Source organism: Trabulsiella guamensis ATCC 49490 (assembly GCF_000734965.1).
Taxonomy (GTDB): domain Bacteria; phylum Pseudomonadota; class Gammaproteobacteria; order Enterobacterales; family Enterobacteriaceae; genus Trabulsiella; species Trabulsiella guamensis.
Genome location: NZ_JMTB01000080.1, coordinates 1 through 41,498 on the forward strand (window position 1 = coordinate 1; position 41,498 = coordinate 41,498).

44 protein-coding genes and 1 pseudogene are annotated in these 41,498 nt (G+C 53.7%); 23 read left to right on the forward strand and 22 right to left on the reverse strand.

Annotation, left to right across the window (positions count from 1 at the left end; genetic code table 11):
- The 3 genes from GTGU_RS26640 to idnD form a co-directional block, all read right to left on the reverse strand.
- On the reverse strand, positions 1–105 hold a 105-nt coding region (locus GTGU_RS26640; protein WP_245609611.1), incomplete at its 3' end, for a GntT/GntP/DsdX family permease.
- Between the two features lie 48 nt (positions 106–153).
- On the reverse strand, positions 154–918 hold the full coding sequence (gene idnO / locus GTGU_RS12190; RefSeq protein WP_038157360.1) for a gluconate 5-dehydrogenase: 765 nt from the start codon (positions 916–918) through the stop codon (positions 154–156).
- A gap of 23 nt (positions 919–941) precedes the next feature.
- A complete protein-coding gene (gene idnD, locus GTGU_RS12195; RefSeq protein ID WP_038157364.1) occupies positions 942–1,973 on the reverse strand; it encodes an L-idonate 5-dehydrogenase in 1,032 nt (343 codons plus the stop codon).
- Between the two features lie 354 nt (positions 1,974–2,327).
- Here idnD and yjdI point away from each other — a divergent pair, with 354 nt between their 5' ends.
- Together yjdI and GTGU_RS12205 are read left to right on the forward strand one after the other, a co-directional pair.
- Entirely contained in the window at positions 2,328–2,558 is a 231-nt protein-coding gene (yjdI, locus tag GTGU_RS12200; RefSeq protein WP_038157366.1) for a 4Fe-4S mono-cluster protein YjdI, read from the forward strand.
- 11 nt (positions 2,559–2,569) lie between these two features.
- Positions 2,570–2,842, forward strand: coding sequence for a GNAT family N-acetyltransferase (locus GTGU_RS12205; protein WP_038157456.1), 273 nt, complete (start codon positions 2,570–2,572; stop codon positions 2,840–2,842).
- A gap of 82 nt (positions 2,843–2,924) precedes the next feature.
- On the opposite strand, the gene GTGU_RS12210 is transcribed toward GTGU_RS12205, so the two are convergent.
- The 4 genes from GTGU_RS12210 to GTGU_RS12225 are packed head-to-tail and all read right to left on the reverse strand — an operon-like array spanning position 2,925 to position 7,305.
- Positions 2,925–4,427, reverse strand: a complete 1,503-nt coding sequence (locus tag GTGU_RS12210; protein ID WP_051857332.1) for an MFS transporter — start codon at positions 4,425–4,427, stop codon at positions 2,925–2,927.
- Positions 4,427–5,659 (reverse strand): cytochrome P450, encoded by a 1,233-nt coding sequence (locus tag GTGU_RS12215; RefSeq protein WP_051857333.1) that lies wholly within the window; start codon positions 5,657–5,659, stop codon positions 4,427–4,429. The genes GTGU_RS12210 and GTGU_RS12215 overlap by 1 nt, the downstream gene beginning before the upstream one ends.
- On the reverse strand, positions 5,656–6,309 hold the full coding sequence (locus GTGU_RS12220) for an HAD family hydrolase (protein ID WP_038157369.1): 654 nt from the start codon (positions 6,307–6,309) through the stop codon (positions 5,656–5,658). The genes GTGU_RS12215 and GTGU_RS12220 overlap by 4 nt, the downstream gene beginning before the upstream one ends.
- A 6-nt stretch (positions 6,310–6,315) precedes the next feature.
- A complete protein-coding gene (locus GTGU_RS12225) occupies positions 6,316–7,305 on the reverse strand; it encodes an AfsA-related hotdog domain-containing protein (RefSeq protein ID WP_038157371.1) in 990 nt (329 codons plus the stop codon).
- A gap of 202 nt (positions 7,306–7,507) precedes the next feature.
- On the opposite strand from GTGU_RS12225, the gene GTGU_RS12230 reads away from it, so the two are divergent.
- From GTGU_RS12230 to tcp, 3 genes and pseudogenes are all read left to right on the forward strand, one after another.
- Entirely contained in the window at positions 7,508–7,822 is a 315-nt protein-coding gene (locus GTGU_RS12230) for an ArsR/SmtB family transcription factor (RefSeq protein WP_038157374.1), read from the forward strand.
- A 250-nt stretch (positions 7,823–8,072) separates the two neighbouring features.
- Positions 8,073–8,705: a homoserine/threonine efflux transporter gene (locus tag GTGU_RS12235; protein WP_038157376.1), complete on the forward strand. Its 633-nt coding sequence runs from the start codon at positions 8,073–8,075 to the stop codon at positions 8,703–8,705.
- A gap of 102 nt (positions 8,706–8,807) precedes the next feature.
- Positions 8,808–10,469, forward strand: a pseudogene (gene tcp, locus GTGU_RS12240) (methyl-accepting chemotaxis citrate transducer).
- A gap of 40 nt (positions 10,470–10,509) precedes the next feature.
- On the opposite strand, the gene GTGU_RS12245 reads toward tcp, so the two are convergent.
- The 7 genes from GTGU_RS12245 to GTGU_RS12275 are packed head-to-tail and all read right to left on the reverse strand — an operon-like array spanning position 10,510 to position 18,880.
- Positions 10,510–11,892, reverse strand: coding sequence for an amidohydrolase family protein (locus GTGU_RS12245; protein WP_038157379.1), 1,383 nt, complete (start codon positions 11,890–11,892; stop codon positions 10,510–10,512).
- Positions 11,893–11,904: 12 nt separating this feature from the next.
- Positions 11,905–12,855, reverse strand: coding sequence for a carbamate kinase family protein (locus tag GTGU_RS12250; RefSeq protein ID WP_038157381.1), 951 nt, complete (start codon positions 12,853–12,855; stop codon positions 11,905–11,907).
- Positions 12,852–14,405, reverse strand: a complete 1,554-nt coding sequence (locus tag GTGU_RS12255) for a xanthine permease (RefSeq protein WP_038157383.1) — start codon at positions 14,403–14,405, stop codon at positions 12,852–12,854. Before GTGU_RS12255 ends, GTGU_RS12250 begins: the two co-directional genes overlap by 4 nt.
- 11 nt (positions 14,406–14,416) lie before the next feature.
- The gene (locus GTGU_RS12260) at positions 14,417–15,835 is read right to left on the reverse strand and encodes a YlbE family protein (RefSeq protein ID WP_038157386.1); all 1,419 of its coding nucleotides are present in this window, start codon (positions 15,833–15,835) and stop codon (positions 14,417–14,419) included.
- Entirely contained in the window at positions 15,835–17,382 is a 1,548-nt protein-coding gene (gene fdrA, locus GTGU_RS12265) for an acyl-CoA synthetase FdrA (protein WP_038157389.1), read from the reverse strand. The genes GTGU_RS12260 and fdrA overlap by 1 nt, the downstream gene beginning before the upstream one ends.
- The gene (locus GTGU_RS12270) at positions 17,342–18,235 is read right to left on the reverse strand and encodes an oxamate carbamoyltransferase subunit AllH family protein (protein ID WP_038157391.1); all 894 of its coding nucleotides are present in this window, start codon (positions 18,233–18,235) and stop codon (positions 17,342–17,344) included. Before GTGU_RS12270 ends, fdrA begins: the two co-directional genes overlap by 41 nt.
- A gap of 39 nt (positions 18,236–18,274) precedes the next feature.
- Positions 18,275–18,880, reverse strand: coding sequence for an ankyrin repeat domain-containing protein (locus GTGU_RS12275; protein ID WP_038157393.1), 606 nt, complete (start codon positions 18,878–18,880; stop codon positions 18,275–18,277).
- A gap of 395 nt (positions 18,881–19,275) precedes the next feature.
- Here GTGU_RS12275 and GTGU_RS12280 point away from each other — a divergent pair, with 395 nt between their 5' ends.
- The 3 genes from GTGU_RS12280 (at position 19,276) to GTGU_RS12290 (ending at position 21,110) form a co-directional block, all read left to right on the forward strand.
- Positions 19,276–20,208, forward strand: a complete 933-nt coding sequence (locus tag GTGU_RS12280) for a LysR substrate-binding domain-containing protein (protein ID WP_038157395.1) — start codon at positions 19,276–19,278, stop codon at positions 20,206–20,208.
- A gap of 65 nt (positions 20,209–20,273) precedes the next feature.
- Complete coding sequence (locus GTGU_RS12285) at positions 20,274–20,573, forward strand: ArsR/SmtB family transcription factor (protein ID WP_038157397.1); 300 nt, start codon at positions 20,274–20,276, stop codon at positions 20,571–20,573.
- Positions 20,574–20,582: 9 nt separating this feature from the next.
- On the forward strand, positions 20,583–21,110 hold the full coding sequence (locus GTGU_RS12290) for a rhodanese family protein (RefSeq protein WP_038157399.1): 528 nt from the start codon (positions 20,583–20,585) through the stop codon (positions 21,108–21,110).
- 72 nt (positions 21,111–21,182) lie between these two features.
- Here GTGU_RS12290 and stpA read toward each other — a convergent pair whose 3' ends face one another.
- The gene (gene stpA / locus GTGU_RS12295) at positions 21,183–21,584 is read right to left on the reverse strand and encodes a DNA-binding protein StpA (RefSeq protein ID WP_038157402.1); all 402 of its coding nucleotides are present in this window, start codon (positions 21,582–21,584) and stop codon (positions 21,183–21,185) included.
- A gap of 476 nt (positions 21,585–22,060) precedes the next feature.
- Between stpA and alaE the strand changes: the two genes are divergently transcribed.
- Entirely contained in the window at positions 22,061–22,510 is a 450-nt protein-coding gene (gene alaE, locus GTGU_RS12300) for an L-alanine exporter AlaE (protein WP_038157404.1), read from the forward strand.
- A 33-nt stretch (positions 22,511–22,543) separates the two neighbouring features.
- Here the strand turns inward: alaE and GTGU_RS12305 are convergent, their stop codons facing one another.
- Entirely contained in the window at positions 22,544–22,891 is a 348-nt protein-coding gene (locus GTGU_RS12305) for a DUF2002 family protein (protein WP_038157406.1), read from the reverse strand.
- 162 nt (positions 22,892–23,053) lie between these two features.
- On the opposite strand from GTGU_RS12305, the gene GTGU_RS12310 reads away from it, so the two are divergent.
- The 8 genes from GTGU_RS12310 (at position 23,054) to proX (ending at position 31,037) form a co-directional block, all read left to right on the forward strand.
- Positions 23,054–23,380: an ElaB/YgaM/YqjD family protein gene (locus GTGU_RS12310; protein WP_038157409.1), complete on the forward strand. Its 327-nt coding sequence runs from the start codon at positions 23,054–23,056 to the stop codon at positions 23,378–23,380.
- A 284-nt stretch (positions 23,381–23,664) separates the two neighbouring features.
- Positions 23,665–23,910 (forward strand): glutaredoxin-like protein NrdH, encoded by a 246-nt coding sequence (gene nrdH, locus GTGU_RS12315; protein WP_038157412.1) that lies wholly within the window; start codon positions 23,665–23,667, stop codon positions 23,908–23,910.
- On the forward strand, positions 23,907–24,317 hold the full coding sequence (gene nrdI / locus GTGU_RS12320) for a class Ib ribonucleoside-diphosphate reductase assembly flavoprotein NrdI (RefSeq protein WP_038157414.1): 411 nt from the start codon (positions 23,907–23,909) through the stop codon (positions 24,315–24,317). Before nrdH ends, nrdI begins: the two co-directional genes overlap by 4 nt.
- Positions 24,290–26,434, forward strand: a complete 2,145-nt coding sequence (gene nrdE / locus GTGU_RS12325; RefSeq protein ID WP_038157417.1) for a class 1b ribonucleoside-diphosphate reductase subunit alpha — start codon at positions 24,290–24,292, stop codon at positions 26,432–26,434. Before nrdI ends, nrdE begins: the two co-directional genes overlap by 28 nt.
- Before the next feature lie 10 nt (positions 26,435–26,444).
- Positions 26,445–27,407: a class 1b ribonucleoside-diphosphate reductase subunit beta gene (gene nrdF / locus GTGU_RS12330; RefSeq protein ID WP_038157420.1), complete on the forward strand. Its 963-nt coding sequence runs from the start codon at positions 26,445–26,447 to the stop codon at positions 27,405–27,407.
- 352 nt (positions 27,408–27,759) lie between these two features.
- The gene (proV, locus tag GTGU_RS12335; RefSeq protein ID WP_038157423.1) at positions 27,760–28,962 is read left to right on the forward strand and encodes a glycine betaine/L-proline ABC transporter ATP-binding protein ProV; all 1,203 of its coding nucleotides are present in this window, start codon (positions 27,760–27,762) and stop codon (positions 28,960–28,962) included.
- Positions 28,955–30,025 (forward strand): glycine betaine/L-proline ABC transporter permease ProW, encoded by a 1,071-nt coding sequence (gene proW, locus GTGU_RS12340; RefSeq protein WP_038157426.1) that lies wholly within the window; start codon positions 28,955–28,957, stop codon positions 30,023–30,025. The genes proV and proW overlap by 8 nt, the downstream gene beginning before the upstream one ends.
- 16 nt (positions 30,026–30,041) lie before the next feature.
- Positions 30,042–31,037 (forward strand): glycine betaine/L-proline ABC transporter substrate-binding protein ProX, encoded by a 996-nt coding sequence (gene proX / locus GTGU_RS12345; RefSeq protein WP_038157429.1) that lies wholly within the window; start codon positions 30,042–30,044, stop codon positions 31,035–31,037.
- 45 nt (positions 31,038–31,082) lie between these two features.
- On the opposite strand, the gene GTGU_RS12350 is transcribed toward proX, so the two are convergent.
- Positions 31,083–31,514, reverse strand: a complete 432-nt coding sequence (locus GTGU_RS12350; protein WP_156964140.1) for a hypothetical protein — start codon at positions 31,512–31,514, stop codon at positions 31,083–31,085.
- Positions 31,515–31,734: 220 nt separating this feature from the next.
- Between GTGU_RS12350 and GTGU_RS12355 the strand changes: the two genes are divergently transcribed.
- From GTGU_RS12355 to emrB, 6 genes are all read left to right on the forward strand, one after another.
- Complete coding sequence (locus tag GTGU_RS12355) at positions 31,735–32,919, forward strand: MFS transporter (RefSeq protein ID WP_038157433.1); 1,185 nt, start codon at positions 31,735–31,737, stop codon at positions 32,917–32,919.
- Positions 32,920–33,052: 133 nt separating this feature from the next.
- On the forward strand, positions 33,053–33,799 hold the full coding sequence (locus tag GTGU_RS12360) for an AzlC family ABC transporter permease (RefSeq protein ID WP_038157435.1): 747 nt from the start codon (positions 33,053–33,055) through the stop codon (positions 33,797–33,799).
- The gene (ygaH, locus tag GTGU_RS12365; RefSeq protein WP_038157436.1) at positions 33,789–34,124 is read left to right on the forward strand and encodes an L-valine transporter subunit YgaH; all 336 of its coding nucleotides are present in this window, start codon (positions 33,789–33,791) and stop codon (positions 34,122–34,124) included. Before GTGU_RS12360 ends, ygaH begins: the two co-directional genes overlap by 11 nt.
- 91 nt (positions 34,125–34,215) lie before the next feature.
- The gene (gene mprA / locus GTGU_RS12370; protein ID WP_038157438.1) at positions 34,216–34,746 is read left to right on the forward strand and encodes a transcriptional repressor MprA; all 531 of its coding nucleotides are present in this window, start codon (positions 34,216–34,218) and stop codon (positions 34,744–34,746) included.
- A 129-nt stretch (positions 34,747–34,875) separates the two neighbouring features.
- Positions 34,876–36,048: a multidrug efflux MFS transporter periplasmic adaptor subunit EmrA gene (emrA, locus tag GTGU_RS12375; RefSeq protein WP_038157440.1), complete on the forward strand. Its 1,173-nt coding sequence runs from the start codon at positions 34,876–34,878 to the stop codon at positions 36,046–36,048.
- A gap of 15 nt (positions 36,049–36,063) precedes the next feature.
- The gene (gene emrB, locus GTGU_RS12380) at positions 36,064–37,602 is read left to right on the forward strand and encodes a multidrug efflux MFS transporter permease subunit EmrB (RefSeq protein ID WP_038157443.1); all 1,539 of its coding nucleotides are present in this window, start codon (positions 36,064–36,066) and stop codon (positions 37,600–37,602) included.
- Between the two features lie 51 nt (positions 37,603–37,653).
- Here emrB and luxS read toward each other — a convergent pair whose 3' ends face one another.
- From luxS to GTGU_RS12405, 5 genes are all read right to left on the reverse strand, one after another.
- The gene (luxS, locus tag GTGU_RS12385) at positions 37,654–38,169 is read right to left on the reverse strand and encodes an S-ribosylhomocysteine lyase (protein WP_038157445.1); all 516 of its coding nucleotides are present in this window, start codon (positions 38,167–38,169) and stop codon (positions 37,654–37,656) included.
- Positions 38,170–38,320: 151 nt separating this feature from the next.
- Complete coding sequence (gene gshA, locus GTGU_RS12390; protein ID WP_038157447.1) at positions 38,321–39,877, reverse strand: glutamate--cysteine ligase; 1,557 nt, start codon at positions 39,875–39,877, stop codon at positions 38,321–38,323.
- Positions 39,878–39,955: 78 nt separating this feature from the next.
- The gene (locus tag GTGU_RS12395; RefSeq protein WP_038157449.1) at positions 39,956–40,384 is read right to left on the reverse strand and encodes a YqaA family protein; all 429 of its coding nucleotides are present in this window, start codon (positions 40,382–40,384) and stop codon (positions 39,956–39,958) included.
- Positions 40,381–40,947 (reverse strand): fructose-1-phosphate/6-phosphogluconate phosphatase, encoded by a 567-nt coding sequence (yqaB, locus tag GTGU_RS12400; RefSeq protein WP_038157451.1) that lies wholly within the window; start codon positions 40,945–40,947, stop codon positions 40,381–40,383. The genes GTGU_RS12395 and yqaB overlap by 4 nt, the downstream gene beginning before the upstream one ends.
- Positions 40,948–41,066: 119 nt before the next feature.
- The gene (locus GTGU_RS12405; protein ID WP_038157454.1) at positions 41,067–41,381 is read right to left on the reverse strand and encodes a BON domain-containing protein; all 315 of its coding nucleotides are present in this window, start codon (positions 41,379–41,381) and stop codon (positions 41,067–41,069) included.
- Positions 41,382–41,498: the final 117 nt, after the last annotated feature.

Here is a 41,498-nt window from a genome sequence, read left to right on the forward strand (position 1 = left end):
CAGGACAAGGGCGATAAAGCCGTTGACCTTAAAGCCAATCATCAGCACCAGCAGCAGTGCAACGCCCGCTGCAATTATTATTAAAGGCATAGTCGTCTCTCTTATCAGTGCCAGAAAAGCAGCGCTTGCGCGCTGCACAGGATGGCGATGGCGTCAGACGGCAACCAGCATGCCGCCATCGACAAACAACAAATGCCCATTAACGAAATCAGACGCTTTCGAGGAGAGGAACACCGCGGCGCCAATCAGCTCCTGCGGGTCGCCCCAGCGCGCGGCAGGCGTACGTTTGCACAGCCATGCGGTGAAGGCTTCGTCTTCCACCAGCGCTTTGGTCATTTCAGTCCGGAAATAACCCGGCGCAATGCCGTTGACCTGAATGTTATGGCGCGCCAGCTCAACGCACATACCACGGGTCAGCATTTTCACCGCCCCTTTTGACGCCGCATATGGCGTGATGGTGTCGCGGCCCAGCTCGCTTTGCATCGAGCAAATGTTGATCACTTTGCCCGCTTTGCGTTCTACCATCCGCCGTGTCACCGCTTGTGACACGAGGAATACCGCGGTCTGGTTAACCGCAATCACATCATTCCACTCCTGTTCCGGGAATTCAGTGAACGGATGGCGACGCTGGATCCCGGCGTTATTCACCAGCACATCAATGGAACCAACCTGCGCTTCAATCCGCGCGATGGCCTCGTCGATCTCCTGTTTGTGGGTGACGTTGAATGGCGCCGCGACCGCGCGGATGCCTGCGCTCTGTAGCTTATCCACCGCCGCTGCTGCACGTTCCTGGGTAATATCGTTGACGATAATCTGCGCGCCATATTTACCCAGCCCAGTCGCCAGTAAATAGCCGATGCCCTGCGCTGCACCGGTAATCAGGACATTTTTGCCCTCAAGAGAAAAAAGATCGTTCATGCTCACATTCCTTATTTCATGTCTCAGAAAACCAACTGGACCTTCGCCGCCTGCGTTTTATCGCCCGCGAATTTCAGCGCCTGCTCAAGTTCAGTAAAGGGATATTCACCACTCAGCAGCGGCAACGGATCGATGACGTTATTCGCCAGCCACGACACGGCGGTATTGAATTCGGTGGTAAAGCGGAACGATCCTTTAAGGGAAATCTCTTTAGCGATGAGCATCATCATCGGGAATTCCGGGACTGCGCCGCCCATGCCTACCTGCACCATCACGCCTTTGGCGCGGGTCACTTCGAGACACGTGGTGATGGAAGACGGATGGCCGGAAACCTCAAAGCTGACATCGAAATAACCTTTCTCCGCTTTCCACAGAGCGAGATCGTCATGCTGCGGGTTAATCAGTGTGTCAGCGCCCATTTTTGCCGCCAGCGACAGCGAGCGCGAGCTGACATCGGCGCAGACAATTTCCGCCGCACCGAGCGTTTTTACTGCGCTGATAATCAGGCAGCCAATCGGGCCGACGCCGGAAATAAAGACCCGTTTGCCCTGTAAATCACCGGCTTCGTGCGCCGCATGGATCGCCACCGCCAGCGGTTCAGCGAAAGCCATTACTTTTTCATCGGCATTTGACGAGAACGGAATACACTGGGCGGTATCCACCACTTTGTAACGGGTAAACCCGCCATCGACGTGCGGAAAGTACATCGCGCTGCCAAAGAAACGCATTTCCGTACACTGGTTTTCTTCATGCTGCAGACAATATTTACAGTGGCCACACGGTTTCGATGGATTCACTGCGACAGCCTGCCCTTCTTTTAATTCTGTGGAATCGGTATGAACAATTTTACCAATAACTTCATGGCCAAGAATCATCGGCGCTTTTACGGTGAAATTACCGACTTTACCTTCCTGATAATAATGTAAATCGGAACCACAAATACCGCCTCGCGTTATTTGCACAAGCGTTCCTTTATTATTCCATTCTATTTCCTGGTCGCTAACGGCAACAGTTTTCTTGCCCGCGACAACGCAGGATTGTGTTTTAACCTTCATATGTTCCTCACTGGTCAGGCATTAACCTCAGCGGCATTTAAACGGTTTTATATGCGCCGATTCGTGAGCAAAGTCACATTAAAAAATTGTTACACCACAATGTTACGCATAACGTGATAAGCCTTTAACTTCTTCTTGCTGATCGTAAAAGTGGTTGAAAGTGATATTTTGACGAGCGTCATGTAGCAAAAAACGAAACCGGTTTTATTATTGAAAATAACAATATCTCGATATTTTTGTACAATCGCTGTTGCTGTTTTAAGACGGAACAGAACAATTCCGGTTCACTACTCTGGCAAGAAAAAGGCTATGCTTATTGTTGCAAAGAACAGAAGTGCATTCAGAGGTCATGTCATGGATAAGGAACTTGAGGACGCAGGCTACCGGGTTTATCACGGTGAGAAGATTGACGTCTATTTCAACACCGCCATCTGCCAGCATTCAGGCAACTGCGTGCGCGGCAGTCATCAGTTGTTTAATCTTAAGCGTAAACCGTGGATCATGCCGGATGAAGTCGGGGTGGATACTGTGGTGAGCGTGATTGATACCTGCCCCAGCGGCGCACTGCAATATCGGCATAAATAAGCGAGAAGATGATGGAAATACTGGAAGGTCACAACAAATTCTATGTCAACGATGCGCAAGGCCAACAGGTGGCTGAGATCGTTTTCGTCCCGACGGGCGAGAATCTGAGCATTATTGAACATACCGACGTCGATCCGAGCCTCAAAGGGCAAGGCGTGGGCAAACAACTGGTTGCCCGTGTGGTCGAAAAAATGCGTCAGGAGAACCGTAAAATCATTCCGCTTTGCCCGTTCGCGAAGCATGAATTTGATAAAACCCGCGAATACGACGACATCCGCGCCTAAAAAAACGCACCGGTTCTCACACCGGTGCGCAATTCATCCCTGAAACGATACTTCCCTCTACCGTCCCCACAACAGCAAAATGTTATGCTTTCGCCGCCTTATTGCGCATCATCAGCACGATAAACAGCGAGGCGACCAGGGAGATTGCCAGCAACACTAACAACGTGTGGCTGAATGCCTGGGTATAGATGTTTTCCAGAATCGAGGATTCCTGGCCGGAGACGCGGGCGAAGGCGTTGCCCGACACCACGTCAGCAATAAATTGTTTGCCCGATTCCCCTGCAGGCATCGGTTGCGATCCCAGCGCGTGGAAAATCCCGGTGGCCATTAGCGAACCGTAAATCGCGACGGCAATCGCTTCACTGCCCAGGCGGAAGGTGTTCAGAATGCCCGCCGCGCGACCCACTTCGTGTTGATCAACGACGCTCAATGCGATGCCGTCCACCAGCCCGGCGGAAAGCCCCATCCCGGAACCAACCAGCAACAGACAGAGGATGATTTCGCCAAGCGAGATATCACCTGCGTTAAACGCCCAAAGCAACAGCAGGCCGACGATGAACAGCACCAGACTGGTAATCAGCAGTACGTCGGCAGAGACGCCACGCGTAACCAGCTTCCCGGCCACCAGCGGCAGTACCAGAACCGGCGTGGTGAGCGCCAGCATCACCAGCCCGGAATCAAACGGAGACAGGCTTTTCACAGCGATAAGCCAGGTCGGGAACCAGGTTAGCAGGGTGACGAAACAGAAGCTCGCCACCACCGGAATCATGATCATCGACAGAAAATAGTGGTTGCCCAGCAGGGAGAAATTCACCATCGGGTGAGCGGCTTTTTTCTCCACCAGCACAAACAGCGCCAGGATCACCACGCCAACGGCAAACAGACCGAGGGTCAGGTTATCCGTCCAGCCGCGCTCCGCGCCCTGGGTGATACCGGTCATCAACAGGAACAGCGCCACGATAAACAGCACAATGCCTGCCGCATCAAGCGATGGTTTTTCCGTACGCTTTGCCGCCGCCGGTACGGCGCTGGTCAACAGCAGCACCACAAACAGTGCAATCGCATGGACGATGAAAATATCGCGCCACCCGGCGACACTCAGCAACCAGCCAGAGATGGTTGGCCCGAAGGTGATGCCTAACCCGGCGGTGGTGCCAAACAGCGCAAACGCGCGGGTGCGCTGTGCACCGCTGAAGGTCTGAATCAGAATGGCGCTGCCGCAGGAGAAAATGGCAGCGCCACCAATGCCGGCCAGCGCGCGTGCGGCATCCAGCACGTAAATGTTATCGGCATGCCAGGAGAGCAAAGAAGCAAGGAAATAGAGACTCGCCCCGGCGATAAACGAGCGCTTGCTACCGAACACATCGGCCAGCCCACCCCACGCCAGTGTGAAACTGGCAAAGGTTAAGTTAAACGCATTGACCACCCACTGCAGCGACGCCGTCTGCGAATGGAGATCCGCGCTGATCGCCGGCAGCGCAATAGCCGTCCCGGAAATAGAGGTTGGCACAACGAACACTGCAATAAGAATGCAGAGTAAGATCATGCTATGCGATGATTTTGCTTCGACAACGTGTGTTTCCATTATTTTATTGAGCCTTGTTTACGGGTAATACAAACCGGGAGCTGTGCAGGTCTCCTGAGAATAATGCCTTCATTCCAGATAAAGTTTTCCGGTAATACGTCGTGGGCTAACTGCAGATCCGGCGCAAGCTGGCTTATGGTTTTTATTGCCGTGCAGATTTCCAGTTTCGCCAGTTCCTGTCCCATACAGTGGTGCATGCCATAGCCAAACTGCAGATGGCGCGGCCCGTTGCGGAACGGGTTAATGGTCAGCGGTTGCGGATAGACATCCGGGTCGCGGTTAGCGAGAAACACGTCCGGGAAAATGGTGTCTCCTGCTGGAATACGCTGGCCAGACAGTTCGATGTCCTCGCTACAGATGCGCGGAAACGCCGAGGCGGTGCCGAGGTTAGTGAGGCGAATCAGCTCATCCACGACCTGTGGAATGGTCGCCGGTTGCGCGACAACCTGTTGCCACAGCGAACCCGTACACAGCAGGGCGTAAAAAATTTTGGTCATCACCGTGAGGGTGTTTTGATCGCCACCGAGCAGCGAACCGAGCAGGATCGCGGTGATCTCATCGTCGTTGAGCGGCGGCGTGGCGCTGTCGCGCATCGCCACAAAACGGGCGATCAGCCCCTCGTCATGATGTGAACGCACGCCGGTGACATGCTCGCGAACATAGGTGTAGAGCGCGGTGAATTTCTCAATCAGATCATCCACCTGCTGCGGATTGGCTTTTTGCACCGTCACGCTCAGCACGCGGAAATAGTCTTTCTCCTCCAGTGGAATACCGAGCAGCAGACAGTTGATCCGCACCGCCAGCGGGTCGAGCACATCCTGATAAAGGTCGAAACGTGACGTGGCAAGCGGGCGCTGCATCAAGGTTTCAATGACATCGATAATATGCGGCGCAAGCCAAGCCAGCCCGCTGGCGCTGTAATCTTTCGCCACAAAACGCTTCATGCGGGCATGATGCGGAAAATCCAGGTTCAGCAGCAGATCTTTCGGCGTCAGCGTCGGGAGAATACTGGGGGCATCGGGGAGATTGGACGGGCCGCGCAGGCAACTGTTACTGGTGAGGACTTTTTTGACATCGTGATAGTTAATCACATGCCAGGCTTCATGCCCGCTCAGCAATTTGATTTTCCCTGCCTGCTGATACGTCGCAGGTTGCAGCGTCTGATAACCGGGAGTGCAATCGTAATGCGGAATGTCGGCAACGGACGGGAAACGTTCAGATATCACGCTCACAGGGCAATCTCCTGTTTCTGTAGCAGTTGGGCGATCTCCGCCACCACGCTTGAACTCTCTTTAAAATGCACGCTTCGCCAGCCACTGCGTTCAGCGGCCATGCAGTTTTCCAGCATGTCATCAATGAGCAGGCACTCGTCCGGGCGGACACCCGCCTGTTTTGCGGCGATGTCAAAGATTTCCGCTTCGGGTTTGCGGTAGCCCACTTTGCAGGAGTCGACTATCGCATCCGCGAGGTCACTGATGCCGATCACCCGCTTCCAGTGATCTTCCCACTCCACCACGTTGTTGGTGAGGATCCCGGCCATCAACCCGGCAGCTTTTACTTTGAGAAACAAGTCGATCATCAATTGATTCGGTAGTATCCCGTCGAACCACTGCGCACCGAACATTTCCAGTTGTGCCCGCGAGAGATCGAGCTCCGGCGACGACAGCGCAATTTTCTGCCGGATACGCGCGCCCCATTCGGCCTCGGTAATCAGCGCTTTTTCGATGGGGGTGAGCACCCCCATATTCATATCGTCGGCGACCTCTTTCATCCCCCGCTGCAATATCGCTGGCGGAATACCGGTTTTCAGGTAATACGAGGTAAAGAGATCCGGAATCGATGGTGACAGCACGCCCCCAAAATCAAACCAAATAATTTTCATACTGTTTTACTTAAAGGTAATAGTGAGTTCAGCCATTGAGACTGTCTTCTCGTCCTGAGAAATCGTCATCGGAATGACGGTGCTTTTTTTATCTTCCGTCAGATAAATTTCACCCAGCAATGCATGGCAATACGCCGGCGAATTAAATTCGCAGAAGCGGGTAAAATTCACTTTATAGCGGCTGATGACCAGATCGTAACAGCGGGTTCCCAGCCGACTGCGCATCGCCAGCAGTGCAGTCTGACGGTAGGCTTCCATTAACAGCATGCCCGGCACATGGTCGAGCGGATGGTCAAAAATGGACGGGTGCGTCTGATCGACGATCACCGTCGTGGTAATGCCAGAATCATGGATATCCGCATTGCCGATAACCACATTCAGCGGCAGTTGACGCCCGACTTCCAGCATTTCTGCGGGTACAACCGTGGAATAATCGTGATTGTCCAGCGGACGCTGACTACGCAGACGGTGCCATTTTTTGTCATCCATCCACGAAATATTCATGATTTTCTGCGCACAGCACAGACCATCGACATAAATATCCATACGGAAAATAAGACCGGTCAGCTCTGATTTTCTGAACTTGCGCTCAATAATATCGACTTCAACAATGACGTTTGAGCACTCTGTTTTGTAAGGTATTTCACTTTCAAAAAGGGTGAAATCGGCGTCATCAAAGACAAATTTGGCGCTGTACGGAACGGCGAAAAAATTATGTGTGACATAAATCGAGGTCTGACGGCAAATTTCCAGTAACAGGATCGCGTCATACACTCGTTCACTCGATTTTCGAAAAGGGAGATCGTTAAAGTAAATATGTGATTTGGGTAAATACCCGGCGGTTATGTATTTATTATCGTGGATTTTTCTGATGTCTGTTAAAAAGACTTCGCCCACTGCCGCACGATGCACACAAGATTTCGGTATGGTGTTCTGATAATTATATGAACCGGTCCTGATTATGAATTCTGATTCAACATCTTCGATGAAAGACATGTTAACCCCATTAAATCAATCATTAATCTCAGGATTAGGGTTATCTCACTGAGTCGTAGTAAGATAACCATTAATCGTTCGCCACACATCGTACGTATCACCCCACGCGTACGTTCGATACTCATCGAACACATATAAAATTCAGGATTCCTGGAAATTTGTCAAGAATCTGTTAAGAGAAATCTGTAAATCAGGAGAAAGAATGGAAGAAAAGGTAAGTGAAGAGTCGTTACCCTTTGATATGGTTAAAGTATTTAAAGCGCTGGCTGATCCTGTCCGTTTGACGATTGTGCGGGGTTTGCTGGCTGACAGCCCAGGAGCGGAGCGTCACTGCTCCACATTTGGGCTCACCGTCACGCGCGCCACTCGCTCACATCACTTCAAAGTGCTGCGTGAAGCGGGGCTGATCCGCGTCGTTGACAAGGGTAATATGGCCGTCGCCGTACTGCGGTGGGATGAAATTGAACACGAGCTTCCAGGCCTGGTTCAGCTTATTCGTCATACTGACAAAGAATAATCAATGTGCTATGGAGTAACCTCAGAAAATAACACACTGAGTGTGTGAATATCGTTATTAAATACATATCAGTGGAACAAACTTCTGGCTGTTCTGAATAGTCCAGCCAGAAGCGCCTGATTTATTTCCCTGCACATCGATTTTCTGTTAATGCTTGTTTCAACTTCACGCTAACCCGTGACCCTCTTCGCAGACAGCGATTATCATAGCGCTATGATTTCTTTGACTATGCAACACAGGTGAATTCGCCATGGATCCTTTGCACGCCATTCTGCTTACCGTCGGCCTGTTTGTGCTGACGTTCTTCAACCCTGGCGCCAACCTGTTCGTGGTGGTGCAAACCAGCCTCGCCGCCGGGCGGCGCGCAGGCGTGCTGACCGGGCTTGGTGTGGCGCTGGGTGATGCGCTCTATTCCGGTCTTGGTCTGTTCGGCATGGCGACGCTCATTACCCAGTGCGAGGGACTCTTTTCAGCGATCAAAATTGGCGGTGGCCTTTATCTGCTGTGGTTCGCGTTTAAAAGCATGCGCCGACAGCCATCGCCGATGACACCCGCGCTGGCTCATCCCATCGTTGCGCCATGGTACGTCTTTTTCCGCACCGGAATGATTACCTGTCTCTCCAACCCGCAGACGGTACTGTTTTTTATCAGTATCTTCTCCGTCACCCTCAGCGCCACAACGCCCGCCTGGGCCAAACTGCTGGCGTGGCTGGGGATTGTGCTCAGCTCTGTAACCTGGCGGCTGTTCTTAAGCCAGGCCTTTTCCCTGCCCGCCGTCCGGCGTTCATACGCCAGCATGCAGCGCATCGCCAGCCGGGTGATCGGCGCGGTGATCGGCCTGTTTGCCGTGAAGTTAATCTGGGAAGGGGTGATGCGAAAATAACACCAGTAAAAGGGTCGTTTATTACGCGATTGTTAAATTTAAGTTTGATAGTTTCGCGCCGATATTACTTAGGCAACCCTGCCTAAATGATGGACGATCGCTATGCTGAAAAATACTCGCGTTATAACCGGAATTATTATCGCGTTGGGGGTATTTTGCTTACTCTAGGCGGCAACAGGAGGTCTGTTTTATTCTGCGGTCAGTAATGACCGGCATAATTTCCAGCGTTCCGGGATCCTCAACGCTCAACAGGAAAATCTAAGCGACAGTGTTAACACTCTGATCAAAACCCGCGTCACCGTCACCCGTGTGGCGATCCGTTTTCTGAAAAATCAGCGCGATCCGGCCTCTCTGGAGGCGATCAATAAACTGCTCAATACCGCGGGCGACTCCCTTAACAAGGCTGAAAATTATTATAAATCCTGGCAGGGGCTGCCGCCTGTTGTCGGGCAGAGTGCAACTTTGACGGTGGAGATGGATAAAACCTTCCGTCAGATGCATGACGTGCTGCGCCAGTCGATAGACTACCTGCGCGCCGACAATTACCAGGCCTACGGCGACCTTGATGCCCAGCAGGCGCAGGATGATATGGAAGCCAGCTACAACCGCTGGCGGGCGGAAAACAACATGCTGTTGAAAGGTGCCGCCGAGGATAACCAGCGCAGCTTCGTCAACATGCACTGGACGCTGGGGGTGATCCTGGTTTCGGTCATTACCGTGCTGATTGTGATCTGGCTTGGCCTGCAGCATCTGCTGCTGAAACCGCTTCGCAGCATTATGAATCACATTCGTACCATCGCCCGTGGTGATCTGACGCAGACCATTGCCATCAACAGCCGCAACGAAATGGGGCAACTGGCTGCAAGCCTCAATGAGATGCAGCAGTCGCTGGTGACTACCGTCAGCGCCGTGCGTGGCAGCACCGACTCCATCTACACCGGCGCGGGGGAAATTGCCGCAGGCAGTCATGATCTCTCTTCCCGCACCGAACAACAGGCGTCATCGCTGGAAGAGACCGCAGCCAGTATGGAACAGCTGACCGCGACGGTGAAACAGAACACCGATAACGCCCGGCAAGCAACACTGCTGGCAAAAACCGCCTCGGAAACCGCTGCGCGCGGAGGCCGCGTCGTGGATACCGTCGTCCATACGATGAGCGAAATTGCCGACAGTTCACAGCAAATCGCTCATATTACCAGCGTCATTGATAGTATCGCTTTTCAGACCAATATCCTGGCGCTGAACGCCGCCGTTGAAGCGGCGCGTGCAGGGGAACAGGGACGCGGATTTGCCGTGGTGGCCGGTGAGGTGCGTACGCTGGCCAGCCGCAGCGCACAGGCGGCGAAGGAAATTAAAGGGCTTATCGATAACTCTGTCAGCCGGGTGAATACCGGTTCCAGTCAGGTAACCGAGGCCGGTAACACCATGAAAGAACTGGTGGAAGCAGTGACCCGCGTGACAGATATCATGAGTGAAATCGCCTCAGCGTCTGATGAGCAGAGCCGGGGTATTGAACAGGTGAGCCTGGCCGTGGCGCAGATGGACAGCGTGACGCAGCAGAACGCCGCGCTGGTACAGGAATCCGCAGCGGCTGCGGCGGCACTGGAAGATCAGGCCGAACAGCTGCGCCAGGCAGTAGCGGCGTTTCGTCTCAACGGGTCGTCAACGTTCGACGCGAAGCCAGCCGCGGCGGTGAAAACTCCTGTACTGCTGCGCCCGGCGACCGTAGCGCCAGGCAGCGACAGCAACTGGGAAACGTTCTGATAGCCCTTCCGCCCTCTCCGTGCGGAGAGGGCTTCACGTTTTACGCCCCAACGCTTCCCCACACCATTTTCCCTTTGTGGAACGTGGCGGTTCGTGGCGAAATGCGTGCCACGGCTTCCGCCGAGCAGGAGGCGTCCACCAGCACAAAACTGGCGTCGTCCTGCGCTTTCGGCCAGACACGTTCCCCTTTGTCGTTCAGCGGCAGCACATCACCCGTCGCGAAAGAGAGTGCACGGGACAGCGTGCCTTCATTCGGTCGGATATAGAGCTGTGCGTAGAGGTTCGCTTTTTCCAGCATGTCGCCGAGACCGTATGGAGACCAGTGGTCAATCACGCTGTCGGTGCCGGTCATTACAAACACGCCTTTATCCCGTAACTGTTTCAGTGGCATGTGCAGCGTGCCGATCGGCACCGTCGAGGCGATGGTTACCTGCTGCGCCGCCATACGGGTCGCCAGCGCATCGACCTGTTTCTCGTCGAGCGTTGCCAGCGCAAAAGCGTGGCTGATGGTGAGTTTGCCCTTCAGTTGCGGCGTTTTCTCAACCGTTTCCACCATATAATTCACCGCCGCCACGCCCGCCGGGCTGGTTTCATGCAGATGAATATCGATGCCTTTGTCGTAGTCGAGCGCAATCTGAAACATGGTGTCGAGGGATTTTTCCATCGCGCCGTCAACGTTCGTGGGATCAAGTCCACCCACGTAGTGCGCCCCCGCCTGCATCGCTTCACGCATCAGCGGTTCGCATTTTGACAACAGTAAACCGTGCTGTGGAAACGCTACGATTTCACAGTCGAAACCCGGCTTGCGCTGCGCCAGCACGGTCTGCAGGTTTTCGAGGTTTTTCAATCCTGAAACCGGATCGATATTGCAATGGCTACGCGCCACCGTGGTGCCCTTCGACTGCAGCAGATCGATAAGCTTTCCGGCGCGCTCCTGCGTATAGGGTTGCAGTTCCGGCAGCAATTTTTGCTCAAGGCGGATCATGTCCTGAATGGTGGTTCCCGCCGGGCGATTCAGCGAACGCCACGGGCCGCCATAAAACGTCTTATCGAGATGAATATGCATATCGCGCATGGTCGGCAGCATCAGCTTGCCGCCCGCGTCGTAGTGTGGCAGCGTGGCATCCGGGTGGTTTTTGTTCTCGCGCAACGCGACGATTTTACCGTTGTTGATCTCGACAGTCTGCAGCGCGGTCATCGTATGGACGGGCACGCTGCCGTCAAACTCAAAACCGGTTTCCAGAAGCACGTTGTCCAGATAGTAATGGGTGTCGTTGATGTTCACAGTCCCTTTCGCTATGCAGTTTTCTCCGGTGGTACCGGCAGCATACGCGACCGGCGCGACTGAGCCAAACAGCGCTGCGGCGGTGACCATTTTGCCGCTCTGGCTCAGAAACTCGCGGCGACTATTCTTTTCCTTCATTTCGTGATCCTTTCAGCTATGGACAATATGAGTACCCGTCTCGCCCCGCAGGGCGGCAGGCAATTTTTCCGGCGTGGTGATAATCACCTGTTTGCCGCCGTGCTGTAAGAACGCCAGGCTGGCGACGATTTTTGGCAACATACTGCCGGGAGGGAAATGCCCCTCCTGCATATAACGCGTCATGTCGGCGACAGTGACCGTATCCAGTGCCTGCTGGCTGGGCTTGCCAAAGTGGATACAGACTTTTTCAACACCGGTGGTGATCACCAGAATGTCGGCGCGAATTTCGCGCGCCAGCAACGCGGTGGAGAGATCTTTATCAATCACCGCGTCCACACTCTGGTAGTCGCCCTGCTCGCCGCGAATTACCGGGATCCCGCCGCCGCCCGCGCCAATAACCACGAATCCCTGCTGCGTCAGCGCCTTAATGGCTTCTGCTTCAACAATCCGCTTCGGTTCCGGCGAGGCGACGACCCGGCGATAACCGCGGCCGGAATCCTCCACAAATCGCCACGTCGGGTGCGCCAGTTGCAGCTCATTACGTTGCAGTTCGCTGAAAAACGCGCCGATCGGCTTGGTGGGTTGGGCAAAACCAGGATCGTTTTTATCCACTTCCACCTGCGTCACCACGGTGACCGCCTTCTGCTCGCCGTGGCGCGCCAGCCGGTTATTCAGCGCCTGCTGAATGAGGTAACCAATCCCACCCTGGGTATCGGCGACACAGTTAGCCAGCGGCGTCAACGGCAACCCTTCCCGCTCATGGGCTATCTCCGCACGACGCAAATCCAGCCCCACCTGCGGGCCATTGCCGTGGGTCAGCACGATGTTGTAATCCGATGCCAGCATCTCCAGCACCGTATCCGCCACCGCTTTTACCGCTTCCGCCTGATGTTCAATTGACTGGCTGGCGTTGTCTTTGATAATGCTGTTGCCGCCAATGGCAACGACCACAAGTTCTTTCATGAGTTTTCCTTCGCAATGGTGCCTGGCTCAACGTGCGCCACTTCGCGACTGTCGAGGAAATGTTTCAGCACAAACATGCCGCTCATCATCAGGTAGGCGATGACGAACATTAGCGAGTTGCCTTCTGCGAAGCCGACCATCGGCGAGTGAATTACGCCGAACAGCGACAGCAACGCGCCACAGGCCGCGGAGACCGCGCCGCGTAGGGGTTTATTGAGAATGGCGAAGATGGCGATACAGCCCCACAACATACTGGCGAGCGGCGCGCCGTTGCCCAGGTGCATCAGCCCTTCGTAGTAAATGCCTTTGCTGTGCAGCACGTCGGTGCCAATCTTCGCCGCCGAGGTGCCCGCCGCGCCCATCACGCTGTTCATCATGGTCAGCGCCCAGTTGGCGATCCACGGGAACAGGCAAATGAATATCACCGGCACTTCCGCTTTCGGTGTCTCTCTCACCACCTGATTAGCGGTGACGACGCCAATAAACACCAGAATCGGCACGATGGCGGTCATCGGGATAATGGCGAGCATGAACGCGCCAAGCCCGAACAGCGGCACGAGGAACATGGTGACGCCGGAAGCCAGCGTGTAACCGATGCTTGCGCCCATCGCTTTCCAGCCCGCGTGGCCGACGTACACTGTCACCGGGAACGGGTTCCCGAGCAGGCAGCCAAGCATTGAGGAGAGGCCGTTCGCCAGCATCACTTTGCGGGTGTTGTACTCATCACCCGCTGCATGGGCACTTTCAATGTTCTCAAGGTCAAAGATGTAGTTCGCCAGCCCCAGCGGTACCGCTGATGCCAGGTACGGCAGCGCATGCGGCAGCCCTTGCATAAAACTGTCGACATGCAGTTCCGGCGGGTTAAAGCCGAACGAGGACATAGAAGCTTTAATCGCCTCCGGGCTCTGCAGACCGGAAATCCACGCCAGCGCCGTTCCCGCTACCAGCAATAACAATCCGGTCGGTATACGGGCGAAAATGGCTTTCTTACCGAACCAGTTGATGAAGATCAGCAGCAGCACAATGAACGATACCGTCGGCGCTTCAAACGCCTGCAACATCGGGTTCATCGCCAGCAGTAACAGGCCAAGGCCGGACAGACAGGAGAGCAGCACCGTACGCGGGATCATCTTGCGGATAGTCTCGCCAAGGAACGACCCGCCCGCGAGGATCAGCGCTTCCACAAAGCACCAGACGAGGCCAATCTGAATCGCAAAATCGGCGTCTTTGGTCTGCTGATAAACCGGCATCAGCACCAGAAACGTCACGGTAAAGATCGACGGCGCGCTCGGCCCTGACGGCAGCGCTGTGACGTCTGTGCGCCCGGTCTGGCGTGCCATCTGCATCGCGAACCAGGCGTAACAGGCGCTGGCAACCAACACCGCCAGCCCGAAGGCTGGCGCAATACGTCCATAAACAATCTCTTTCGGGATGCCGACGACAAAAATGAGCAACCCCATCATGGTCAGCAAATTGGTCAGGTTGTTGGTCATCAACCCGAAATACGCTGCCCAGTCACCTCTTTTCCACTCCAGTTTCATGTTTTTCATGGATGCTGACCTTATAAAGAGTAGCGATCGCGGTACGTCAGAATGGCCTTTTCAAAACAGGCGAACGGCGGGTGAACAATTCCCGCGCCGATCATTCCGACACCCGCATCTTTGTGCGCTATCGCGGTGTTGATCACCGGCAGAATGCCGCTGCTGCCCACCCGCGTAATATCAATGGCCGTCGGTACCCCCATAAAACCGAGTAAAGGAATGGTGACGTTAGGGTTTTCGCCGAGGGTGATCTCGCGCATCTGGCGCGAGAAATCGACCGCTTCTTCCACGGTGCCGCCCACCAGCGCCACGATGGCCGGAGCGGTCGCCATCGCAAAACCGCCGATGCCGTAGGTTTCCGTGATCGCGCTGTCGCCGATATCCAGACCGGAATCTTCCGGCTTATAACCCGCGAACATCGGGCCGATCACCTGCTGGGCCGGGCCGGTGAACCACTGCCCCGGCAGACCGCTGACACGCAGACCGAACTCCACGCCGTTACGCGCCATAGTCGTCACCACGGTGCTGTATTCAATGCCGTGCGCCGCATCCATTGCCGCTTTACACATCGCCATCCATGTCGGACCGGAGAAGTAGTCGCTGCTCAGCACAAACTCGAACACGTCGCGCTGCTGTTCCACCGGATATCCGGTCTGGATGATCCATGGCGTCAGCGCCTGGATCAGCAGCGCGGTACCGGCGTTGTTGCGGTTGTGGCACTCGTCACCCATGTGCAGCGCCTGCGCCAGCATCAGACGCAAATCGATTTCGCCCGCCAGCTTCATGGCATCGCGCAGCATCGGTCCCATCACATCGCGCATCCAGATCAGGCGGTCGATAACACTCTGATCATTAGCGCCCATGCGCAGGATCTTCGCCATCTGTTCGCTCATGTTGGTATACGCGCGGTTGCCGTAGGTTTTGTTTTCAACGATGTGCATGAACATGGATGCCGACGTGACGCCCGCCATCGAACCCACGCAGTCGTGTTCGTGGCAGGGTGAAAAGGTGATTTCGCCGGAGGCCGCCAGCTCAGCAGCTTCATCGAGATCCTTCGCCAGCCCTTCAAACACCAGCGCCCCGGTGACCGCGCCTTTCATCGCGCCGCACATTTTTTCCCAGCGCACCGGCGGCCCGGCGTGAAGGATGGTCTTCGGCGTCATGCCTGGCACAACATTAATCGCCTGGTCGTAGCCGATCAGTACCGGGTGAGATTGTATAATGCGCTCCAGCGCCTGCTGGTTGGCGGCGGCGATTTTGTCTGCCAGCGGTGAACCGGCAATCTGATCCAGCGCCTCAACGACTTTCATGTTGCCCTGCCCCGGTGGCGTCCAGTCGAGCTGGGTCACTGGTATGTGTTGCTTTTTCAGATCGTCGCTGAACATGGCGATACCTACGTTGATGACGTTCAGCGGTTGGGTAAACAGTGACTGGCTCATCAGGCTTCCTCCCCTTTCATCACAAATTCACGTGCCAGTAATCCGGTATTGGTGCTGCTGCTCGCCCAGATAACTCCCGCGTCGGTCAGCATCCGGCACTGTTGCTCCAGCGATGGCGTGTCGATGTCGGTGCCAAGTACGTAACCGAGGATCTCCAGCGGGCGTCCATCGGCTTTCGCAATGGCTTTGGCTTCTTTGATGGCATCGATCATCACGCCGACCGGATCCTCATGCGAACCGAAGCCGAGGACGAAATCCATCACGATCACCGCTACTTCCGGATCGCGCGCTTCCTGCAACAGGCGGCTGATGCGGTTGGTCGGGTCGATCATCGGGTGTGGTTTACCGTTGGTGAAATCGTCATCACCAAAATCCAGGAAGGTATGACCGATACTACGATTGAGATCTTTCAGTCGATAAGCCGGATCGGGGTGAATGTTGCTGTAGACCTCGGTATGTTTTTCCATCGCCGCAAACATTGCTTCATCACACAGCGTACCGCCGCAAAAGAGACCACGAATGTACTTCTGTTGCGGGGTCAGGCGGGCGCGAACCTCGTCGATTAATGGCAGGTTGAGCGGATGGAGATCCAGGCTTTCCTGCTTAATGCCAGTCAGCAGTACCGCTTTCAGCGCCGCTTCTTTGGTGCCGCGGGCGAACTGTAGCCCGGCTTCGTCCGCAGGCGGCGCTTCGCGACCGAGGAAACACACCACTACCGGTTTTTTGCAGGCGCGTGCGCGTTCCAGTACTTTGCGGGCTACCGCAGGCGCAGGCGGTTTAGAGATAAGCGCAATGATGTCTGTTTGCGGGTCGGCTTCCAGCATACCTATCGCGTCGAGCATCATCAGGCCGCCGATGCGCTCGCTCAGGTCGCGACCGCCGGTGCCAATCAGTTGCGAAATGCCGCCGCCGAATTCGTGGATCCGGACGCTCAGCTCCTGGCTGCCCGTGCCGGAAGCGCCAACAATGCCGATGTTGCCGCGACGCACCGCATTACCAAAACACAGCGCCGCGCCGTTAATGATGGCGGTACCGCAGTCCGGCCCCATCATCAGTAGTCCCTTTTCATGCGCCAGCTGTTTCAGCGCCAGCTCGTCTTCCAGGGAAACGTTGTCAGAGAACAGCATCACATTGAGATCGTTTTGCAGCGCCTGGCGTGCCTCGCGGGCAGCAAACAGGCCGTTGACAGAGATCACCGCCAGGTTACTGTCAGGCAGGTTTTTTTTCGCGCTGGCGAGGGTGGCGTAGCGTGCCTCATGCTGTCCTCCCTGCTCTTTATGGGTAAACAGCTCTCCAATGGCCGCCAGTGACGCGTCGTTAGCGGCATCACTGGCGCCTTTAATGACAATCATCAGATCACCATTTTTCGCCTCTTCCAGCTCAGGCGTCAGTAAACCGAGATTTTTCAGCACGCCTTTATTCATCTCGGTCGCCATCGCGACAAATGCCTGTTCGACACCGTCGATTTTATTGGCTCGCGTCGAAATGGACATCAGCGAGACGGAATCAAAATATGTGTTCTTTTTTATAACTACCCTGATTGACATAATTCCCTCCGGACTGGTGGCTCAGCGCGCAGGCATCCGCCATGCCATAAAGCATGTCGCAGCCTGAACTTGAACCGATATTTTTAATGTCGGTAATATGTTGACTCGTTAATTTTTCGGGTTCGGTAATCAGACTGGCAATAAGTCGCCCGAGACTTTCCCGATACCGCTGATGAAATGCGGCTTCCAGGGTTACCGCACTTAACAGCGTAGTATTATTCCTGGCGTACTGAAGCGCCGATAAAAATGCCTTGCGATATTTTTCCGCCGGGTGGCCACGAATAAATAAAATAATACCGAGGCCCACCAGATAATCATCTGCCGACGGTGTCAGGCCAATTCCAAGGCCAATAAATTCCGCGACGGCATTTTCTACATTGTTTTGCTGCACCAGCGCCTGATATAAAACCTGACGACGTTGCTGTAATACTCTGGCGATTTCCTGATAAAAAATGTTGTCGCCGCGATAGAGAAATAAGGTCTCGTTTTCCCGTAATTGCTGATGAAGCATTTCACTCCATCGCTGCCAGGGGATCTGTTGAAATTGTTCCGCGGTAAGCGCCCACTTCGTTGCCAGCCAGCGCTGGCAGGAGGAAGTGTCTATCCATTTATCCTCGCCTACCGCAATACCTGAATCACAAAACTGAACCTGTTCGCCGGGTCGGAACAGGGTGTCGCACTGCGTGAGCGCCAGCCGACAGCTGTTCGGCGCGTTGTCGCAACCGTTACTGAGTAGCGTCAGCAATTGCTGCGTTTCGGGAATAAACAGGTTCACCGCCCGGGAAAAAACCTGTTCAACCCTGCCGCTCAATCTCTGTGTGAGAAAGGCTTCATCCGCCGTTAACGCCTGCACGCACTGCCGTAATGGCGTGGCGATAATGGCTCTCCTCTGTCAGGCACCCGCGGCAATCAGCAGTTCGGCAATGGCGTGATAACCTTTCTCCCGCGCCAGCGTCAGCGGCGTCTTGCCGTATTTATCGGTCATGTGTGGGTTTGCGCCATGATCAAGCAGCAGCCTGACGATCTCCTGCTGTTTTTCACCGCCATCGTTCAACACAATGGCTTCCAGTAGCGGCGTCCAGCCCACAAAATTGGTGTGGTTGTAATTAATTTCCGTACGGGTCAATAATTCACGGACAATCTCAACGTGCCCTTTTTCGCTGGCCGGCGTAATTCCCACCCCGCCAAAACGTGTCAGACGATTAAGATCGGGATTCGCTGGCAGAACAATGCGCAGCAGCGTTAAATCGTTATTCAGGCAGCTGATCAGGAAGGGGTTAAAACAGGTCTGGTCCTGTTTGTTAATATCCGCACCAGCCTCAATTAACAAAGAAACACAATCGTAATGTTTATTCAGGCTGGCAATAATAATGGCAGTACGCCCCTGACGGTTTGTCGCATTTATATCAACATTTTTCGCGAGACAGGATTTTAATGCTTCGGCATTTCCCTGTTCCGCTGCATGCAGAAATTCTGCAATAAGTTCTTTCTCAGACATATTCCTTACTCCGGCAATTTCTGTTGTGTCCTGATTTTCCATTTACCTGAGAATAGCAACAGCGCATCAATAAAAACATCCGCTTAAATTTCATTCATCGTAAGCGCAACGATTATTGAAAAGTATTTAACAATGAAAGCAAAACGTGCGGTAGTGCAATCTTTTTCTTAGGGTAAACACGGTTTTTGGCACTAACCGCGGCTGCTGAAAAACCTTTACTATGCCGCGCAGCTTGCGGCCCGCCATGAAAGTTCAGAAGTGTGATTGTCTTCAAATCAAATGTAATCGCAGTGTTAAATTCTGTTCAAAACTGATTGCCCGCCATCAGGATTACAAATACATTCAACAATCGGGCCGTGGCAGACTGTGTGCCTTATGATCAGGGAGCGTGTTGCATGAATTCAATATTTACCGAGGAAAATCTGCTGGCGTTCACCACCGCCGCACGTTATAGCAGTTTCAGCAAAGCCGCTGAAGAGCTTGGTTTGACTACCTCCGCCATCAGCTACACCATCAAGCGGATGGAGACCGGTCTCGACGTGGTGCTGTTCACGCGCAACACCCGCAGTATTGAGTTGACCGAATCCGGCTTCTACTTCTTTCGCAAAGCCACCGACCTGCTGAATGATTTTCACGCCATCAAACGCAGCATTGATACCATCGCGCAGGGCATCGAAGCGCGGGTGCGCATCTGCATCAATCAACTGTTGTATACGCCACGTCACACCGCACGCTTGTTACAGGTGCTGAAAAAACAGTTCCCGACCTGCCAGATCACAGTGACCACCGAGGTGTATAACGGCGTCTGGGATTCAATCATCAACAACCAGGCCAATATCGCCATCGGTGCGCCGGATACACTGCTCGACGGCGGCGGCATTGATTACACCGAGATAGGCGCGATCCGCTGGGTGTTCGCTTTCCCGCCGGATCACCCGCTGGCATTTTTGCCGGAGCCGATTTCGGAAAGCCAGTTGCGCCTTTACCCCAACATCATGGTGGAAGACACCGCGCATACCATTAACAAAAAAGTGGGCTGGCTTCTGCACGGGCAGGAAGCGATTCTTGTGCCTGACTTCAACACCAAATGCCAGTGCCAGATCCTCGGCGAAGGCATCGGTTTTCTGCCTGATTACCTGGTGCGGGAAGCGATGGAAGACGGTCTGCTGGTTGTCCGCCAGATCCACAATCCGCGCCAGGACTCACGCATGTTGCTGGCAACGCAGCATTCCGCCACCGGACAGGTCACCCAATGGATCAAAAAAGAGTTTAGTCCTGGCGGGGTACTCACCGGCATTTATCAGGATTTACTGCATCGGGAAGCCTAAATTCCGTTGGTCATTTTTGATTTTTTAATTTAGTATTTACTAAATTTAGAAAACACTAAACAAAAATGACTGATCTCGAACAACTTCAACAGAGCGCCGATCAGGCCGCAGCAATGCTGAAAGCGATGAGCCATCCCGGTCGCCTTCTCATTCTGTGCATGCTGAGCGGCTCGCCAGGTACGACTGCTGGCGAACTGGCGCATGTTACCGGGCTGAGCCCTTCTGCCACTTCCCAACACCTCGCCAGAATGCGTGACGAAGGGCTGATTGACTGCGAACGCAACGCGCAGCGTCAGCATTACTTCATCAGGCATCCGGCGGTGATTCAAATTATCAGCACATTGAAAGCCATCTGGTGCCCGTAAGGAGACGATATGACCTGTATCACACTGAGCCCGCGCGATGCCGAAACCCGCATCCGCCAGGGCGCACAACTGATTGATATTCGCGAAGCCGATGAATATGCCCGCGAGCATATTGCGCAGGCGCGACTGTTCCCCCTCAGCGCCATTGAGAAAGGCGAACGTCTGCCGTTACAGGCCACTGATGAGGTAATTTTTCATTGCCAGGCCGGAAAACGGTCGTCGGATAACGCGGCAAAACTCGTCGCTGCCGCTGCTCCGGGTCAGGTCTGGCTGATGGAAGGCGGTATTGATGCATGGAAGCAGGCCGGACTGCCGACGGTGGAAGATAAATCGCAGCCGCTGCCACTGATGCGTCAGGTGCAGATCGCGGCAGGAATTTTAATCCTCTGTGGCGTGATCCTCGGCTACACCGTTGCGCAAGGCTTTTTCCTGTTAAGCGGATTTGTGGGAGCCGGATTATTACTGGCAGGGATGAGTGGATTTTGCGGAATGGCGCGACTGCTGGCGGTCATGCCATGGAATCGCCGATCCTCGTAATCAGAATTTATTAACAACTCACGTTAATCAATAGTCCAAAATAAGGCGGTGAGGCGCCCTCACCGCCACAGATTAAATCAGAAAGTCATCCAGTGATTTACCCTCTGCCAGCGCCTGGGCAATCGGTTTCGGTGTTCTTCCCTGACCCGTCCAGGTTTTCTCTTCACCGTTAATATCGGTAAAGCGATATTTCGCCGGACGCGCTTTACGTTTCGCCGGGCCTTGTAAAGACGCGCTCTTACTCTGCAATAATTCTTCCGGCGAAAGGCCATCGGCTTTGATAAGTTCAAGCCAGGCATTGATTTTTTCCTGCTGCTGCACGCGCTCCTGACGCATTTCCTGCTCATCCGCACGTTTTTCTTCAGTCACGATCCTGAGCTTTTCCAGCATATCTTCAAGAACGTCAATGGAGAACTCCCGCGCCATCGCACGCAAGCTACGAATATTATTCAATTTTTGTAACGTTAAAGACATATATATTCCAGACCTTTATTTAAAACACGATATAACACACTGCGCAGTGTAGCTTAATATAATCACCAGTGTTTTGAAACTAATATTTATGTTGCCCTGGTTTAATTATTAGCACCCATATTAATGTTTTAATGATTCATTATTGTGCCGATATTGTTGGCAGTCCTTAATAAGACGGCGGAAAGCGGTCATGAATGTACTTGTATTTTGAGACGATATATCAGTCACAAATCAAAAACCTAACCCATTGAAATAAAAAGAGATACGTAACAATAAGCAATTAAAATAGTAAAAAATGAAAAAAAATGCCGATCGCAGAGCATTTTATTGACAAAACGCCTCTAAATAAAAATTTAACACTAGTTGTTACTTTTTATCCAGTTTCATATTCTATAAACACCTGAATCAGCCAACCAATCACGCTGCAAGACAGGACATTTTCTGGTATTTACGACTTACTTTTGAGGAGCAAATCAATGTTCTCTGCGCAGTCCCGTCTGCGTCATGCAGCAGCAGATACCTTCGCTATGGTGGTCTACTGTTCCGTCGTGAACATGCTGATTGAAGTTTTTCTCTCCGGAATGACGTTCGAGCAATCGCTGTCATCGCGACTGGTGGCGATTCCGGTCAATATTCTTATTGCATGGCCATACGGAATGTATCGCGATGTGATTATGCGTCAGGCAAAACGCCTGAGCCCGGCAGGCTGGATGAAAAATCTGGCGGATGTCCTCGCGTATGTGACATTCCAGTCGCCAGTATATGTCGCAATTCTGCTGACAGTAGGCGCTGACTGGCACCAGATTGTCGCTGCGGTGAGTTCGAATATTGTCATTTCGATGTTGATGGGCGCCGCTTACGGCTACTTCCTTGATTATTGCCGCCGCTTGTTCCGGGTCGGCAATTATTATCAGGCCAAAGCCTGATATTCAGCGACTGGCATAACGCCAGTCGTTTTTTTAATTGACGGCGTCACCAAATAATCCGTTTAAAAAGCGCTCCAGCGCGATCCGCGAACTGAAACCATGAGGGATACCGTAATGCTCTCGCGCATCACCCGCCAGATAGAGGGGGAATTGCTGGTAATGATCGCAGGTTTTAATTTCCGACGCAGGTTCCGCCAGCAGGTTACTGCGCTCTTTAAGCGCCGGGTGGATGATTAATGCCGTACGCCCCATACGAGCTTCACGATTGACGTAGACATAATTCTCACCACGGCGATATCCGTACGTTTTTTGGGTTACGCTATCCATCGTAAATCCCACTTTTTCCAGAACGCGCGCCACCTCATCGGGTCGTAAATACATAAAAATTCCTCGTTATCTTTTACTGCATCGCTACCTTATCGTATTCATCAATAGCATCGCTTTCAGAAAATTCCACAAAGGGACGAATAAGGCGTGATTTATCTCAGAGGATGAAAAATCTGTTCTACACTTTACTTCACCGCGAAAACGAAGGAGGGTCACATGTTTAACCGACCAAACAGAAACGACGTGAATGACGGTGTGCAGGATATTCAGAATGATGTCAGTCAACTGGCCGACTCGCTGGAGGCCGTGCTGAAATCCTGGGGCAGCGATGCCAAAGACGAAGCCGACGCCGCGCGTCGCAAGGCGCAGTCGCTATTACGTGAAACCCGCGCAAGAATGCATGGCCGGACCGTAGCACACCAGGCGGCCCGCGATGCTGCGGATTGCGCTTATACCTTCGTACGCGAACGTCCCTGGCAGAGTGCCGGCGCGGCCGCCGCTGTCGGTATTTTTATTGGCGCTTTACTGAGTTTGCGTCGATAATCATACTGTCAGTGATGAAAATAAATACGCGTCCACCCCTGTTGGCTCCGGCCCGCAGGGGTTTTTATTTTTAACCCCCCCGCCAACGCTATGCCACTGTAATATTGGGATAAAACCCCCTTCCCCCGCTACGTTCATCAACAGAGGTTTTTTAACCTAAAAATACTATATATTGTATGGTTGAAGTTTAATTCAACTACATCTAGTATTTCATTTGTAGTTACCACACCAGAACCGACGCTCAGCTTTGCGCCGCTTTGTCATTTTAAACGGAAATACGAATCATGCGCATTACTATTTACACTCGAAATGATTGTGTACAGTGCCACGCCACGAAACGGGCGATGGAAAGCCGTGGGTTTGAATTTGAGATGGTTAACGTCGACCTGCATCCCGAAGCGGCGGATACGCTGCGCTCGCAGGGTTTCCGCCAGTTACCGGTTGTAGTGGCGGGTGAGACAAGCTGGTCCGGTTTTCGCCCGGACATGATTAATCGTCTGCGTCCGGATGCCATTGCGGCCAGCGCATGAGCAATCTCGTCTTCTTCTCCAGCAGCTCCGAAAACACGCTGCGCTTTATTGAGCGGCTGGGGTTGCCTGCGGTGCGGATCCCGCTCAATGAGCGCGACCGCATTCAGGTGAACGAGCCGTACATTCTGGTCGTCCCCAGTTATGGCGGCGGCGGAACCGCTGGCGCCGTACCCCGTCAGGTGATCCGCTTTTTAAACGATCCCCATAATCGGGCGTTGATCCGTGGGGTTATAGCATCGGGAAACCGTAATTTTGGCGAGGCGTTTGCCCGCGCCGGTGATGTTATCGCGCAAAAATGCGGCGTGCCATACCTGTGGCGCTTTGAGCTGATGGGCACCCAATATGATATTGACAGCGTTCGAAAAGGAGTGAGCGAATTTTGGCAACGACAACCGCAGAGCGCGTGATGCAAAGCACGCCGGACTACCATGCCCTGAACGCCATGCTGAATCTGTATGATGCAGAAGGCCGCATTCAGTTCGACAAAGATCATGAGGCTGTGTCGGCGTTTATGACCCGCCACGTACAGCCGAAGAGTGTTGTGTTTGACTCGCAGGAGAGTCGCCTCGACTGGCTGGTGGCAGAAGGGTATTACGACGCCAACGTGCTGACGCGCTACGCTCGCTCTTTTGTGGTCGAACTGTTTGCCCATGCGCACGCCAGTGGTTTTCAGTTTCAGACCTTCCTCGGCGCGTGGAAGTATTACACCAGCTATACGCTGAAAACTTTCGACGGCAAACGCTATCTGGAACATTTCCCTGACCGGGTGGTGATGGTGGCGCTCACCCTGGCGCAGGGTGATGAAGCTCTTGCCCGCCAGTTGACGGAGGAAATCCTCTCCGGGCGTTTTCAGCCTGCCACCCCGACGTTCCTCAACGCCGGCAAACAACAGCGCGGCGAGCTGGTTTCCTGCTTCCTGTTGCGTATTGAAGACAATATGGAATCTATCGGCCGGGCAGTGAACTCGGCGCTCCAGTTGTCAAAACGCGGCGGCGGCGTGGCGTTTCTGCTCTCAAACCTGCGGGAAACGGGTGCGCCAATTAAGCGGATTGAAAACCAGTCCTCCGGGGTGATCCCGGTGATGAAGATGCTGGAAGACGCTTTCTCATACGCGAATCAGCTTGGTGCGCGTCAGGGTGCCGGGGCCATTTACCTGCATGCGCATCATCCGGATATTCTGCGATTCCTCGATACCAAACGCGAAAATGCCGACGAAAAAATCCGCATTAAAACGCTATCGTTGGGCGTGGTGATCCCGGACATCACCTTCCGTCTGGCGAAGGAAAATGCGCAAATGGCGCTGTTCTCGCCTTACGATGTCGAGCGCCTGTATGGCAAAGCGTTTGGCGATATCGCTGTCAGCGAGATGTACGATACGCTGGTCGCCGATGCGCGGGTACGCAAAAGCTGGATTTCCGCCCGCGACTTCTTCCAGACACTGGCCGAAATACAGTTCGAATCCGGCTATCCGTACATAATGTATGAGGACACAGTCAACCGCGCTAACCCCATCGCCGGACGCATTAACATGAGCAACCTGTGCTCTGAGATTTTGCAGGTCAACAGCGCATCCACCTACGATGAAAATCTTGATTATGCTGACACCGGGCGAGATATCTCCTGCAATCTGGGTTCGCTGAATATTGCCCATACCATGGATTCCCCCGACTTCGGTCGCACTGTTGAAACAGCGGTGCGCGGCCTGACGGCGGTCTCAGACATGAGCCACATCCGTTCGGTGCCATCAATTGAAGCGGGCAACGCCGCCTCCCACGCCATTGGCCTCGGGCAGATGAACCTGCACGGTTATCTGGCCCGCGAAGGAATTGCTTATGGCAGTGAAGAGGGGCTGGACTTCACGAATTTCTATTTCTACACCATTACCTGGCATGCGCTGAATACCTCGATGATGCTGGCGCGCGAACGCAGTCAGCGTTTTGCGGGCTTCGAGCAGTCTCGCTATGCCAGCGGTGACTTTTTCAACCAGTACCTGGAAGGCGACTGGCAACCCAAAACCGAGAAAGTCCGTGCGCTTTTTGCCCGTGCCGGCATCCCCCTGCCCGACCGCGCGATGTGGCGGCAGTTGCGTGATGACGTAATGCGCTATGGCATTTATAACCAGAACCTGCAGGCGGTACCGCCGACCGGGTCGATCTCTTACATCAACCACGCCACCTCAAGCATTCACCCGATTGTCTCAAAGGTGGAAATTCGTAAAGAAGGGAAAACCGGACGGGTGTATTACCCGGCCCCGTTTATGACTAACGACAACCTGGCACTGTATCAGGATGCGTATGAAATCGGGCCGGAGAAGATCATTGATACCTACGCCGAAGCGACACGCCATGTCGATCAGGGGCTGTCGCTGACCCTGTTCTTCCCTGATACCGCCACGACGCGCGATATCAATAAAGCGCAGATCTACGCGTGGAAGAAAGGGATCAAGACGTTGTATTACATTCGCTTGCGCCAGCTAGCGCTGGAAGGTACTGAAATTGAAGGCTGCGTGTCCTGCGCGCTGTAAGGAGAGAAGGATGAACCGTTTATCACGCATCAGTGCCGTCAACTGGAATAAAATTCAGGACGATAAGGATCTTGAAGTCTGGAATCGACTGACCAGCAATTTCTGGCTGCCAGAAAAAGTGCCGCTGTCGAACGATATTCCGGCCTGGCAAACGCTCACGCCTGCAGAACAGCAGCTTACCATCCGCGTATTTACTGGTCTGACGCTGCTCGACACCATCCAGAACACGGTGGGCGCGCCATCACTGATGCCCGATTCACTGACACCACATGAAGAGGCGGTACTGTCAAACATCAGCTTTATGGAGGCAGTCCACGCCCGCTCTTACAGTTCCATTTTTTCGACACTGTGCCAGACCCGTGACGTTGACGCCGCCTATGCCTGGAGTGAGAAAAATGCGCCGCTGCAACGTAAAGCGCAGCTCATCCTCGATTATTATACCGCCGACGAACCACTGAAAAAGAAAATCGCCAGCGTCTTTCTCGAATCGTTCCTTTTCTATTCCGGCTTCTGGCTGCCAATGTATTTCTCCAGTCGCGGCAAGCTGACCAACACGGCGGATCTTATTCGTCTTATCATTCGTGATGAAGCTGTGCACGGCTACTATATCGGCTATAAGTATCAGAAAGGGCTGGAGAAAGTGAGCCCTGAAAAACGCGAAGAACTCAAGCATTTTGCATTGGATCTGCTGATGGATCTGTATGACAACGAGATGGTCTACACCGACGAGCTTTACGCCGGAAGCGGCTGGGAAACAGAAGTAAAAGCATTCCTTTGTTATAACGCCAACAAGGCACTGATGAATCTTGGTTACGAGGCGCTTTTCCCGTCAGAGATGGCGGCAGTGAATCCGGCTATTCTCGCCGCGCTGTCACCCAATGCGGATGAAAATCACGATTTCTTTTCCGGTTCAGGTTCATCGTATGTGATGGGTAAAGCCGTCGAAACTGAAGATGATGACTGGGATTTCTGATAATAATAGCCGGGGAATGGGATTACGGTGCTTTATTAAAATATTTCCCCATTTGTTCTAATTTTTCACACAAATATTCAATACCGTCTACACTGTCATCGTAGCGTCATATTCGGCTGAATCATCATGATCCAGCCGAATTTGCGCTGTGCGAAAGCAATTTTTTGACAAAAATTCAATTCCCGCTCAGCCCTTATCTCATGGGAAATCCCGGCTATTCTTGCATGATCAATTCCGCATCATTCATCCATCAAGGGTTGTCTCAGATTCTGAGTATGTTAGGGTATTGCCAGACAATTATTTTAATCGGGTAATTTATAGCGCAAATAAATAACAGGAAACCTCTTATTGCATGGCAATTAAATTAGAAATCAAAAATCTCTATAAAATATTTGGCGAGCATCCACAACGAGCTTTCAAATATATTGAAAAAGGACTTTCGAAAGAAGAATTACTGGAGAAAACGGGGCTATCGCTTGGCGTTAAAGACGCCAGTCTGGCCATTGAAGAAGGCGAGATATTTGTCATCATGGGATTATCCGGTTCCGGCAAATCCACAATGGTACGCCTTCTCAATCGCCTGATTGAACCCACCCGCGGACAGGTGCTGATTGACGGCGTGGATATCGCCAGAATATCAGAAAGTGAACTCCGTGAGGTTCGCAGAAAGAAAATTGCGATGGTCTTCCAGTCATTTGCCCTGATGCCACATATGACGGTGGCAGATAATACTGCGTTCGGTATGGAACTCGCCGGAATACCATCGCAGGAACGTCAGGAAAAAGCCCTTGATGCATTACGTCAGGTGGGGCTTGAGAATTATGCCCACGCTTATCCGGATGAATTATCCGGTGGCATGCGTCAGCGTGTTGGTTTGGCCCGCGCATTAGCCATTAATCCTGACATCTTATTAATGGACGAAGCCTTCTCAGCGCTCGATCCCTTAATTCGCACCGAGATGCAGGATGAACTGGTGAAATTGCAGGCGAAACATCAGCGTACCATTGTCTTTATTTCACATGATCTCGATGAAGCCATGCGAATTGGAGACCGGATTGCCATTATGCAAAATGGCGAAGTGGTTCAGGTCGGTACACCAGATGAAATTCTGAATAATCCGGCGAATGATTATGTCCGCACCTTCTTCCGTGGCGTGGATATTAGTCAGGTGTTCAGCGCCAAAGATATTGCTCGTCGTTCACCGAACGGATTGCTTCGCCGTACACCAGGTTTCGGTCCACGCTCGGCGCTGAAATTGCTGCAGGATGAAGACCGTGAATTCGGTTACGTCATCGAGCGCGGTAATAAATTCCTCGGCGTCGTTTCCATTGATTCCCTGAAAGCCGCACTGAAAGAAGGACAGAGCATTGACGCCGCGTTGATTGACGCACAACTGGCCGTTGATGCCCAGACACCGCTCAGCGAGTTGCTCTCCCATGTCGGTCAGGCGCCCTGCGCGGTTCCGGTGGTAGACGAAGAACAACAGTACGTTGGCATCATTTCAAAACGCATGCTGTTACAGGCTTTAGATCGCGAGGGGGCAAACAATGGCTGATCAAAACAATCCGTGGGATGCTGCACCAGCAAATGACAACGCCGCCGCATCGGCAGATGCCTGGGGCGGCGGCGGTTCGACACCGGCACCCACTGACGGCGGTGGCGCAGACTGGCTGAACAGCGCGCCTGCACCGCAACCCGAACATTTTAATATCATGGATCCGTTCCATAACACGCAGATCCCGCTCGATAACTGGGTGACGCACGGCATTGACTGGGTAGTAATGCATTTCCGCCCGCTATTCCAGGGCATTCGCGTGCCGGTGGATTACATTCTGAGCACCTTCCAGCAATTGCTGATGGGGATGCCGGCTCCGGTCGCTATCATGCTCTTCGCGCTGATAGCCTGGCAGATCTCAAGCCCCGCCATGGGGATCGCGACGCTGGTTTCTCTGGTTGCCATCGGCGCCATCGGTGCCTGGTCTCAGGCAATGGTGACGCTGGCGCTGGTTCTTACTGCGTTGTTTTTCTGCATGATCATCGGCCTGCCACTCGGGATCTGGCTGGCGCGCAGCCCGCGCGCGGCGAAAATCATTCGTCCGTTACTGGATGCCATGCAGACCACGCCAGCGTTCGTCTACCTGGTGCCGATCGTGATGTTATTCGGTATCGGTAATGTGCCAGGCGTCGTGGTGACGATTATCTTCGCCCTGCCGCCAATTGTCCGCCTGACCATTCTGGGGATTAACCAGGTGCCTGCGGACTTGATTGAAGCATCACGCTCTTTTGGCGCCAGTCCACGCCAGATGCTGTTCAAAGTGCAGTTGCCGCTGGCGATGCCGACCATCATGGCCGGGGTAAACCAGACCCTGATGCTGGCGCTGTCGATGGTGGTGATCGCCTCGATGATCGCCGTCGGCGGTCTCGGTCAGATGGTTCTGCGCGGCATTGGCCGTCTTGATATGGGTCTGGCGACTGTCGGTGGCGTGGGGATTGTCATTCTCGCCATTATTCTCGACCGCCTGACTCAGGCAATGGGTCGCGACGCCCGCAGTCGCGGCAACCGTCGCTGGTACTCCACCGGCCCCATTGGGTTGATCACTCGCCCTTTCACTAAATAACGAATAAGGAACAACGATGCGACATAGCGTACTTTTTGCCACAGCGTTTGCCACCCTTGTATCCACCAGCACATTTGCTGCTGATCTGCCTGGCAAAGGCATTACTGTTCTGCCGGTACAAAGCACCATCACGGAAGAAACCTTCCAGACACTACTGGTCAGCCGCGCGCTGGAAAAACTGGGCTATACCGTCAGCAAGCCGAGCGAAGTGGATTACAACGTCGGCTATACCTCTATCGCGTCCGGCGATGCCACTTTTACCGCCGTTAACTGGCAACCGCTGCATGATGACATGTACGCCGCCGCAGGGGGCGACAAGAAATTTTACCGTGAAGGCGTGTTTGTGACCGGCGCAGCTCAGGGTTACCTGATCGACAAGAAAACCGCTGAGCAATATCACATCAAAAGCATTGATCAATTGAAAGATCCGAAGATCGCCAGCCTGTTTGATACCAACGGCGACGGCAAAGCGGACCTGACCGGTTGTACGCCGGGCTGGGGTTGCGAAGCGGTGATTAATCACCAGATTGGCACGTACGACCTGAGCAAAACCGTCGAGCACAATCAGGGGAATTATGCGGCGATGATGGCCGACACTATCACCCGTTTTAAAGAAGGCAAACCGGTGCTGTACTACACCTGGACGCCATACTGGGTGAGCGATGTGCTGAAACCGGGTAAAGATGTGGTCTGGCTGCAGGTTCCGTTCTCTTCAATGCCAGGGGAGCAGAAAGACATCGACACCAAACTGCCGAACGGTGCGAACTATGGTTTCCCGGTGAATACCATGCACATTGTCGCTAACAAAGCCTGGGCAGAGAAAAACCCGGCTGCGGCAAAACTGTTCTCGGTGATGAAACTGCCTATTGCGGATATCAACGCTCAGAACGCCATGATGCATCAGGGCAAAGCCTCCGAAGCAGACATTCAGGGTCACGTGGATGGCTGGATCAACGCCCACCAGCAACTGTTTGATGGCTGGGTAAAAGAAGCGCTGGCGGCGCAGAAGTAACAAGAAAAGCCCCTGGCAATAATGTGTGCCAGAGGCTTTTTATTTTTAACGGCGTCCCGCCCGTCGTGCTCTCGCCATATAATCAACCGCTTCAGATTCACTGATTACGCTGCCTGACGCCGATGAGATGCCTGGCGAACGGTTGCCGAGGCCCTTCACTGATGAGACCGGCAGCGCCATCGACGTTAGTACCGTGATACCCGATAAAGGTGGATTGCGTGGTGCGGGAAGGTCCGGCGTCAGAGGTGAGCGCTTCATTCGTGCCGCTTCAGGATTTTTATTTTTCACCGCCTTCGCAGACACACCTGTGGCCACCGATGCTGCTACCGTCACGCCGGTTTCTACATACCCTGCCGTCGTCACAGCGGCGGCGGCACCTTCTGACATCGCTATCTGTTGATGCCGCCTTCGCCAAACGGGCCAGAGAAGCTGACACTCCGCTACGCTTTGCTGCCTCGCCAAACGGCGACCAGCCATGAAGGTCATCCCCGGTCAATTGTAATGTCATAAAAAATACTCCAGTCTGGTGAGATGAGACAGGAGTGTGGTATTTCAGCAATACCAGAATTGCACCTTAAAAAAACAGAGCCAGGCAAAATAAAAACAAATGGCACTTTCCGACACCAGACATACTCCTCATTTTTCTCACTTTGGTTATCATGACGTTATCGCTTAATCCTTTATCTGATGAATATTCATGACCAAACCCAATTCTGGACTTAGCCCGGCGCTGATTGCTCTGATGTCAGTGGCGACAGGGCTGGCTGTTGCCAGCAACTATTACGCGCAACCTTTACTCGATACTATCGCTCGCGCCTTCTCGCTTTCCGCCGGGCAGGCAGGTTTTATCGTTACTGCCGCACAACTCGGCTATGCCGCAGGGTTGCTGTTTCTGGTGCCGTTGGGCGATATGTTCGAGCGCCGGGGGCTTATCGTTACCATGACGCTGCTGGCGGCGGGTGGAATGTTGCTCACCGCCAGCAGCCAGTCGCTGACGCTAATGATCGTCGGTACCGCGCTGACGGGGTTGTTTTCCGTGGTGGCGCAGATTCTGGTACCGCTGGCTGCCACGCTTGCCGCCCCGGACAAGCGCGGCAAGGTCGTGGGCACGATCATGAGCGGCCTTTTGCTGGGGATCCTGCTGGCACGTACCGTCGCAGGCCTCCTCGCCAGTCTCGGCGGCTGGCGCACCGTCTATTGGGTTGCCAGTGTATTGATGGTGCTGATGGCGCTGGCGCTATGGCGTGGATTACCGAAAATAAAGCAGGAGAATCATCTCAACTATCCGCAATTACTGGGATCGATTTTCCGCCTGTTTGCCGGAGAAAAGCTGCTACGTACCCGCGCTCTGCTCGGCTGTCTGACCTTCGCTAACTTCAGTATCCTCTGGACCTCGATGGCCTTTTTACTGGCGGGCTCCCCCTTTCACTTTTCCGAAGGCGTGATCGGCCTGTTTGGTCTCGCGGGGGCCGCTGGCGCACTGGGCGCTCGGCCGGCTGGCGGGCTGGCAGACAAAGGCAAGTCTCACCTCACCACCACCATTGGACTGGTACTGCTGTTGCTGTCGTGGGTCGCCATCTGGTTCGGTCATGTTTCCGTGCTGGCGCTGGTTATCGGCATCCTGGTGCTTGACCTCACCGTTCAGGGCGTGCATATCACCAACCAGACAGTGATTTATCGTATTAAACCCGAGGCGCGTAATCGCCTGACGGCGGGCTATATGACCAGCTACTTTATTGGCGGTGCAGCGGGTTCGCTGCTCTCTGCTTCGGCCTGGCAACATGCGGGCTGGGCCGGAGTGTGTCTCGCCGGAGCCGTCGTCGCCACACTAAATTTGCTGGTGTGGTGGAGCGGGTTTCATCGCATGAGTGCCGAAACCTGAACGTAATTTCATGGGTCACGTCTTTACCAGACGGCGGGGTGTTAAGCCGCCCTGCAGTCTGGTAAGGTGTAACGACTTATTAACCCGGGTTACTTTTTCGCCCGTTATTTATTCGTAGTTAATATAAACCGATATGGAAACCCCTGCCGAATTGACGGGCGTGCCGTCGCCTGGTCCGTCAACACTGTTCGAAGGCGTGAAAGACAGTTTACCGATTGTCATTAGCTATATTCCCGTCGCGTTTGCCTTTGGACTGAATGCCACGAAGCTCGGTTTTACGCCGCTCGAAAGCGTTTTCTTCTCCTGCATTATTTACGCTGGCGCCAGCCAGTTCGTGATCACCGCGATGCTGGCTGCTGGCAGTTCACTGTGGGTGGCGGCGCTAACCGTGATGGCGATGGATGTGCGTCATGTACTCTACGGACCGTCGTTGCGCAGCCGCATTACAGCGCAGTTGCGTAAACCCAAAACCGCACTTTGGGCGTTCGGGCTCACGGATGAAGTGTTTGCCGCCGCCACGGCGAAGCTTGTGCGCGACAACCGCGGGTGGAGTGAAAACTGGATGATCGGCATCGCCTTCTGCTCATGGGCATCCTGGGTACTCGGCACGGTGATGGGGGCGTATTCAGGCAGTGGTTTGCTGGAGGGGTTCCCGGCGGTGGAAGCGGCGCTCGGCTTTATGCTGCCCGCGCTGTTTCTGAGTTTTCTGCTGGCCTCTTTTCAGCGTAAGCAGTCACTGTGCGTCACCGCATCGCTCGTCGGCGCGCTGGCGGGTGTGACGCTGTTTTCGATTCCTGCCGCAATTCTCGCCGGTATCGTCTGTGGCTGCCTGACCGCACTGGCGCAGTCCATCCTGCAGGGAGAATTCAATGGGCAGTGACGTTCTGTTTCTTGGCCTGCTGGTGGGGTGCGCTAATTACCTCTTCCGCTATCTGCCGTTGCGAGTGCGGGCCGGGCAACACCGCCCGTCGCGACGGGGTGTGGCTGGCGTACTGCTGGATACCATTGGTATCGCCTCGATTTGCGCGTTACTGGTGGTATCTACTGCACCGGAAGTGATGGCAGATGCCCGCCGCCTGTTACCCACCCTGATGGGCTTTGCCGTGCTGGGCATGAGTTTCTGGAAGACGCGGAGCATTATTTTCCCCGTGCTGCTGAGCGCGCTGGCTTATGGGCTGGCGTGGAAATATTTATTCCTTTTATAGACTTGAATAATGAATTTAGCACAAATAATTCATTTACATTATTTGTCACTAGCGTTATTATATCGGCTGCAATTAATGAGGTTATACCCAAATGGATAGTTCGTTCACGCCCATTGAACAAATGCTAAAATTTCGCGCCAGCCGTCATGAAGATTTTCCCTATCAGGAGATCCTCCTTACCCGTCTAAGCATGCATATGCAGGGAAAACTGCTGGAAAACCGTAATAAAATGCTGAAAGCTCAGGGGATTAACGAGACGTTGTTTATGGCGCTGATTACGCTTGAGTCTCAGGAGAACCACAGTATTCAACCGTCCGAGTTGAGCTGCGCCTTAGGCTCTTCACGTACTAACGCCACCCGTATCGCTGATGAACTGGAAAAACGTGGCTGGATCGAGCGTCGCGAAAGCGATAACGATCGCCGTTGTCTGCACCTGCAACTGACCGAAAAAGGTCACCAGTTCCTGCGTGAGGTTCTGCCTCCGCAACACCACTGCCTGCATCAACTCTGGTCTTCACTGACGACTGCCGAGAAAGACCAGCTTGAGCACATCACCCGTAAGTTACTGACTCGTCTTGACCAAATGGATGAAGATGGTGCCATTTTAGAGGCCCTTCGTTAAGCCAGGGATCGCTCACTTATCCTGATTCAAAAAAAAGAAACCGTCAGGCCAGCAGGTCTACACTGCTGGCCTTTCTGATAAACAGGTCGGCCCAGCCGATGTGAAATAAGAAGATCGTGGAGAAACACAATGAGCGCTAATGCGGAGATGCAAACCCCGCAGCAACCTGCCAGCAAAAAAGGTAAACGTAAAGGTGCCCTTCTGCTGCTGACTTTGCTCTTTATTATTATTGCCGTGGCCTATGGCATTTATTGGTTCCTGGTCCTTCGTCATTATGAAGAAACTGATGATGCCTACGTGGCGGGCAATCAGGTTCAGATTATGGCGCAGGTGTCTGGCAGCGTGACGAAGGTCTGGGCTGACAACACCGATTTTGTACAGAAAGGCGACGTGCTGGTCAGCCTGGATCCCACCGATGCGCAACAGGCTTATGAAAAAGCCAAAACGCAACTGGCATCCAGCGTCCGCCAGACCCGTCAGTTGATGATCAACAGCAAGCAGTTGCAGGCGAACATTGACGTTAAAAAAACCGCACTGTCTCAGGCGCAAACCGACCTTAATCGTCGTATTCCGCTCGGCAGCGCCAACCTGATTGGTCGCGAAGAACTGCAACACGCCCGTGATGCCGTCGCCAGCGCTCAGGCAGAACTGGATGTGGCAATTCAGCAGTATAACGCCAATCAGGCAATGGTGCTGTCTACCAGACTGGAAGAACAGCCTGCCGTTCAGCAAGCCGCAACCGATGTACGCAACGCATGGCTGGCCCTGCAACGTACGAAGATTGTCAGCCCGATGACCGGTTATGTCTCCCGTCGCTCCGTGCAGCCTGGCGCGCAGATTAGCCCGACCACGCCGCTGATGGCGGTGGTGCCGGCGAACAATCTGTGGGTTGATGCCAACTTTAAAGAGACGCAACTGGCACATATGCGTATTGGTCAGCCCGTCACGGTTATCAGTGATATTTACGGCGATGACGTGAAATACACTGGCAAAGTGGTGGGTCTGGACATGGGTACCGGTAGCGCGTTCTCTCTGCTTCCGGCGCAAAACGCCACCGGTAACTGGATCAAAGTGGTTCAGCGCCTGCCGGTGCGTATCGAGCTGGATGCAAAACAGCTCGCCGAACACCCGTTGCGTATTGGTCTGTCAACGCTGGTGGAAGTGGATACGTCAAACCGTGACGGCCAGATGCTGGCAAGTCAGGTTCGTACCGACCCGGTCTATGAAAGCGATGCCCGTGAAATCAGCCTTGATCCGGTGAACAAAGAGATCAACGACATCGTCCAGGCGAACGCTAACTAATCCGGGGTGAGTGTAATGCAACAGCAAAAACCGCTGGAGGGGGCGCAACTGGTCATTATGACGATTGCGTTGTCTCTTGCGACTTTCATGCAGGTGCTGGACTCCACCATTGCTAACGTGGCGATCCCTACCATCGCCGGTAACCTTGGCTCGTCGTTGAGCCAGGGAACCTGGGTTATCACCTCTTTCGGGGTGGCGAACGCGATCTCCATTCCGATTACCGGCTGGCTGGCAAAGCGTGTCGGCGAAGTGAAGCTGTTTTTGTGGTCCACTGTCGCCTTTGTCATTGCTTCCTGGGCCTGCGGCGTGTCAAACAGCCTGACGATGCTGATTTTCTTCCGCGTCATTCAGGGGGTTGTCGCCGGGCCGCTGATCCCGCTGTCGCAGAGTTTGCTGTTAAGTAACTATCCACCCGCTAAGCGTTCTATTGCGCTGGCGCTGTGGTCAATGACTGTTATCGTGGCGCCTATCTGCGGCCCGATCCTCGGCGGTTACATCAGCGACAACTATCACTGGGGCTGGATCTTCTTCATTAACGTGCCGATTGGTCTGGTCGTGGTGCTGATGACCCTGCAAACCCTGCGCGGACGCGAAACCCGCACAGAACAGCGGCGGATTGACGGGATTGGCCTGGCGCTGCTGGTGGTGGGTATCGGCAGTCTGCAAATTATGCTCGACCGTGGTAAAGAGCTGGACTGGTTTAACTCCACCGAAGTGGTGACGCTGACCATTGTGGCGGTCGTGGCGATAAGCTTCCTGGTGGTGTGGGAGCTGACGGACGACAACCCGATTGTCGATCTGTCATTGTTTAAGTCGCGAAACTTTACTATCGGCTGTCTGTGTATCAGCCTCGCCTATATGCTCTATTTCGGCGCGATCGTGCTGCTGCCGCAGTTGTTGCAGGAGGTGTATGGCTATACCGCCACCTGGGCGGGGCTGGCATCTGCGCCAGTCGGGGTGATCCCGGTGCTGCTGTCGCCGATTATTGGCCGTTTCGCCCATAAGCTCGATATGCGGCGGTTGGTGACGTTCAGCTTCATTATGTATGCCGTGTGCTTCTACTGGCGCGCGTATACCTTTGAACCTGGCATGGACTTTGGCGCCTCCGCGTGGCCGCAGTTTATTCAGGGCTTCGCCGTGGCCTGCTTCTTTATGCCGCTGACCACCATCACATTGTCTGGTCTGCCGCCGGAACGTCTGGCGGCGGCGTCGAGTCTGTCGAACTTTACCCGTACGCTGGCGGGTTCAATTGGCACCTCGATCACTACCACCATGTGGACTAATCGTGAGGCGATGCATCACGCGCAGCTTACGGAGTCGGTAAACCCGTTTAACCCGAACGCGCAGCAGACGTATGATCAGTTGCAGGGTATGGGGATGACACAGCAGCAGGCATCTGGCTGGATAGCGCAGCAGATCACCGACCAGGGGCTGATTATCTCGGCTAACGAGATTTTCTGGATCTCCGCCGGGATTTTCCTCGTACTGCTGGGTCTGGTATGGTTCGCCCGACCGCCGTTTGGTGCAGGCAGTGGCGGAGGCGGTGCGCACTAACAAAAAAGCCAGTTCATTTGAGCTGGCTTTTTTTTGCTGCGGGAAACGAAACTAGATATGCAGTTCCTGCAGTTTCTCTTTCGGCAGCGCCAGCTCTTCATTGCTGTTAACACGAACACCGCGCTCGATGATGTGACGCGCAATATCCTGCGCTTCGTCCAGCGAGTGCATGGTGTAAGTACCACACTGATAGACATTCAGCTCCGGGATCTGGCTTTGATCTTTAACTTTCAGCACATCGGCCATTGCCGCTTTCCAGGCATCTGCGACGCGCTGCTCATCCGGCGTGCCAATCAGGCTCATATAAAAACCGGTACGGCAGCCCATCGGGGAGATATCGATGATTTCAACGCCATTGCCGTTGAGGTGATCACGCATGAAACCGGCAAACAGGTGTTCCAGGGTGTGGATCCCTTTTTCCGGCATGACTTCTTTGTTCGGTACGCAAAAGCGCAGATCGAAAACGGTGATGTCATCACCGTGTGGGGTGTGCATATTCTTTGCGACGCGGACTGCAGGTGCTTCCATTCGGGTATGGTCGACAGTGAAACTATCTAGTAATGGCATTCGTCACCTCCGACAGTGATTTTTTTTTAAATAAAATGAACTCTTTCTGGTGGAGCAAGTCTGAGTATATGAAAGACGCGCATTTGTTATCATCATCCCTGTATTCAGAGATGAAAGTTTGGCCACAGTGATGTGGCCTTTTTCTTTTGTGTCACGCGTGCCGCGCAACCAGCGCGGAGAATGGCTCGCTGTCCGCCGCTTCCGCCTCACGCTGACGCTGCAACGATGCACTGCGCTCTGCGTCAAACTCGCCTTCCGTCAGGATTTCCAGTGGCTCTTCACGTAACAGATTGCGATACGCGTCCCCTAATGCTCTTCCGGTTCCACCAATGCCTTCATCAATCATAGAACGCAGAATGCGTGCTGAGAAAGTTAATTCCGGATTATCAAAGCTGGCAACCAGTTCATCGCACACTTTCTGATAGGCATTTCCGCCGTCAATACCGTCCAGCGTCTGCGCCACACGTTTGAGATCACGGAACAGATCTTTACCGACCTTCGGCAGCGGGAATTGTGCGGTTTCGCAGCCGATACCCAGCGTCAGCCCTGGCTTACGGCCTTCGAGGATCACCCGGTTCCAGTTGGTGCGGGTACACAGCAGTTCGTCACTGCTCATTTCCGGCGCATCCGCCAGTACGCACCAGACCATGAACAGATCAAGGAAACGCACCTGCTGTTCGTCAACGCCAATCGGCGAGAACGGGTTGATATCTAATGAACGCACTTCGATATATTCAATACCGCCACGCAACAGCGCATCAGACGGAGTTTCGCCGCTGCGGGTTACGCGTTTCGGGCGGATTGGCGCATACAGCTCGTTTTCTATCTGCAGAATATTACTGTTGATTTGCAGGTACTTACCGTCTTTCTGCAGGCCAATTTTCGCGTACTCTTCCGACGGGGTTTTGATCGCGCGCTTCAATCCTGCCACATAGTCGTGGAGATCGTTAAATGTAATTCCGAGATTGCTTTGCGATTTATTGGTATAGCCGAGATCGCTCAGACGCAGCGAGGTCGCATAAGGCAGGTAGTACATGCCGCAGTCGGTCTTCTCAAACGGCAATGTTGTTGGTTTACCCTGCAGGAAAGAGGAGCAAATCGCCGGTGATGCGCCAAACAGGTATGGGATTACCCAGCCAAAACGATAATAGTTGCGGATCAGGCGGAAATAGCCTGCTGAGATAGCCTCTTTGCCGCTGTCGACGTCATCGACGCCACACTTCGCTTTCCAGAACGCCATCGGTAATGAGAAATTGTAATGGACGCCGGAAATCGTTTGCATCAACGCGCCATAGCGGTTTTTCAGCCCTTCGCGATAGAGCGTTTTCAGCCGCCCCATATTCGAAGTGCCATATTGCGCCAGTTGGATATCCTGACCGGGTGCGATGTAGCATGGCATACTCAGCGGCCACATCCGCTCTTCACCCAGATGACGCGCAGTGTAACGATGCACGTCGCGCATAAAGGTCAGCATATGGTCAATGTCGCCATCCACAGGGGTAATAAACTCCAGCAGGGCTTCAGCGAAATCGGTGGTAATCCATTTATGCGTTAACGCCGAGCCTAACGCTTCCGGGTGTCCGGTAGTCGCCAGCGTGCCGTCTGCATTCACACGCAACGTTTCGCGCTCAAGACCACGCTGGATCCCTTTTAATGCCTGAGGGTGGTTTTCCAGCCAGGCCAGCGCCTGTGATACGTCCGGGATCAAATTGACCTCCCGCCTGTCAAAATCGTTTTATTAAGCATAATTGTAATGGTGGACGATTAAAGGTCACCAAAAAAGCAATTAGTGCCACCACATCATGCCCTGGAGTGTTGCCGCCGCCACAACGACATAGCGCAACGCTTTTCCAAGGCATAAAAAAAAGAGTACCGGCCTCCAGGGAATACGCATCCATCCCGCCAGCAGGCACAGCAAATCGCCCATAACAGGCATCCAACTCAGCAGCAGCGCGACCGCGCCGTAGCGCTTCAGCCAACCCGCTGCTTTTTCCTGCCACCGGGACGTTTTACGCAACGGAAACAGGCGACCAAGAATAACGTTAGTTACCCCTCCAGCGCTATTACCTATTGTTGCTATTAACACCAGAAGCCAGGGTTTACTCGCGCCGGAAAGCAACAACGCAACCAGTACGGCTTCAGAATTGCCGGGCAGCAAGGTTGCACTAAGAAAACTACTGGCAAACAGTGAAAGAAGCGACAGACCCTCACTCACAATAGTCGGACATCCACAACGTCCATGCCTGCGCTTGCTGCGGCCTGTAGGCCAAAGTCCGCATCTTCAAACACAATGCATTTTGCAGGGTCAACCCCCATGCGCTCAGCGCAAAGCAGAAAGGTGTCCGGGGCAGGTTTGTGATGCTGAACGTGATCGGCAGCGACGACAGCAGAAAAATAGTGGCGTAATCCCAGATGCGCCAGTAGCGCTTCGGCAACTGCGCTTTCGCTACCTGTACCAACGGACATCGGCCGCCGCCCGTGCCACGCTTTGACAACGTCAATCAACGGTAAGGGTTGCACGGAATCCAGCAACATGATTTTAACCGCGTCCGTTTTCTCGCGGGCCAGCGCGTGAGGATCGAGATCGGCCTGATTCAGAGCGATAATGGCCTCCGCGATTCGCCAGGTCGGCGAACCGTTAAGCGCAATGATGGACTGTTCGTCAAAACGAATTCCGTAACGTCCCAACACCTCATGCCACGCTTTACGGTGGGTGGGTTCAGTGTCGAGAATCGTGCCGTCCATGTCGAAAATCAGCCCTGCATAACGTTCGTACATTGCGCCCTCACAAACCGAATATCAAAACGTTACTTTATCGCAAAAGGTGTTTTTTGTCGCCGCCGGATAGAGAGACGATAAAGGCACCTCCCGGTGCCTTTCGCGATGTTGCGTCTGTTTTAGCGGATCCGTAGATCATTTTCGACTACGCGTACACCAGGCACTTTACGAGCCACGTCCACCGCCCGCTTCGCATCAGCTTCGGAATCCACAAAACCGCTCAACTGCACCCGCCCTTTGAATGTCTCAACGCTGATTTGGCTGGATTTTATTGCTTTGTCGCCGAATAGCGCGGATTTCACTTTGGTAGTCACGACGGTATCGTCAATGTAGCCGCCAGTGCTTTCTTTAGTGGAAGAGCCTGCGCAGCCAGACAGGGATAATGCGACCAGAGCCGCAACGCCAAGTGCAGCCAGTGCTTTGAAACCTTTCATGGAATATTCTCCTTGCTACCCGCATACGTATTAATGACAAATATAAACTAGCCGGAAAGCAGCAAATTTGCCAATAGGAAACAGGGAGTTATCGGGAGAGAAAATTTCAATAAGAGA

What these genes read in the sequence shown, in the direction of transcription:
- proX (WP_038157429.1), top strand. Translation starts at nt 30,042, where the DNA reads ATGCGACATAGCGTACTTTTTGCCACAGCGTTTGCCACCCTTGTATCC.
- GTGU_RS12230 (WP_038157374.1), top strand. Translation starts at nt 7,508, where the DNA reads ATGGAAGAAAAGGTAAGTGAAGAGTCGTTACCCTTTGATATGGTTAAA.
- yjdI (WP_038157366.1), top strand. Translation starts at nt 2,328, where the DNA reads ATGGATAAGGAACTTGAGGACGCAGGCTACCGGGTTTATCACGGTGAG.
- GTGU_RS12225 (WP_038157371.1), bottom strand. Translation starts at nt 7,305, where the DNA reads ATGTCTTTCATCGAAGATGTTGAATCAGAATTCATAATCAGGACCGGT.
- GTGU_RS12280 (WP_038157395.1), top strand. Translation starts at nt 19,276, where the DNA reads ATGAATTCAATATTTACCGAGGAAAATCTGCTGGCGTTCACCACCGCC.
- GTGU_RS12305 (WP_038157406.1), bottom strand. Translation starts at nt 22,891, where the DNA reads ATGTATTTACGACCCGATGAGGTGGCGCGCGTTCTGGAAAAAGTGGGA.
- GTGU_RS12350 (WP_156964140.1), bottom strand. Translation starts at nt 31,514, where the DNA reads ATGGCTGGTCGCCGTTTGGCGAGGCAGCAAAGCGTAGCGGAGTGTCAG.
- idnO (WP_038157360.1), bottom strand. Translation starts at nt 918, where the DNA reads ATGAACGATCTTTTTTCTCTTGAGGGCAAAAATGTCCTGATTACCGGT.
- GTGU_RS12205 (WP_038157456.1), top strand. Translation starts at nt 2,570, where the DNA reads ATGGAAATACTGGAAGGTCACAACAAATTCTATGTCAACGATGCGCAA.
- emrB (WP_038157443.1), top strand. Translation starts at nt 36,064, where the DNA reads ATGCAACAGCAAAAACCGCTGGAGGGGGCGCAACTGGTCATTATGACG.
- idnD (WP_038157364.1), bottom strand. Translation starts at nt 1,973, where the DNA reads ATGAAGGTTAAAACACAATCCTGCGTTGTCGCGGGCAAGAAAACTGTT.
- GTGU_RS12275 (WP_038157393.1), bottom strand. Translation starts at nt 18,880, where the DNA reads ATGTCTGAGAAAGAACTTATTGCAGAATTTCTGCATGCAGCGGAACAG.
- nrdH (WP_038157412.1), top strand. Translation starts at nt 23,665, where the DNA reads ATGCGCATTACTATTTACACTCGAAATGATTGTGTACAGTGCCACGCC.
- ygaH (WP_038157436.1), top strand. Translation starts at nt 33,789, where the DNA reads ATGGGCAGTGACGTTCTGTTTCTTGGCCTGCTGGTGGGGTGCGCTAAT.
- GTGU_RS12250 (WP_038157381.1), bottom strand. Translation starts at nt 12,855, where the DNA reads ATGAAAGAACTTGTGGTCGTTGCCATTGGCGGCAACAGCATTATCAAA.
- GTGU_RS12235 (WP_038157376.1), top strand. Translation starts at nt 8,073, where the DNA reads ATGGATCCTTTGCACGCCATTCTGCTTACCGTCGGCCTGTTTGTGCTG.
- proW (WP_038157426.1), top strand. Translation starts at nt 28,955, where the DNA reads ATGGCTGATCAAAACAATCCGTGGGATGCTGCACCAGCAAATGACAAC.
- GTGU_RS12310 (WP_038157409.1), top strand. Translation starts at nt 23,054, where the DNA reads ATGTTTAACCGACCAAACAGAAACGACGTGAATGACGGTGTGCAGGAT.
- GTGU_RS12405 (WP_038157454.1), bottom strand. Translation starts at nt 41,381, where the DNA reads ATGAAAGGTTTCAAAGCACTGGCTGCACTTGGCGTTGCGGCTCTGGTC.
- yqaB (WP_038157451.1), bottom strand. Translation starts at nt 40,947, where the DNA reads ATGTACGAACGTTATGCAGGGCTGATTTTCGACATGGACGGCACGATT.
- stpA (WP_038157402.1), bottom strand. Translation starts at nt 21,584, where the DNA reads ATGTCTTTAACGTTACAAAAATTGAATAATATTCGTAGCTTGCGTGCG.
- GTGU_RS12360 (WP_038157435.1), top strand. Translation starts at nt 33,053, where the DNA reads ATGGAAACCCCTGCCGAATTGACGGGCGTGCCGTCGCCTGGTCCGTCA.
- nrdF (WP_038157420.1), top strand. Translation starts at nt 26,445, where the DNA reads ATGAACCGTTTATCACGCATCAGTGCCGTCAACTGGAATAAAATTCAG.
- fdrA (WP_038157389.1), bottom strand. Translation starts at nt 17,382, where the DNA reads ATGTCAATCAGGGTAGTTATAAAAAAGAACACATATTTTGATTCCGTC.
- emrA (WP_038157440.1), top strand. Translation starts at nt 34,876, where the DNA reads ATGAGCGCTAATGCGGAGATGCAAACCCCGCAGCAACCTGCCAGCAAA.
- GTGU_RS12245 (WP_038157379.1), bottom strand. Translation starts at nt 11,892, where the DNA reads ATGAAGGAAAAGAATAGTCGCCGCGAGTTTCTGAGCCAGAGCGGCAAA.
- mprA (WP_038157438.1), top strand. Translation starts at nt 34,216, where the DNA reads ATGGATAGTTCGTTCACGCCCATTGAACAAATGCTAAAATTTCGCGCC.
- GTGU_RS12355 (WP_038157433.1), top strand. Translation starts at nt 31,735, where the DNA reads ATGACCAAACCCAATTCTGGACTTAGCCCGGCGCTGATTGCTCTGATG.
- GTGU_RS12290 (WP_038157399.1), top strand. Translation starts at nt 20,583, where the DNA reads ATGACCTGTATCACACTGAGCCCGCGCGATGCCGAAACCCGCATCCGC.
- GTGU_RS12285 (WP_038157397.1), top strand. Translation starts at nt 20,274, where the DNA reads ATGACTGATCTCGAACAACTTCAACAGAGCGCCGATCAGGCCGCAGCA.
- nrdI (WP_038157414.1), top strand. Translation starts at nt 23,907, where the DNA reads ATGAGCAATCTCGTCTTCTTCTCCAGCAGCTCCGAAAACACGCTGCGC.
- alaE (WP_038157404.1), top strand. Translation starts at nt 22,061, where the DNA reads ATGTTCTCTGCGCAGTCCCGTCTGCGTCATGCAGCAGCAGATACCTTC.
- GTGU_RS12255 (WP_038157383.1), bottom strand. Translation starts at nt 14,405, where the DNA reads ATGAAAAACATGAAACTGGAGTGGAAAAGAGGTGACTGGGCAGCGTAT.
- GTGU_RS12260 (WP_038157386.1), bottom strand. Translation starts at nt 15,835, where the DNA reads ATGAGCCAGTCACTGTTTACCCAACCGCTGAACGTCATCAACGTAGGT.
- GTGU_RS12210 (WP_051857332.1), bottom strand. Translation starts at nt 4,427, where the DNA reads ATGGAAACACACGTTGTCGAAGCAAAATCATCGCATAGCATGATCTTA.
- proV (WP_038157423.1), top strand. Translation starts at nt 27,760, where the DNA reads ATGGCAATTAAATTAGAAATCAAAAATCTCTATAAAATATTTGGCGAG.
- GTGU_RS12220 (WP_038157369.1), bottom strand. Translation starts at nt 6,309, where the DNA reads ATGAAAATTATTTGGTTTGATTTTGGGGGCGTGCTGTCACCATCGATT.
- luxS (WP_038157445.1), bottom strand. Translation starts at nt 38,169, where the DNA reads ATGCCATTACTAGATAGTTTCACTGTCGACCATACCCGAATGGAAGCA.